This is a genomic window from Streptomyces sp. NPDC091271 (genome assembly GCF_044757505.1).
GTDB lineage: Bacteria > Actinomycetota > Actinomycetes > Streptomycetales > Streptomycetaceae > Streptomyces.
This window is the reverse complement of the sequence record NZ_JBIVVD010000001.1, coordinates 720,706-773,495: the sequence shown is the minus strand read 5'-3', so window position 1 is coordinate 773,495 and position 52,790 is coordinate 720,706. Positions and strand designations below refer to the sequence as shown.

The following is a 52,790-nucleotide window of genomic DNA, read 5'->3' as shown; positions in this document are numbered from 1 at the left end:
GTGTGTGGGGGGGGGGGGGGTGTGGGGGGTGTGGGGGGGGGGGGGTGGGGGGGGGGGGGGGGGGGGGGGGTGGGGGTGGGGGGGGGGGGGGGGGGGGGGGTGGTGGGGGGGGGGGGGGGGGGGGGGGGGGGGGGGGGGGGGGGGTGGGGGTGGGGGGGGGGGGGGGGGGGGGGGGGGGGGCCCCCCCCACCCCTCCTCGGGTACCCGTACCGGCAGTGCCCCCATTGCCCCGCGCAGCGCGGCCGCGAGCTCCTCGAACTCCTCGTGCCTCGCCGAGCCCGTCCGCACCGCCAGCGCGACCCGCCGGGAGGGCGCGGGGTCCTCGAAGTACCCGGTGGCCAGCGCCTCGTTACGCCCGGTCTCCACCGTCACGGCCGTACGCGGAAGCAGCGTCACCCCGAGCCCGCCCGCGACGAGCTGCACCAGCGTGGAGAGCCCGGCCGCGGTCGTCGTCACCGGCGCCCCCTGGGTGCGCCCCGCCTCCCGGCAGATGTCCAGCGCCTGGTCGCGCAGGCAGTGCCCCTCGTCGAGCAGCAGCAGCGGCAGATCGCGCAGCGTGCCGCGCGGCAGGCCCGTACGCCCGGCGAGCTCGTGCTGCTTCTCCATGACGAGCACGAAGTCCTCGTCGAACAGCGGCAGTTCCGTGACGCCCGGGACCCCCAGCGGCACCGCGAGCAGCAGCAGGTCCAGCCGGCCGGCCGCCAGCCCCTCCAGCAGCGAGGAGGTCTGCTCCTCATGGACCTGGAGGTCCAGGTCCGGGTAGCGCTCGTGGACCAGCCTGAGCACGGCCGGCAGCAGATACGGCGCGACCGTCGGGATCACGCCGAGCCTGAGCACCCCGGTGAAGGGCGCGCGCACCGCCTCGGCCTCCTCCATCAACTCGCCGAGCGCCTCCAGCACCGCCCGGCTCCGCACCGCGAGGCGCTCCCCCGCGGGCGAGAGCAGCACCTTGCGCGTCGTACGCTCGATGAGCTGGACACCCAGTGCCACCTCCAGCGCGGACACCGCCCCGGAGAGCGCCGGCTGGCTCATCCCGATTGCTGCCGCCGCGTCCCGGAAGTGCAGATGCTCCGCCACGGCCGCGAAGGCGCGCAGCTGCGAGAGGCTGGGCTGCTTGACCCTAATAGCCTGATTTACATACGCCACTGATAGGCACCTCCGATCATCCAGACCGAGTGTAGCTATTTCCGTGATCAATGCACTCTGTGCCAAGGTGGGGACTGCCCAACCCCCAGGAACACCCTCAAAAGGGGATTTCCTATGCAACAAGGAGTGCGCGTGCTCACTGTCGGTGACCAGTTCCCCCAGTTCGATCTGACCGCTTGCGTGTCGTTGGAGACCGGCAAGGAGTTCGAGCAGATCAACCACAAGACCTACGAGGGTCAGTGGAAAGTGATCTTCGCGTGGCCGAAGGACTTCACCTTCGTGTGCCCCACCGAGATCGCCGCCTTCGGCAAGCTGAACGACGAGTTCGCCGACCGTGACGCGCAGATCCTCGGCTTCTCCGGTGACTCCGAGTTCGTGCACCACGCCTGGCGCAAGGACCACCCGGACCTGACCGACCTGCCCTTCCCGATGCTGGCCGACTCGAAGCACGAGCTCATGCGTGACCTCGGCATCGAGGGCGAGGACGGCTTCGCGCAGCGCGCCGTCTTCATCGTCGACCAGAACAACGAGATCCAGTTCACGATGGTGACCGCCGGTTCCGTGGGCCGTAACCCCAAGGAGGTCCTGCGGGTCCTCGACGCCCTGCAGACCGACGAGCTGTGCCCCTGCAACTGGACCAAGGGCGAGAACACCCTCGACCCGGTCGCCCTCCTCTCCGGCGAGTGAGCTGATACCGACATGGCACTCGATGAACTGAAGTCCGCCATACCGGACTTCGCCAAGGACCTGAAGCTGAACCTCGGCTCGGTCATCGGCAACAGCGAGCTCCCGCAGCAGCAGCTGTGGGGCACCGTCCTGGCCTGCGCGATCGCCTCGCGCTCACCGAAGGTGCTGCGCGAGCTGGAGCCGGAGGCCAAGGCCAACCTCTCCGCCGAGGCGTACACCGCGGCGAAGTCGGCCGCCGCCATCATGGCGATGAACAACGTCTTCTACCGCACCCGGCACCTGCTGTCGGACCCCGAGTACGGAAACCTCCGTGCGGGCCTGCGGATGAACGTCATCGGCAAGCCGGGCGTGGAGAAGGTCGACTTCGAGCTGTGGTCGCTCGCCGTCTCCGCGATCAACGGCTGCGGCCAGTGCCTGGACTCCCACGAGCAGGTGCTGCGCAAGGCCGGCGTGGACCGTGAGACCATTCAGGAAGCCGTCAAGATCGCTTCGGTGATCCAGGCGGTCGGCGTGACCCTCGATTCCGAGGCCGTGCTCGCCGAGTAGTACCCATGAACGAGAAGGGCCCCGAGGACGACCGACCGTCCCTGGGGCCCTTCTTTCATGTACGCCCGGCGGCGGGAGCCGGGGCGCGCCGCGGACGTGGAAGGTCAGCCCTTCCGGACGCCGGTCAGCGCTTCTGGTCGTCCGGCGGGCCGGCCCCCGTCTCGTCGGCGCGGTCGTCCGCTGCGACAGGGCCTGGCGCGTCCGCGGGCCGGGCCGGTTCCGTCGGCGGGAGGGCCGAGAGCGCCGTGGCGCCGTGCGGCCCTGCCCCGTGGAGCACCGCGGGGCTCTGCGCGTAGGAGCGCAGATAGCCGACCACCGTGTTGGTCACGGCGACCAGGGGCACGGCGACGACCGCACCGCCGATACCCGCGACCATGCCGCCCGCCGCGACCGACAGCACGACGGCCAGCGGGTGGACGCGTACGGCGCGGCCGAGGATGAAGGGCTGCAGGATGTGGCCCTCGATCTGCTGCACGGCGAGCACCACGATCAGCACCATCAGCGCGGTGAACACGCCCTGGGTGACGAGCGCGACGACCACGGCGAGGGCGCCGGAGACCACGGCACCCACCAGCGGGATGAAGGCGAAGAGGAAGATGAAGACGGCGAGCGGAACCGCCATCGGCACGTCGAGGAAGTAGATCCCGAGCCCGATGAAGATCGCGTCGATCAGGGCCACGATCACCGTGCCCCGCACATAGGCGGTCAGCGTCCGCCAGGCGCGCGGTCCGGCGCCGGCGACGCCCGGCCGTGCCTGGGAGGGCACCAGCTTGAGCACCCACTGCCAGATGCGCTTCCCGTCGTAGAGCAGGAAGAGCGTCGAGAACATCGCCAGCAGCAGCCCGGTGAGGACCTCCACCATCACGGTGACGCCCTGGAGCCCGGCGGAGGTGATCTCCTCCGTGTTGGTGCCGATGGTGTCGCTGAGGTTCTTCGCGATGTCGTTGATCTGCGACTCGGTGACATGGAACGGGCTGTCCAGGAGCCAGCGCTTCAGCTCGTCGATGCCGTCCCGGACCCGGTCCGAGAGGTCGTCCAGATTGTCCATCACCTGCCAGACGACGAACCAGCCGACCAGCCCCATGACGACGAAGCCGAGCACCGCAGTGACCGCGGTGGCCAGACCGCGCGGCAGCCCGAGCCGTCTCAGCCGTACGACGGTGGGCTGGAGCATCGCGGTCACCAGCAGGGCGGCGACGAACGCGAGGACGACCAGCTGGACGGCGCTGATGATCCGCATGAGCACCCAGAGGGTGCCGGCCAGGACCAGCAGCCGCCAGCCGGCCTCGGCCGCCACACGCATCCCCCAGGGGATCGCGGCCACGGGGTCGGGCTTGGCGGCGACGGAGGGGGCGTAGGAGGGCGGGGCGGGCACCTGTTCGGCGACCGCCGTGGAGAGCGTCGACGACGAGCCGCTCACGGCGTCCGCGTCGGCGCGGCGCTCGTCCTCGGCGCGGCGTTCTTCCAGGCGCGCCCCGATCTCGGTGAGTTCGGCACCCACCCGGCCGAGCCACCCCGGAAGTTTCGACATGGAATTTCCCTTTCCCCCGTCCGCTCCCCGCACGCCCCCCGGAGCTGTCCGGATCGACCGTACACGCGAGGAGCCCCGCACCGTAGGACGGTGCGGGGCGTCTCGAGGTTGAGCGCGGAACCTTGCGGGGCTCCTAGTACCAGTTGTTGGCCTGCCAGAAGGACCAGGCGCCGCACGGGCTGCCGTAGCGGCCGTCCATGTAGCTGAGGCCCCACTTGATCTGGGTGGCCGGGTTGGTCTGCCAGTCGGCACCGGCGGACGACATCTTGGAGCCGGGCAGCGCCTGCACGAGGCCGTACGCGCCCGAGGAGGGGTTGCTCGCCTGATAGTTCCAGGTCGACTCGTGGTTCACGATGTTGCTGAAGCACTGGAACTGGTCCGCGGGGACCATCTGGCGGGCCATCGCCTGCACTTCGGCCACGCTGTAGGAGCTCTGCGCGGAGAAGGAGGTGGCGTCGCGCACGGAGGAACGGCTCGCGCGGTCGGCTTCCTTCTTGGCCTCGCGCTGCGCCTCCAGCTTGTCCTCGGCCGCCTGCTTCTTCGACTTGGCGTCCTTGGCGGCCTGGATGCGGGCCGTCTCCTCGGCCGACTTCTTGGCCGCCGCGTCGGCCGCGGAGGCCTGTGCGTCGGCCTGCTGCGTCAGCGAAGCGGTCTGAACCTGGGCCTGCTGGCCCGCGGGGATGTCTGCGAGCAGCGTGGTGTCGGCTGCGGCCGCCTCGAAGTTGTTGTCATCGGCAGCGGGAGTGCTGCCCGACGCAACGCCTACGACGGCGCCTACGGTGGTTACGGCGGTGGCAGATGCCACGGCGAACCCCCGGACCGAGATCCGGCTCACACGGTGTCCTTCCAGCATCGCCCGCTTAGGTGACCTCGCGGGCGCAATCGTGCCCCTGACACTGGCCTCCCTACTGCTTGGGTCACGGGAGGCACGGGCCCGGTGGGCGCTCCCTTGCGGAAGCGCCGCGTGGTGCTCGCGGGCGGCATACGGACGGCGATTGTTGAGTTGTGTGGTGCGTGGCGCCTCTGGAGGTGCCCAAGTGCCGTATGCGGGGCCTGACGGAAGCAAGACTCTGCCGGAAGGACACGGCGCGTTGCAATTCTGTGCTGCGTGTTAAAGCTCACACCCCGTTTGGCCCACCGCTTTTTCGGAAATGACGGCGCAGCACAATGCCGCCCGGCTAAGCTCCTTGGCTCGCCGGGCGGCATCTATGGGGTGTTACGGGTCAGATGTGTCCGTCCTCCAGCATTTCGGTCACGAGCGCGGCGATCGGTGAACGCTCGGAGCGGGTGAGGGTGACATGCGCGAAGAGCGGATGCCCCTTCAGTTTCTCGACCACGGCGACGACTCCGTCGTACCGCCCGACCCTGAGGTTGTCCCGCTGTGCCACGTCGTGCGTGAGCACCACCCGCGAATTGGCCCCGATACGGGACAACACGGTCAGCAGGACGTTCCGCTCGAGTGACTGCGCCTCGTCCACGATCACGAACGCGTCGTGGAGCGAACGGCCCCGGATGTGGGTGAGCGGCAGGATCTCCAGCATCCCGCGCCCCAGCACCTCTTCGATGACCTCGCGCCCGGCGACCGCCGACAGCGTGTCGAAGACGGCCTGCGCCCAGGGGCTCATCTTCTCGGACTCGCTGCCGGGGAGATAGCCGAGCTCCTGCCCGCCGACCGCGTACAACGGCCGGAAGACCATCACCTTCTGGTGCTGACGGCGCTCCAGCACGGCCTCCAGGCCCGCGCAGAGCGCCAGGGCCGACTTGCCCGTGCCCGCCCGGCCGCCCATGGACACGATGCCGACGTCCTGGTCGAGGAGCAGATCGAGCGCGATCCGCTGCTCGGCGCTGCGGCCGTGGATCCCGAAGGCCTCCCGGTCGCCGCGCACGAGACGGACGTTGCCCTCGGCCGTGACCCTGCCCAGCGCCTTGCCACGCTCGGACTGAAGGACCAGCCCCGTGTGCACGGGGTATTCGGCAGCTTCGGGGATGTACAGGCTCTCCTCGCCGAAGAGCAGGTCGACCTGCTCCGCCGCGAGGGTGAGCTCCGCCATCCCGGTCCAGCCGGAGTCGGTGACGGCGAGTTCGGCGCGGTACTCCTCGGCGAGGAGACCGACCGAGGACGCCTTGATCCGAAGCGGCAGGTCCTTGGAGACGACCGTGACGTCATACCCCTCGGCCTGCAGATTGCGCGCGACCGCGAGGATCCGTGAGTCGTTGTCCCCCAACCGGTAGCCGGCCGGAAGGACGCCGGGGTCGGAGTGGTTGAGTTCGACACGGAGCGACCCACCGAGATCCCCGAGCGGGATCGGGGCGTCCAGCCGGCCGTACCGGACGCGGAAGTCGTCCAGCAGACGCAGGGCCTGCCTGGCGAAGTATCCGAGCTCGGGGTGGTGCCTTTTGGCCTCCAGCTCCGTGACCACGACGATCGGCAGCACTACTTCGTGCTCGTCGAACCGGGTCATGGCTTTGGGGTCGGCCAGCAGGACGCTGGTGTCGAGAACGTATGTGCGCCTGTCGGGCATGCGGCGCTTGGTGCTGGTCACCACGGAAGGACGTACCCCCTCGGACGAGGTCGGGGAGTGCGACGCAGGTCGCGGAACTTCCCGAAGGGAGAGGACGGACCGGGTTCGGACCCCGTGCGCGGGCCGAACACCGGCCCTCCGCGTCGGCCGCACGGTGTGCGGTCCTTCGTGTGCAAAGGGCCTCCCGGGCGAGCGGGCGGGCCGCTCACTTGGCTGTGACGTCCGCCTGGTTGCTGACCGGACGTCGACCTGAGAGCTGTATTCCCTCGAACACGCGAAGCCATGCCCCTGCCTGCGAGAAGGTCGCCCGGAGTGCCTGTCCGCCCCTCGGCCTTCCGGCGGGGCGCGCCGCCCCTCAGGCCCCGTAGCGCCGGTGCCGCGCCGCGTAGTCACGCAGGGCGCGCAGGAAGTCGACCTTGCGGAAGGCCGGCCAGAAGACCTCGCAGAAGTAGTACTCCGAATGGGCGCTCTGCCAGAGCATGAAGCCCGACAGCCGCTGCTCCCCGCTCGTACGGATCACGAGGTCCGGGTCGGGCTGTCCGCGGGTGTAGAGGTGCTCGGAGATCAGGTCCGTGGAGACGACCTCGGCGAGCTCCTCGAAGGTCGTGCCCCGGGAGGAGTGCTCCAGGAGCAGGGAGCGGACCGCGTCAGCGATCTCCTGGCGCCCGCCGTAGCCGACGGCGACGTTCACGATTATCCCGTCGATGCCCCCCGTGGCCTCCTCCGCCTCCTTGAGGACGGTCTGGGTCCTCGCGGGCAGCAGGTCGAGCGTGCCGACGTGGTGGACGCGCCACCGTCCGTCGGAGGCCAGCTGGCGCACGGTGTTCTCGATGATGCCGAGCAGCGGGATGAGCTCCGCCTCCGGCCGGTCGAAATTGTCCGTGGACAGCAGCCAGAGGGTGACGACCTCGACGTCCGTCTCGCTGCACCATCCGAGCAGCTCCGAGATCTTGTCCGCCCCGGCCTGGTGTCCCTGCACGGCCGAGCCGCCGGACGCCTTCGCCCACCGCCGGTTGCCGTCGAGGATGACTCCGATGTGCTTGGGCACCTGGTCGTGATCCAGGCGGCCTCCCACCCGGCGTGCGTAGAGCCCGTACACCAGGTCGCGCAAGTTCACTGAGTTCACCCTCTCGGTTCCGTACGGGCTCCAGGCCCGTCCTCCCCCTCGCGGGGGGTCCGGGGCCGCCCCCCGGGGGATCGCCGTGCGGTCCGCGCACCGCGCTTTCGCGCCGCGGATCGGCATGTCCCGAAGCCGCCACATTACTGCGGCGGGGGCACAGGGGCCCAACCCGGCCTGTCACAACTCCGTGATAAGCCCGGCCACGCCGGTCGGCCTTAGAGTGAAACGTGACTGATTCCCTTACCTACCTCGCCGACGCGTCGCGCTACGACTCCATGGAGTACCGCCGCACCGGCCGAAGCGGGCTCAAGCTGCCGGCCGTCTCGCTCGGCCTCTGGCACAACTTCGGCGACGACCGGGGCCTCGGATCCCAGCGGGCGATCCTGCGCCGCGCCTTCGACCTCGGTGTGACCCACTTCGACCTGGCCAACAACTACGGCCCGCCGCCCGGCTCCGCCGAGCTGAACTTCGGGAAGCTCTTCCGCCAGGACTTCGCCCCGTACAGGGACGAGCTCGTCATCTCCACCAAGGCCGGCTACCTGATGCACCCCGGCCCCTACGGGGAGTGGGGGTCCCGTAAGTACCTGCTGTCCTCGCTCGACGCCTCGCTGAAGCGGATGGGCCTGGAGTACGTCGACATCTTCTACTCCCACCGCTTCGACCCGCACACGCCGCTGGAGGAGACGATGGGGGCGCTCGCCTCCGCCGTGGCCCAGGGCAAGGCCCTGTACGTGGGTGTGTCCTCCTACAACGCGGAACAGACCGCCGAGGCGGCGCGGATCCTCAAGGAGATGGGCGTGCCCGCCCTGATCCACCAGCCCTCGTACTCCATGGTCAACCGCTGGATCGAGTCGGACGGGCTGCTCGACACGCTGGAGACGGCCGGTATGGGCTGCATCTCCTTCGCGCCGCTCGCGCAGGGGCTTCTCACCGGGAAGTACCTGACCGGCATCCCCGAGGGTTCGCGCGCGAGCCAGGGCAAGTCCCTGGACCCGGGGCTGCTCGACGAGGAGATGGTGCGGCGGCTGAACGGGCTGAACGACCTCGCCCGCGGCCGCGGGCAGTCCCTCGCCCAGCTGGCGCTGAACTGGGTCCTGCGCGACAGCCGTATGACGTCGGCCCTGATCGGCGCGTCGAGCGTGAAGCAGCTGGAGGAGAACGTGGCCGCGCTCGCCGCCCCGGCGCTGACCGCCGCCGAGCTGAAGGAGATCGACACCTTCGCCGTGGACACCGCCAGCACCAACATCTGGGCCAACCGGGGCTGAGCCGCGGCTCCCCGCCGCCGGAATTCCCGTAGGCGACCGGGGTCCGGCCGGAAGCCGCCGCCGGTCCCGCACACGGGCCGCACATCCGGCACACAGTCGGGGCACAAAAAAACGGGCCGGTCCGTGGGGGGGGGGTTACGGACCGGCCCGAGGGGGGGTTTCCACCATAACCCTTCGTAAGTGCTGCTGCGTGCCACGCCACGAAATAATCACTCTCCGAATTCGCCGGACTGCGCTGCGGGCATGCCCCCGGAGGGCTTCTCGGGGCGCGGATCACGCCCTACAGGACAGTTTCTGTCCTGTAGCGGTCCTACATTCGGCCCATGACGACACGAGCCCGCACGACGACCGTGAGCTGGTCCCAGGCGAACGCCCGGCGCCTGGACCGGCAGTTCCTCTCCGGGAGCCCGTCGCCGGCCGGTCGTCCCGCCCGGGAGGTCACCGGCGCCGTCGCCGCGATGCTCGGGGCGCACGCGCAGGTGCTGTCGGCCGCCGAACACTCGGTCGGCCTCCGCGCACCGGGGACGACGCGCACAGATGTGCGTACGGCTCTGTGGGCCGACCGCAGCCTGGTCAAGACGTTCGGCCCGCGCGGCACCGTGCATCTCCTGCCTGCCGAGGAGCTGCCGATGTGGACGGGGGCCCTGTCAGCCGTGCCGACGGGCACCAATCCGTTCTCGAAGGACGCCCGGATGACTCCCGATCAGGTCGAGGCGGTCGTCGCCGCGGTGGCCGCCGCCCTGACGGGTGCCGAGCTCACGATCGACGAGCTCTCCGACGAGGTCGTCGCACGCACCGGCCCCTGGGCGGGCGACCTGGTGATGCCCGCGTTCCAGGGCATGTGGCCGCGCTGGCGCCAGGTCCTGCATCTGGCGGGCCACCGGGGAGCCCTGTGCTACGCGCCGAACCGGGGCCGGAAAGCGACGTACACCAACCCCGCGGCCGTCCCGATGCCCGCCCAGGAGGCGACGGCCGCCCTCGTGCGGCGCTATCTGCGGGCCTACGGTCCCGCCAAGCCGGTCCACTTCGCCCAGTGGCTCGCGGCGCCGCGCGGCTGGGCCGGGCGGCTCTTCGAGGACCTGGCCGGGGCCGGTGCGATCGAGGAGGTGGCGTTCGAGAGCTGCGGGGCGGCCTGGGTGGCGGCGGGCGACACCCGGTTCCCGTCGACGGCGCCGCGTGGTGTGCGGCTGCTGCCCTACTTCGACGCGTTCACCATCGCCTCCCGGCCCCGTGAGCGGCTCTTCCCCGGCGCGGCGTACGAACGCGCGCTGGCCGGCGGCCAGGCGGGCAACTTCCCGGTGCTGCTGGTGGACGGCACGGTCGCCGGGGTGTGGCACCAGCGCCGCTCGGGGAAGCGGATCGCGGTCACCGTGGAGCCCTTGAGCCCGCTGGCCGGGCGGACGCGGGAGCTGGCGGAGCAGGTGGAACGGCTGGGCGAGGTCCTGGAAGGGACCCCGGAGCTGACAGTGGGAAAGGTGACCGTGGGCGGCCACGCGTAGTGCCTGCCGGGCTCAGCCGGCTACGAAGCGGATCGCCACCGTGTCACCGCCGACGATCACGAAGTCGCCGTTCTCGCACCGGAGTACGGCCTCGCGCACCTCGCCGTACTCGTCGCGCCGCTCCTGCGTGCCGACGACCGTCCAGGCCCCGCCGTACGGAGGGGGAGGCAGTCTGCTCAGCTGTTCGAACTGCCACTGGCCCGCGGGCACACACCAGTCGGGGAGCCCGGGCCAGGCCCCCGACGTGATGCTCAGCGTGTGGTCGGAGGCGCAGGTCAGCAGCACCGACTGCCCGCCCTCCAAAACGAATTCGACGGCTTCGGGCTCCCCCGCGCGGCCCTCGGGCCGGTAGAACAGGCCGTGGACGGCGATGATCCGCGCGCCCGTGAGCCAGTCGGCCTTTCCGTGGCGCGGCCGGCCGGCCGCCGGCGGGCTGATCTCTCCGCCCGGCATTTCCCTTCCCACCGACATGACCTGCTCCTTCGTTGTGCGCTCAACCACCAGGGTCGCACTACTCATGGGTAGGACGGAGGGGCAGGTGATGCCGTTGCATCCGTGGCCTGTGAAGCCGCCCTCAGCGTAGGGCCGTCGGGGTGTGCTCCGGTTTCCGGGCCTCGATCAGGAAGCGGGCACTGTGCGCCACGAACGGCCCTTCCTCCTCGATCCGCCGGTGGAGGGAGCGCAGTTGCGGCAGGTAGGCGTCCACGGTGAACCCGGGAACCATCCAGATGACCTTGCGCAGGAAGTAGACGACGGCGCCGATGTCGAGGAATTCGACGCGCAGCCGCTCGGAGCGCAGATCCGTCACCTCCAGCCCGGCGGCCTCCGCGTCCTCCCGCGCGCGCAGCGGGTCCCGGGCGCCGCGCTGCTCGGGCGAGAGCGGGCCGAGGAAGTACTCGACGAGCTCGAACACGCTCTCCTGGCCGACCTGCTGGGAGAAGTACGTGCCTCCGGGTGCCAGGACCCGGGCGATCTCGTCCCACCAGGTCTTCACCGGGTGCCGGCTGACGACCAGGTCGAAGGCCCGGTCGGCGAAGGGCAGCGGCGGCTCGTCGGGGTCCGCGACGACCGCGGCGCCGCGCGGATGGAGCAGGGCCGTGGCGCGGGCGACGTTCGGCGGCCAGGACTCGGTGGCCACGGTGAGCGGTGCCAGCACGGGCGCGGAGGCGAGGACCTCCCCTCCCCCGGTCTGGATGTCGAGCGCGGCCCCGGCCCGTGCCAGCCGGTCCGCCATGGCGCGCGCGTACCCCCAGGAGGGCCGCTGCTCCGTGGCCCGCCCGTCGAGCCAGGAGAAGTCCCAGCCGTCGACGGAGACGGCCTCGGCCTCCGCGACGAGGGTGTCGAAGCGCTCGTCGGAGGCGGAGGGGACGGAGGGTGCGGATGATCCGGTCATAAGGGAAGGGTGTCAGCCCGTCCCGGCCCGGCGCGACCGGATATCCCGTGCATCCGTGCAGCGGGTGAAGCTCGTACGGCCCGGTGCTAGGCAGCGAGTCCCCCGAACAGCAGGCCGGTCAGCGCGCCGGCGATCATGAACGGGCCGAACGGGATGCCTGTCCTGCGCCCGGCGCGCCGCACCAGCATCAGCCCCGCCCCGTACAGCGCGCCGAACAGGAACCCGGCGAAGCCGCCCAAGCAGAGGACCGCCCAGCCGTACCAGCCGAGTGCCACGCCCAGCGCGAGGGCGAGCTTCACGTCACCGAAGCCCATGCCGGCCGGGTTGATCAGGAAGAGCAGGAAGTAGAAGCCGCCGAGCACCGCTCCGCCGAGCAGCGCCGAGGTCCAGGACCCGCCGTGCTCGGGCAGCAGGGCCACACCGCCCAGGAGCACGGCGGCGGTACCGGCCAGCGGCAGCGTCAGCGTGTCGGGGAGCCGGTGGACGCGGCGGTCGATGACGGCGAGGAGCACGGCGACGGGCGCCAGCAGCAGCCAGACGGCGGCCTCGGGGCGGGTCCCGGTGGCCGCGGCGAGGGCCGCGCAGGCGAGCACGGTGACCACGGGCGCCAGCACGCCGGGAGCGTAGCGGCCCCGCACGGCCGGTGCCGGGGTTCGCGGGGCCCCGCCTCCCGGGAGCGAGGGGACGGCCACGGCGCACGCCGCGCATCTCGTCGAGCCGAGCCACCCCCGGGCGGGCCCCGTGAGCGCGTGCCCGGCGGGGCAGGCGTCCCTCCAGGGCTCCTCGGGCTCGACGGAGAAGCGGTACGCGGCGCGCGGGAGCAGCAGCCCGGCGGCGGCTCCCCAGAGCGCGGCGACCGCAATCAGAGTGGCTTCCACGGATCCGACCCTAATCCGGCCCGCGCGGCGGGGTCTTGGGCCCGGGGGCCCACTGCGGGCCGTTCCGGACCCACGCGCCGGACGCGGCGGCTACGGTCGGTTCCCATGGGGAAATGGCGTGACGGCAGCGGGACACTGACGGTCGGGGCGGACCCGGGGGCGCGGGAGGTGCCGCTGCGCGTCGCCGCCTCGTACCGGGCGCGGTCGCGTGGGCTGCTCGGCGTCGACGGGGTCGACGGCGCGCTGCTGATCACCCCGTGCGGGGGCGTGCACACCTTCCGGATGCGGTTCACCATCGATGTGGCGTACCTGGACCGGAAGTTCGGTGTGCTGGCGGTCCGCACGATGAAGCCCGGCCGGCTCGGTCTGCCCAGGCTCCGCGCCCGCCATGTGGTGGAGGCGGAGGCCGGGGCGATGGAGCGGTGGGGCGTGCGGCCCGGGACGCGGGTGCGGGTCTCCGTACCCGCTACGGAAGCTTCGCCGCCTGCGCGGTGACGAGTGCGGCCGGGACCTCCGGTGCGGTCTCGCCGAGGAAGTTCGCCGCGTAGAAGGTGACGACCGTCGACCCGGTGCGTACGAGGTGGAAGACGAGCGGGACCCTGACCCCCTCCAGGCTGCCCGTCACCTGGTAGGCGAACGACTCCTGGCCGGCCTCGGTCGCGGGCAGCGTCCTGACCTCGGTGTAGGTGGACGGCCCGTCCTCGCTCGTCGTGCGGAACCCCCCGGCGCACGCCCCGACGGCCTCGCGGACCGAGCGCAGCAGCTCCTCCGCACCGCCCTTCGGGTGCGAGGTGAGGATCTCGGTGACGACGGTCTGGTCGTCCTTCCCCTCCTCGGCGGTGTCCATCGCCGTACGGAAGACGGTGGCGGCCGGGGCCGGTTCGGGCGAGCCGTTGATGATCGCGGCGATCGGCCGGCAGGCCTCGGTCCCGGCCTTCTCCGTGCCACGCTCGTCGGTGCCCTCCAGGGGCGCGACCTCGTAGCCCTTCACCTCGCCCGTGGTGAGAGCCACCTTCGCGAGCTCGGCCTCGGTGAGGGTCCTGCCGTCACTGGCGGGCGTGGCGGATGAACCGGCTTCGGGCGTGTCGGTGGAGGCGGAGGCCGCCGGTGTCTGCGAGGCGGTGGGCTTCTTCCCGGCGTCCCTGTCCTCGCCGTCCTCCGGCCCGCAGCCGGCGGCCGCCAGGCAGAGGACCAGCGTGCTCGCCACCGCAGTGGTACGTACCCTCATCGCTCACCGCTCCTGGCCGCCGGACACCGGATCAGCACGCTAACAACCGGGGTGCCCCCGGCGCGTGGGCCCGTGGGCCCAACTCACGGCGGTCCCGGCCCCAGGAGCGTCCACGCCCCGTACGCGGCGGAGCCGACGGCGAGCACCGCGACGACCGTGCCCGTGCGCGCCGTCGTACGCAGTCCGGCCAGCGCGACGGCCGGCGGCAGGAGCAGGGGGAACGCGGGCATCATCAGGCGCGGCCGGGAGCCGAAGTAGCCGGAGCCGATGAGCGAGACGACGACGGTCGCGATGCCGTACACCAGCACGGGCAGCGGCTGCCGCTGCCGTACGCACAGGAACACCAGCCACCCGAGCAGTCCCAGGGCGGCGCAGAGCCCGAGCGCGGCGGGCAGGGGCAGTCCGGCGATGAACACGGCCAGCGCCCGGCCGCCGTCGATGCTGTTGCCCCACTGCGCCTGGACGTCGAAGTAGGCGAACGGGCTGCCCTCACGCACGGCGACGAACACCACATAGGCCAGCCACCCCAGCGGCGCCAGGCAGACCCCCAGCAGCATGCGCGCGTTCCGGCGCGCCAGGCCCCGCCGCTCCCCGGCCCGCCACTCCCGTACGAGGACGACGGCGGCGCTGATCGCGAGCGCCGCGATGAGCGCGGCGGCCGAGGGCCTGGTCAGCCCGGCGAGCACGCACAGCGCGCCGGCGACGATCCAGCGGCTTCTGAGCGCGGCGTACAGGGACCAGGCGGCGAGCGCGGTGAACAGGGTCTCGGTGTACGCCATGGACTGGACGAACGCCGTCGGGTACGCGCCCCAGAGCGCGGCCAGCACCACGCCGGCCCGGCGCCCGTACAGCCGTGCTCCGACGGCGTAGATCCCCCAGGCGGCGAGGAGCCCCGCCAGCCAGGCGACGGCGATCCCGGCACCCTGCACGGTGAACGGGGTGATCGCGGCGAGGCCTCGTTCCAGGGCCGGCAGGAGCGGGAAGAAGGCCAGGTCGGGGTGGACGCCGCCGTCGGGGAGGGTGACGGTGTAGCCGTATCCGTCCTCGGCGATCCGCTGGTACCAGACGGAGTCCCAACGCCCGCCCAGCAGGTGCAGGGCGTCCTTCCCGGCGGCCGAAGCCGACACCCAGAAGACGAGGAGCCCGACGGCCCTGACCGCCGCGTAGGCGCCCAGAGCGGGTGCGGCGGCGGTGAGCAGGGCCAGGGCGCGGTGCCGGGTGCTGCGGGGTCCGGGCGCGCCCGGGCGGGCGCGCGTCTGCTGATCGGGCATGCGGCCGATTATGAGCCCGCCGCCTCGGAGGTCACCAAGCCGGGCCCGGCGGCGGCCCTCCTCCGGCCCGCAGGACCTCCGCGTGCGGGGCCTGCCGGGTGCCGAGCCCCCGGCCGACCAGCGGGGCGACCGTGCGGATCAGCTTCAGCTGCGCCGAGCGCAGGACGCGCAACGTGTTGTCGTCGGGCCAGCCCGTCGTGGTGGACCACTCGTACCCCGAGCCGACCACGTCGCTGACGAACGCCAGCTCGGTCGCCAGCAGGGCACGCGCCCAGTCCATCGGGTCCAGCGCCTCCTTCGCCGCGAGGGCGCCGCGGATCGACATGCCGCGGCGGCTCAGGTCCTGGGTGCTGTCGAAGCCCATGGCCACGGCGAACTCCTCCGTGCAGCGGGCAGGGCCGCACCATTCCATCAGCCCCTGCTGGAGGAGGCGTGACTCCTCGTCGGTCAGGGTCAGCTGCTCAGCCGTGGGCACGTGCCGTCACCTTCCGGTTGCGGCCCGGCCCGGCGCCGTGGGGGTGCGCCGGGACGGGCGTCGATCACCTGCAGCGCAGACGCTATTGGTAGGACGGGCCGCCGTCTTGGGCCCAGGGGCCCAACTCGGTCTTTCGTTCGGATCGGGCAAGGGCATCCGGACGTGAGGCCCTCGGATCCTCAGCCGTCCTGGCCGGCTTCGAGGAAGCGCTCCACGCGGGCACGGGGCAGCCGGCCGACCGGCTCCTCGACGGCGTCCACGGTGAGGGACGGCGGGCCAGGTCACCGTTCAGGGCCGTGCAGTCGCAGAGGACCGGCGCCGTCCAGTCGCGGTGCGACACCCGGAGCCGCAACCAGTCCGACCAGGCCCTGACGGCGTCGGCGTCGTGGTCTACCAGGACCACGACGGCCGAGGCGAGCGGCCCATGGGTCTCCGCCCTCAGCGCGTCGAGCGGAAACGTGAGTGACGCGGGGTGTTCCGCGTCCAGAGAAGGATCTCCCCGAACAGCGGACTCCGCTTCGGGCGCGTGCGGTCGTGGGCCTACCTGACTTCCGTCACCTCGACGCCGTATTCCCGCCGCAGGTCCTCCACCAGACGCTTCCTCCCCGCTTTGACCACACCGCGGGCCCACCAGGTCTCCGCCGGAATCCTGGGGAACGCATCCGGGGTGAGAAGCGCACGGAACCTCTCGTCGACCGCTTCCACCTCCACGCGGAGATCGGCGAGTTCGGGAAACTTCTGCAGCTCCCCGGCGACCAGGGCCCGCTCCAGCGAATTCCTTGACGTCAGGTCGTTGAAGTAATCCTCGGCGTCACCTCGGTAACCCTGCTCGCACTGGTCGACGAACGTCGACCAGCGGGCCAGAAGTGCCTCGGGCTCGGTGTCACGCCACCGTCCCGACGCGGCGACGAAGCGCGAGAACTCGTCGCGAAAACCACTGTCACCTTGTGTCATCGAGCTGCCTCGTTCGCGAAGTATGCGGCCGGATCGTCCGGTCGGAAGTAGGTCGTGATGGTGTTCCCGTTTCTCATGCCTATCCTCCCCTGGGCGTCCAGTCGAATGACGACGCCGTCACTTCGGACGGCTTCGCGTGCACCGGCCGGCAGGCTCGCCGGGTCCATCAGCCTTTCGGCATCGGCCACGTACCTGTCGAACCCGTCAGGCGTGTCGTATTCCGGCATGTCGGGGGTGCGCGTGGGATTGCCCGCGTCGTCGAGCCCCATCACATGCTTGTCGTACTTCTCGTCAGCGACGCCGGGCCTGAAGCCGCAGTTGTTGTTGTGCACCAGCACGGGCGTGTCGCCCGCCAGCACGTAGTAGGTGTGGATGCTGGAGACGGTGAGGTCGTGTGTGGTCCGCCGCTGGGTGTAGCGGGAGACGGAGGCCACCGTCAGCGTGGTGCCGTTCGGGGTGCGGAGATCGTTGCCGGGGCGGATGTCTCCGGCGTCGAGCCAGCGCCGCCGGTCCACGGACCAGAACGGGTGCGTGTCGGTGGCGGTGACGACCGCTGGGCCCGTGGGCGTCCGGAACACGAGTCGCGTGAAGTGCTTGTCCTCATGCGTCGTGATCAGCCGCTCGACCTCACGCGATCCGTGGTGCCCCGTCGCCGGATCGGTCGCGGAGACCATGGACCCGGCTGTGACCTTCTCGATCCCGACGCGGCGGCCGTCCGCGAGCAGTACCGGAGTGCCCGGAAGGAAGCTGTGCTTCACCGGGCAGGTGACCGGCTTGTCGTCCTTCTTGGGCGGGTCCTTCTTCTCGGTGTCGAGCTTCTTCTTGGCGTCCGCGAGCTTCTTCTCCGCGTCCGTGACCTTCTTACGGTTCTTGACCAGGCCCTTCAGCCCGTCATACAGGTCCCCGCCATGCTTCTTGAGCTTCTTGATCAGCTCTGCGGCCTTCTTCCACTTCCACGGCGCCCCGTACTTCGCCGCGAGCTTCCCTACCGCGCCCCCGATCAGGCTCAGCAGGACATTGATCAACGTCTCCGTGCAGGCGCCCATGTCGCCCTTGGTGATGCAGTCCAAGGCATCGGTGATCCCCAGCTCCTCCGCCAGGATCTTCGCCAGCTCCTTCGCCGCCTCCAACGCCTTGTCCGAGCTGGTCTTCTCCGCCGCCTGCGCGTCCTGGAGCTCCTTCAGCGCAGCGTCGTAGTCAATCTGCGCCTGCGACTTCGGCGAACCGTCGTCGGAGACCGGCTGACCCTCACCCGGTGGATCCTGCGCCTCGGGATCACCGCCACCGCCGCAGTCACCGCCCCCGGTGACCCGGCACACCTGCGCACCGATCTTCTCCGACAGTTCGGCGCCGATCCCCGTCGCCACGAGGGCGCCGACGATCGCCGCCACCACCATGACCAGACCGAGGTACTCGATCGTTCCCTGGCCACGCTGTCCCCGGCGCAGCCCGAGCAGACGCACCCCGGTCCGCGGCACCTTCCCCCGCGACCAACGGCGTAACCGACGACGCACAACCCCCGGACGAGACATACAAGTGACGCTAGCCACCGCACAGGCCCCCGTCTTGGGCCCACGGACCCAACTACCCAGCCCCGGCGGCCACACAGGGGCACCTTCGGCGCGGTGTCAGGCGACGGCCACTCCGTCGACGAGCTGCCGGAGGAGTTCCCGGCCGTCCTGCCAGTCGCCGAGACCACTGCCGGAGTTGATGTGCCCCTGGTTCCCGACGGAGTGCCGTGGCGCGTGCCATCCCGATGCGAGCGCTGCCGACGCCGCCGCGTCGCAGTAGGGGTCGTCGTCACTGGCCACCACCAGGCTCCGGGCCGGCAACGGGCCGGCGGACAGGCCCAGGAACGTCGATGCCGCCTCCCGAGGAAACTCCGGCCCCCGGGGATCCGGCGGCGCGACCAGGAACGCCACGACTCCCTCCGGCCGTGCCCGGCCCAGCCACTGCGCGGCTGCCCAGCAGCCGAGGCTGTGCGCCACCAGCGCCACTCGCCCGACGCCCTGCTCCTCGCGCTGCCCGTGGCGCCGGGAAGCCAGCTCGTAGGCAGCTTGGACCGAGGTGACCCAGTCCCCCAGGTCCGGGGCGGCCCAGGAGGCAGGCGCGACGCGGACGGCCGAAGCCCCCCAGCGGCGCTCCCACAGGCTCTGCCAGTGGTGCTCGTCCGAGCCGCCGATCCCGGGGATGATGATGTACGCAACCATTGCTCGTCGCCGACCTCTCCGTCGTGTCCGCCTGTTCCGCCAGGAGGCGCCGAGGCCAGTCTCGACGGGCCGGTGGCAACCACCGGGCTCGACAAGTGATTTCGAAGAAGGCGGGGGCGACAACGATGGAATCACTCGACGAGATCGACCGCGCAATCCTGGATCTGCTCCAGACCGACGGCCGGCTCACCGGAGCCGAGGTCGGACGCCGGGTCGGGCTGTCCCAGCCGGCAGCGAGCGCACGGATCCAGCGCCTGGAGAGGAGGGGGGTCATCACCGGCTACCGGGCCGTGGTCGAGCCGGCTGCGGTGGGGCTGAACATCCATGCGGTCGTCCGGCTGCGCACCTCGCACGCCCGGTTGTCCCAGGCCCTCGACCTTGCCGCCCGGACCCCCGAGGTCGTCTCGACCCTCCGCGTGACCGGGGAGGACTGCCTCGTCCTCGACGTGCACTGCCCCCACGCCCGGCGCCTCGAACAGGTCGTGGACTCCCTCGCCTGCTACGGGCCGGTCACCACATCCCTCGTCCTGCGCAGCTACCCCTCCAAATCGCTGCCCGACGGCAGTTCACGGGCTCATGACCTCGTGGAGTAGTGCCCGGAAACGCACGGGGGGATTCCGCCGCCGGGAGTCATGGCGTCGTCCTCCGCGGTCCTGGCATGCCGGATCCAGGTCGCATGCGAGCTCGGCCCCGCCTGCGGGTGTCTGCGCCATCCGATGACCGTCAACTCGTCGGGCTCCGCGTCCAGCCTCGTGGAGATGTCCTCCGGCTGCAGGGACCGGCTGACCCCTCTGAGGTACATGCGGACGAAGTTGGGCCCGTCTTTGGGGCCTGGGGCCCAGGTCAGGCACGGCTCCCCGCCGTACATTCGGCCCTCAGGGACAACAGGGCAGGTGCCGGCGAGAGGGTGGAACGTGAGCGGCTGGGGAGACAGGAGTGCGGGCCACATACCGCCGGGCGTCACCGGACGAAGGGCCGGCAGGCTCCTCTCCTTGAGCCGTAGCTGGGCGGCAGGCGCCCTCGTCTACGTATTCACCGGGTTCCTGATGACGCGGGCGCTCGTCGAGACCCTCGCCACCGACGAACGGCTCGAACTGTTCGGCTGGCGCCTTGCGTTGCTGCACCTGCCCGGCGTCCTCGTGACCGTTCTGACGGTCCTGGCAGCCGCCCGCACCCTTCCCTCGCCCCACCGGGACTCGCGCCCGCTCCGCCTCCTCGGCGCGCTCGCCGTTCCCGTCGCCGGGCTCGCGTACGGCTACGCGGTGGCGTGGGACGTCGTGGGGGCCGAGGGCCTCCTGATGCCGGCCGTGGCCATGGTCACCGGGGCCGCCGTCGGGCTGGCCCTGGACCGGCTTCTCGACGACCGGGCCGCGCCCCCGTCGACGTACGGGCGCTCGTACGACTGGCGTGACAGCGGCGCCACGGCCACCGAGTACCTCGGCGTCATCGTCCTCGTCGTCGCACTGGTCGCCGCGCTCGCCCTGGCCGGGCTCGGAGGCCGGATCGGGGCGGGCATCCGCTGCGCCATCAGCACGCTCACCGGGGACGGCCAGGGCTGCACGCCGGGCGGGGACGGCACGGCGAAGCCGAAGACCGACGCCGACTACGAGCCCAAGCTCTGCCAGATCTCCAACATCTCCGACACCGCCGGTGGCAAGGTCAAGGTCGGCTGGTTCGAGTGGGGCGAGGAGTACGGCTTCCAGCAGAAGGTCTCCCAGGCCAACACCGACGTGAACGAGGACGGGAAGGTCGACGAGAACGACAAGCTCGTCTACATGACGTTCACCGACGCCGCGTCGGCGGGCCTCAACGCCTCCACACCCGGCGTCAAGCTCGGCAGCCTGGGCAAGGCGGACATCGACATCGGCGGCGGCATCAAGATCACCAACGGTGACACCTGGGTGTTCAAGAGCGAGGCGGACGCCCAGAAGATGAGGGACGACATCGAGGAGATGAAGATGTGGGAGACCTCGATGAAGCACAGCGGCGGCTACGGCGGCGGTTGGTACTCCGGCATGAAGTGGGCCGACAAGAAGGAGGACATCGAGAAGAAGATCGGCGACAAGAAGATCTCCTACTCGACCCTCGGCATCAACCTGTACGCGGACGGCGGCCTCGCCATCAAGGCCGGCGACGACACGAAGCTCGGGGCCAAGCTGGGCGGCAAGGCCAAGTTCTCGCCGGACGTGACGATCACCAAGGACGACGTCAACGGAAACGAGTCGTACACCTACACCGCCAAGCTCGAGATCGAGGGCAAGGTGGGCGGCACCGCCGGCCCGCTGGGCACCACCTCCGGCGCCAAGGACACCCGGACCGGGGCTCTCACCGTCACCCGCGACCAGGAGTCCGGGAAGATCGTACGGATCGACATGACGCAGACCGTGGAGAAGACCTCGACGTCCGACAAGGGCGAGGTGGGCGGCGACAACGGCCAGAAGGGCAAGGACAAGCGCGGCGGCAAGGGCAGCATCACCGACTCCTCCGGGGAGACGGGCGTCGAGGTGCAGACGAACTCGATCGTCTTCGGCAAGGAGACCGACAAGATCACCGAGGCCAAGCGCTCCATCGCCGAGGAATGGCTCGACGGATCCGGCAACAACACCGCCCCGTTCGAGTACATGTTCGGCGACCATTCCCTGCAGGAGAAGCCCGCCGGGACCGACGCCTTCGAGCAGCTGATGTACCAGGACGGCCTGTCCAGCACGATGCGGTACCACGGCGAGTCGGACGCCCAGGAGTTCGGCTTCGAGGTGTCGCTGGGCATGAGCCTCGGCTTCTCGATCTCCGACGAGCACAAGAAGGAGACGCTGACGGACGCGCGGTTCCTCGGGGCTCCTCAGGGCGACAAGCGGACGTATCTCCCGTACAGCTACTGCGCGCAGTGAACACACACGAAGAGGCGATGACGTTGACGAAGTCCAGGACGCTCGGTACGGCCGTCACCGCCGTTCTCGCGCTGACGCTGCTCGGCGGCTGCGGCGGCACGGACACCGCCGCGGTCCCGGACGGCTGGGCCACGCTGGACACGAAGAGCGTGTCCGTCGGCTACCCGGAGGACGAGGGGTACGCCCCCCAGCCGGCGGCCGAGCGCAGCAGGGCCAACGCCGCGGTCGCGCTCAAGAAGGAGAAGGGGCTGCGCACCGGTATGGTCTCGGTCCAGCTGGACTTCGCCACCGGTGTCAGCGACGCCGGCGAGGCCGCCGCCGCGGCGGGCGCCGGCATCGGGCTCGGGGCGACGCGCAAGGACACCCAGGACGTACGGCTCGCGGGCGAGGAGAGCGCCCGGGACGCGCGCAGGATCGACTACGAGTTCACGTCGACGGGCGAGGAGTCGACCCCGGCGAAGGGGACGCGGATGACGGGGGTCGTGGTGGCGGGCGTCGACTCGAAGGACGTGCCGTTCGCCATCCGGCTCAACGCGGTGAAGGGCGAACTGACCCCGAAGGACCTGAACGCATTCGTGAAGTCGATCACGGTGAAGTAACCCGCGACGGGCCCTGCCCCGGTCGATGGGAAGTTACGGATACCCATACCGGACATGCAGGGCACCCATCCGTCCTCAACCTCCCACCGACGCCCACTTTCACGCACTCAGTCGAGGCAGAACTCGTTGCCCTCGATGTCCTCCATCCAGAGGCACGACTCGTCGTACTCATCGGCGACCAGCAGGCGCACGCGCGTGGCGCCGAGCGGGATCAGGCGCGCGCACTCGGTCTCGAGTGCGGCCACGCGCTCTTCGCCCACGAGCCCGGTGCCCACCCGGACGTCGAGGTGCACCCGGTTCTTGACGACCTTGCCTTCGGGAACGCGCTGGAAGTACATGCGCGGGCCCACACCCGTGGGATCCATGCAGACGAACCCTGCCCCCTGACGCTCGGGCGGCAGCGTGCGGTCGTATGCGTCCCATGTCGCGAACCCCTCCGGGGGCGGCGGTACGACGTACCCCAACACCTCGCACCAGAAACGGGCGACGCGCTCGGGTTCCGCGCAGTCGAAGGTGATCTGGACCTGCTTGATCGACGGCATCGGACCACCATAGGGGCGAGGCCTTGCACAGTCACGGCCTTTTCCTGGCCACGGCCCGCCCCTGTCCGGGTTGCAGCGCGGCGGTCAGGCGGCCGCGTGTGGGCGCAGGACCATGAGGGGGCCTTCCGAGGTCGCCACCATGGCGAACGGGAACCGGTCGACCTCCAGGCAGAGCGCGACGTCGTCGGGGTGGACTCCTTGACGCACCCCGTTGGCCAGTTCGGCGGCGGCGCGCGACCCGGCGGCGCGGCGGACGTACTCGGCGGCATCCGCCCCGGCTTCGGTGGCTCTCCGGGCGATGTACTGGGCACATGCCAGATCTTCATCGGCCTGCCCGTCCTCGCCGGTGACCACGAACGTGACGCTGTCGCTCTTCCGCATCCGCAGGAGCTGAGCCGTCGCCTCCGCCACGACGAAGCCGGCGCACAGCACCAGCGGCGCCTCCTTCACCGCGAGGGCGCCGACCGTCCCTGCCGTGGTCTTCTGCACGACGGTCCGTCCGCCGAGGTCGATGGACCGCAGCAGGCCGGGCGAGTTGACGGCGTCGAAACCGGGCGCGGGCGGACCGTCCTTGATCGCCACCCAGTCCGGGTGGCGCGCCTTGAGCGCCAGGGCCTCGTCGAGCGACCCGGCGAGAACGATCTTCTCCGCTCCCTGGGCAAAGGCCCAGGCGGCCACGGTGTAGGCGCGCATGACGTCCACCACGACTGCGACGGCGGGGACTTCGGTCAGATCAGCGATGCCAAGGAATCGAGCGTCCATGCCGGTCATGATCGCGCATGCCCCGCCCCGGCCGCATGCTGCCCTGTTATCCACAGGCCCGCGCGGCATCCCGGTGTGCAAGGCATCCTCTCTCCTTGACGGTCCTCCCCTCCGGCGAGGGGGAGGACCGTGAACTGGACGGCGGAGTATCACGGAGCGGCCGGATGACGGGGAACCTGCAGTGCTTCACCCAGCGAGGCATCCTGCTCACCCGCGAGGTGATCGCGGCCGGCGTGGCCTCGCGGCAGTTGAGCCGGTCACTCGACGCGGAGGGCTGGCAGCGCGTCGTACGCGGGGCCTGGGCTGCGCCGGGTATCGTGCTGACGCCGTGGCGCAAGGCCCGCGCCGTGCAGATACTCCACCCCGAGCTCGTCCTCAGCCACCGCGCCGCCGCCTCGCTCCACCGGATCGAACTGCTGCGGGAGGCGATCGAGTTCACCGCCTCCGACAGTCCTGCCGGCCGGCGCCACGGGTTCATGGTGCACCGCATGCCCCTCGCCCCGGCCGAGATCTGCGTACGCCATGGGCTGCGGGCCACCACCCCGCTGCGTACGGTGCACGACCTGCTCCTGTGCGGCCCCAGGGATGAGGCACTGGTCGCCGTGGACTCCGCGCTGGGCCCTCGTGTGGTGAGCGGTGGGCGCAGGAGCGGCTTGGTCGGCACCGCCCAACTGACCGCCGCCTGCTCGACGCATCCCACGCGTCGCCACCGCACCCCACGGGCGGCAGGATGGCTCGCCCTGGCCGATCCGCGGAGCGGCTCACCCGCCGAGACGGTGGCGCGCTTACGGATGCACGACGCCGGTCTGCACCCGCTCAGCCAAGCGGAACTGCGGGCCTACACCGGCCGCCGGATCGTGGCCGACTTCCTCTTCGTCCGGGAGGGCGTGGTGGTGGAGATCGAGGGCTACGCGTACCACGGCAGCCGTGAGGCACACCGCCGCGACCTGGACCGCTTCAACGCGCTGAGCGCCTGTCCCGGAGTGCGGCTGATCCTCCGCTTCCCCGCCGCGACGGTGTTCCGGACACCCGACCGCATGCTCAGCGAAATCCGCGCGGCACTGGCGAATTCGGCGCCCCATCGTCCGGTCGGTGGGAAGTAGTGGACACCCGATCCGGACATTCAGGGCACCTATTCGTCCTCAACCTCCCATCGACAGCCCACGCCGGAAGCTGCGTGCCGGACAATGAGAGCCGTGCTGTCCTACGTCTATCGCGTCACGAAATACGACCCTGCCGACCGTGACGAGCACGGCCACTACATCGGGGCCGAGGACACCGTCAGCGACCACGGTCCGGTGGAGGATGCCTACCTTCGTGCAGTCGAGGCGTTCGCCGCAGTCGCCGGTGTCGAGTACCTGGCCGTGCGGGAGCCGCAGGTGCCGTGCCTCGCACGCTTCGGCGCCGAGCCGCCGAGGGACGGCTTCGGGCTGGACGATGTCCTCCCGGGCGGCCTGGCCGGCTTCCGCGACGACACGGAGGTGCCGCTCGGCGTCGCGCTGAAGCTGGTGCGGGTCATGCTGCGCGACGGTGGAGCCTGGTGCCGGCTCGAGGTGGATGGTGCGTTCACCGTGCACGTGGGGTGGGACCAGTACGTCTACATCAGCAGCGACCGGCCCTGCGAGCAGGCACTGGCCCGGACCCGGGTCCTCGGGCTGTTCGCGGAGCGCCTGGACGCCTCGCCGTACGACGTGGACGCCGGCGGGCATGACGTCCAGCGGCCGGGCGACGACGGCTTCTGGGACGGCGTGCACCGGGCGGTCGGCGCGGGTGGTGCCGGCCTCCTGGAGGAGACGTACGTCGAAGGCGCTTGCCGATGGCACCGCCTCAGCCTCGACACCGTCGAAACGGTGCGTGCGGGGCTCGCTCCCCGCGCGCGGCTCGCCGTATGGCCCGGCCTGTCCTCCGACGTCGGCGCGGTCCTCGACGCCCTGCCCTCCGAGGGCCTCGTCGAGTGCGTCTGGCAGGACAAGGACGGCCGGATCCACAGCGCGGTCGCCGACGAGGAGGGCTTCCCGGCGCTGGTCCACCGGGTCTCCGGGGCCGACGCGGCAGCGCTCCTGTCCGTGGATGCCGATGACCGGGTGCCGCTGTTCACGGCCGTCATGCCCGACGGCGACGGAGTGGTACGTGCCCGATGGCGGACCGAGCCGACTCCGAGTGACCGCCGGTGGGCCTTCCTCACGTCGCTCCACCGAGGTGACATCGCGACCGGCCGGGTGATCACCATCGCCAACTTCGGTATCTACGTGGACATCGGCGGCTTCGCGGCGCTGATCAACATCCCCGAGCTCTCCTGGCACCCCATCGGCCACCCCTCCGAGGTGGTTTCCCTCGGCCAGGAGATCAGCGCCCGGATTCTCGGCATCGACCTGACCCGCGACCGAGTGACGATGTCCCTCAGAGCCCTGCACGGCGACGTCGGAACCGCCCCCTGACGTGTGATGGACTCCATCACCCCATCCGGTACAACGTCGCCATGGGCTGGGTAGCGAACGTGAGCGGCCACGGATTTTGGTCGCTGGGAAGTTGCGGACAGCCAGAGCGGACATACAGGGCAGCCATCCGTCCGTAACCCCCCAACGACCGCACCCCTCATCGTGGGAGGAGAGCCCACGACTTGGTGCCCTGGTGCGGTGGTTGCCCCTCGGCGACGCCCCACTCACCGCCCCAGTCGTCGACGACCGCCGCCAGCAGCCAGAGGGCGCTGCGGCGTCGGGCCTCGCAGAGGGCGAGGGTGTCCGGGTCGGCGTGACCGGGGTGCTGGTCCCACAGGACGAGGCGGAGGGCGTCGTCGCGGTGGCGGAGGGAGAGGTAGAGGTCGCGGGCGGGGGTCAGCGCCGCGTTCACGGCGATGAGTTCGGCGACGGCAAGCGTGACCGGCCAGACGTACGAGTGGAGCTTGTACGTCGACAGCGAGGCGGCGACCGCGTGCCGCCCGACCGCCGCACTGCGCGGGTCACCGGGCAGGGTGAGGCTGAGGAGGAGCCCGGGGGCGGGGAGGGGTGCCCTGGCGGGACACGGGGCGGCGGGTTGGGGCGGTGGGGCGTACGGGTGCATGGCTGACTTCCTGGTCGAGATGCCGAGTTGACGGTCACCGCCGCTGCGGGTGAGCTGTGGCCTGTCTCCCTGGCGCGGACCTGCCCCTCCCAGGGCAGGAGGTGCGGGCAGGGCCGCGCGATGCACTTCGGCTCTACGCAGCGTGTGCGGTGCGTCACCTAAAGTAGACCCTACGTGGCACCTGTGTCTCTACTCCAGAGGCAATTGCCTCCTCGCGGGTGGACTCGGTCTCTACGTCAGCGGCAGACTGTGCCTACCGTTGGCGGAAGAAGAGGCCCATGCCGAGCAGTTCCACACCTACCGAACGGCAACGGCGTCTCGGCGCCGAGCTCCGAAAGATGCGCACAGCCGCCGAAGCGACGACTGCGTACGCAGCAGGTCTGCTGGGCGTCGACAGGACGAAGATCTCCAACATGGAGGTTGGCGTCCGGCCCGTAGCACCGGAGCGCGTTCGTACACTCGCCTGCAACTTCGCGTGCTCCGACGCCCGTTACGTTGACGCACTGGTCGATATGGCCGAGCAGCGCGAGCGGGGCTGGTGGGAGCAGTACCGGGGCACTCTGCCCTCGGGGCTGCTGGACATCGCCGAGCTGGAATGGAACGCCGTGCGAATCCGGACCGCGCAGACAGTCCATCTGCCAGGTCTTCTCCACACCGATGGATACGCGCGCGCGGTGTTCGGAGCCGTACTGCCCGCACTTTCACGGCTGGAGGTCGAGCTGCGCGTGACCCACCGCATGGACAGACAGCAGGTGCTGGACCGCGAAGCCCCGGTCGACTACATCGGCTTCGTGCACGAGGCCGCGCTCCGCATGCAGTTCGGCGGCCGTGCGGTCATGCGGGAACAGCTCGTACATCTCTGCGAGGCATCAGAGCGCAGGAACATCGAGCTCCGAGTCATCCCCGTGGACCGGGGAGCGTTTCCTGGCGCGGGACACGCGCTTCTCTACGCGCACGGCGTCGTGCCGCAACTGGACACGGTGCAGCTGGATTCCGCGCATGGTCCGGAGTTCATGCACGCCGAGGCGCAGCTCACCAAGTACCGGGCCCACCTGGACTGGATGGAGGAAGCGGCCCTGGGCGCAGCCGAGACACGCGACTTCATCCATGCCGTCGCACGTCAACTCTGAGGAGCCTCACCATGGTCGAGATCAATTGGGAAGAGCCTTACTGCGGTGAGGGAAACAACTGTTTCCGGCTCGGGACGGACACCGAAGGCAACGCCTTCATTGCCGTTCTCGGTCAGGAGGATCGTTACCTCACCGACAGCCGTGAGGCCCTCCAGCAGATGATCCGGGACATCAAGGCCGGCAAGGCCGATCACCTGCTGTAGACGACGCCCGGGTCCCCGTCGGCCGGGCGCCTGCGACGGCTCAGGAGCTGCCAGGCGCCCAGGCCCAGGACCAGCACGGTCCCGGCGCCGATCCCGGCGAACCCGATCGCTCGCATCGTGAGGTCCTCACCACTGCCGGGACCCGTGTCGCCGATACCGAAGCCCGCCGCTTCCGGATCACCGTCGTACGGCGGGCCCGGCTGTGCCTCTCCCTCGATGCCGACGTTCAGCGTCATGGGGACACCGCGCGGGACCTTCGGGTCGAGCGTCACCTGGACGTAGTACCAGCCCTGGAACCGCATCGCCGATTCCGCGGTCGACTCTCCCTCGAACCGGTTCGCGTAGGCGGCCGGGGCCGTACCGAGATCGACCCCTACGGGGGCGCCCCGGTAAGCGATGCTCTTGTCGGAGACCGGGCCACGTGCCGTGTTGTACAGCGCGAGGCGCAGCCCGTTGACGGAGAACGAGCCGTCCGTGGTGCCGTTGGCCAGCTGGGCCCGCAGGAAGAGCTGCTGGCCCCAGGCGACCGGCACCTTGTAGAAGCGGCTGTCTCCCGGCTGGAGGTCGTCCCGCCAGATGCCGTCGTCGACGGCTGCCGCGTCGTTGAACCCCGTGCCGCCGCTCACCTTCTGCGGCGTGCCGTCGGCCGGGGACGGCGCTTCCGAGCTCCAGGAGGTCGGCGCCTGGGGCTCGGCCGCACCGAGCTTGAGTCCCGGCTCCGCCATGTAGGTCAGCTCGATCGGCCACTCGGCTCCGCCGCCGGACTTCGCACCCATCCGTGTCACGGTGTAGAGGTAGTCCCCGGCCTCTTGGCAGGCACCGGCGTCGTCCTTGATGCGACGCGACGCGTAGCTCGCGACCGGACGTGTGGTGTCGCCCCCGAAGTACGCGGCCGGGCTCGAACCGCACGGTGTACCGCCTGTCGAGATCAGGTCGACCTGGATCCCGTCGAGGATGCCGCTCGTGGTGCCGGGAGGCGGGGCGAGCACCGTGGAGACGAACGCGTTGGACGTGTCGTCCAGCCGGACCCGGTAGTACTTCTTCTGGCCCGGCCCGATGGTGTCCGAGTAGACCTTCGCCCGCTCCAGTTGGGGCCCGTCCGCGCTCGACTCCGTACCGGTTACGGGTACGGAGCCTTGCGCAGGCCGGTAGGAGGCGGCGCCTCCCGGGGCATCGTCCGCGCGCGGGTCCGCCGCCGCGGTGCCCGTCAGCAGCAGCATGCAGAGTGCTGCCGCCGCCCCGGCGGCGGCACCGCCTACGGGCCTCGGCATCATTTCGCTCCTGTTCGTGCCTATGACGCGCCGGCGCGCTGGAAGGTGACCTCCACGCGGCGGTTCTTCTTACGGCCCTCTTCGGTCTCGTTGTCGGCGATCGGGTAGTCCTCCCCGTAGCCACGGATCTCGAAGGTGACGTTCGGCAGCCCCGGGGAGAGGACTCCCTGCACGGCGTCGGCCCGCTCCTTGGAGAGGACGTCACCGTGGGCGGCGGAGCCGAGGTTGTCGGTGAAGCCGAAGACACGGACCTTGGTCGCCTTCTGGTTCTTGATCTCCTGGGCGATCGCGGAGATACGGGCGTTGGCCTCACCGCTCAGCTTCGCGCTGTCCTTGCCGAAGAGGACCTCGGCCTGGAGGGCGAAGGTGATGTCCACGTTGGTGTCCTCGCGGCGCTCCTCACCGCCCAGGTCCTCGACGACGGACTTGATGTCGAGCACGCGGACATCACCGAGGGTCGCGCCGTCCCCGAGCATCAGACCGGGCGAGTTCGCGTCGACCTCTACGGGTGGCGAGGCGGAGGGGACGGCCGTGGGGTTGTCGTCAGCCGTCGCGGAGGCGGCTCCCCACAGGGTCGAGGTGCCGAGGACGACGGTTGCTGCGGCGCAGAGCGCGACGCGGCGGCGCAGTGCGCCTCGTGAGGCGCGTGGTGTGGGGGCGGGTGGCTGCATGGTGGTCATCACCCGGAAATCTTGATCGTCGCGGTGGGCATGGTCGGGACCTGGAAATCGACCTCGGTTGTGCCTGCCGGTGGTGCGGGGAACTGGGCGAAGAACGGGGTCTCTGCCCCTGGCAGGAAGCCTTCGAACTTGGTGCACAGGCAACGACCGTCGGTGTCCCGCAGGACGAGATAGCGCTTCTTGCCCGCCTGGTCGACCAGCGAAGCGCCGGCCATCGACGCTCCATTACCCGCCATTTCCTCCTCCAGCCCCTGCCATCCTGGGGCCGTCCAGATCTGATCGGATCCGTTCTTCACTCGGCCTTTGACCGTGACAAACCCCCCGGACTCCCGCTTGATCGAGTTGACGGTTACCTCAATACCGTCCTTACCCGTGATGGTGGCGAGCACCTGGGTCGAGTCCTCCTTGGGAGGTGTCTGTTCGTCGCTCTTCTTGCTCGCTGTGGCAGACGGTTCCTTCGTTTTGTTCTCCGGCTTGTCCGATGCCTCGTCACCGCCACATGCCGTCAGCACGACAGCCATGGCTACAGAGGCAACCGCTACAGCGGCCCCCTTGAAGCGAATCCGGGTCATGGCTGCACGCATCGGCGTGGTCCTCTCGATGTCGTTCATCTACTTGTCGGCCAGGTGGACGGAGAACAGGTCTGCCAGGTCCGGCAGGAGGTCGAGGTTCTTGGGGTCGATGTCGAAGTCCAAGTCTTCGTCATCGCACACGGCTTTGTACGCCTTCCGCTCTTCGGATTCGTCCGTGTCGCCGCCGTCGTCATCCGGCGGAGGGCTCGGCGCGGGACGTGTGTCCTCTTCGATACGGCAGCGCGGCTCGATCACCGCTCGTGCGGTGGCCGTGGCCTTCGTCGTCGTCGTACTGGCGATCACCGAGTCGCCGACGGGCTTGTTCGTCCCGACCGTGACGGTGTACGAGACCTCTGGCCAGTCGTCCGCATGGCACCCGGTCCCGCTCAGGTGGGCATCGTTCTCAGCAGCCAGCCAGCCTGCGGCGTCACAGGACCCCGAGAGAGCTCCGCGCCCGCTGAGCAGGTCGTCCCACTCGTCCAGATCGAAGACACCGGGCCAGCTCAGTTGGTCGCGCGCGTCCATCGCCGCCGCCAGCGCTGCTGCGTCCGCTGCTGTCTGGGCCTCGTTCTTCTTCATCGACGCCTGGCCGACCGCGAAGTACGCGAACGCAAGAAAGAGCAGGCCCGCCACCACCATGATGTAGATGGGGAAAGCCTGCCCTGCCTCGCGGGTCTGCTTGGCTACTACTTGGCCCCGGTGATCTTGTTGATCTGCCCGGTGATGGCAGTCCCGATCGCGCTGCCGATGTTCGTCAGCATCAGCGCCGCGATGATCGCCACGACCACCACGATGATGCCCAGGTACTCCACCGAGCCCTGCCCCCGGTCCCGGTCCGCCCGGGCCTTCATGCGCTCCACCGAGGTGTTCGCCCAGACCTTGGCGTTGACGGAAGCCTTCAGCATCAGCTTGCTCATGGTGTTCCCCTCCGGGTCCGGCCGACCGGAGGCCGGCCGACGCGTGTGTCTCTGCGGTGCCGCGTCCGGAACCGGCTTCCTCCTGGCCGGTGCCGTTGGCGACATGAGAAAGGTACGACGGTTCCGCCTGCCCCACGGAGGGCCCCAGGGCCCAAACCCGGGCCCAAAACGGCCGTTGGGCCCGTCCTCCCGCGCGCATCCCCCTGCCGGGGTCTCTCCCCCGTTCAGCCATGGCTGCCTGTCCCCCTCGCTCCAGGTCCCGAGCCCGGCGCCGTACCGAGCCATCGGGCTATGGCTTCACTGCGGCTGCCGCTGTGCAGCTTGGTGAAGATCCTGTTGATGTGGTTCTTGACGGTCTTTTCGCTGATGAAGCACGTGGCGGCGATCTGCTGGTTGCTCATGCCTGAAGAGATGAGCTCCATGACCTCCGCCTCCCTCGAACTCAGGTCGTACTGCTGCCGGTTGGGCGCATAGGGCCGACTGTGTTCACTGTCTGTCGAAGACTGTGCCACAACGGGTTGCAGTTGCGAAAGGGCTTCCGGATTTCCCGCCGGTCGCCCCGCCGGCGGCGAAGGCGCCCGCCCCGTGCGAGTGCTGCCGGAACCCGGGCCCGGGCCGTTGTCCGGCGCGCCGCTCGTCAGTGCCGTACCGAGCCCCTCCGGCAGCTGCCTCGGCTGATGGTCCGCCCCTTGGCGCATATGGGCGAGAAGCGCCTTGGCCGCGGTTGCGGTGAAGGGGGCGCGCCCGCTCTTCGTGTCGCGTACGGACTGCACGAGTTCGTCGGCCGTGAACTCGCCGTGCACCAGGTAGCCGCCCGCGCCAAGGCGCAGTGCCTCGTGCACGATGTCGCTCTCGCGGCTGTACGTCAGCATCATCACGGGTGCAACCTGCACCAGGTGCGGCAGGGCGGAGAGGCCGTCCACCCCGGGCATCCGTACGTCGAGCAGGATGACGTCCGGCCGGTGGTGTACAGCGGCTTCGTAGGCTGCGCGCCCGTCGGCGGCCTCGGCCACGACCTCGATGTCCGCCCGGCCGCTGAGCAGGACCCCGAGACCCGCCCGTACGACGGGGTTGTCGTCCGCCACGACGACCCGGAGGGGCCCGGGTGCCGGCCCGTCGGGGGCGGCGGGGAACGCGGGCATCTGCTCGGGCTCGCGGGGCTCGTCGGCGGGTCCCGGGGGCCGCTGGGGAGTCGGCGGGAGCTGGGTGGCCGGGAATGCGGGGGAGCTGAGTTCCGTGCTGAGCGGGGAGCCGTGCGAGGACGTGTGCTGGGAGGCGTGGTTCTGTGCCGCCCAGTCCTGGCCCGACGCACGCGAGACGTCGTCCGGCATTCTGCGACCTCCTCTCAGGTGTTGTGGGGACGAAGGTGCGGGAAGCGGTGGAGCGCGAGCGGTTACGGGTTCGGAGCGGGCGCCCGGGCCGCCGGGTCCGTCGCACCGGTCGGGGTGAGGGCGGCCGTCGGGAGTTCCACGCGGACCTCCGTGCCCTTGGCCGCCCGTCCCTTGCCGATGCGGATGCGCGCGCCGATGGAGGCCGCGCGTTCGACCATGCCGACGAGCCCGAAGTGGCCGGCCCGCCTCAGGTCGTCGAGTGTGGTGCCCGTGGGCAGGCCCTGGCCGTCGTCGTACACGCTGACGCGCAGGACGTCGCCCTTGATGCCGGCGAGGACGACGAGGTAGGTGGGGTGGGCGTGCCGGTTGGCGTTCTCCATCGCTTCGGAGGCGACGGTGAGCAGCTGCCGGGCGACGACCTGCGGGACGAGGGGTACGGGCGTGTCGCCGAGGGTCCGGAACACGGTGTTCATCCCGTGGCGCCGGGTGAAGTCCTCGGCCCTGGAGCGGAGTTCCGCGACGAGGTCGACGCCGTCGTCGAGGCCGGATTCGCGGCGCAGGTCGGACAGGAGTTCGCGGGATTCGGCGGCGGCTCGGCGGGCGGATCTGGCCACCAGTTCCGCCTGGTGCCGGACGGTGAGCGGGTCCATCCGGTCGGAGGAGCGGGCGAGGCCGTCGGCTGCGAGGGCGAGGCCGTGCAGGGTCTTGGCGACGGAGTCGTGCATCTCCCTTGCCAGCCGGGCGCGTTCGTCCTCGACGGCCACGCTGACGGCGAGACGGGCCCGGGTCTCGGTCAGCGCCTGGCTGGCCGCGCCGACGCGGAGCATCAGATTGCGCAGGGCGACGCCGACGGCTCCCGCGAGGACGCAGAAGCCGGGGAGGAGGAGCACGTCGGCCACGCTCGACTGGGGGCGGTTGTCGACGCTGAAGGCGGCGGCCAGGATCAGGCTCTGCACGACGGCGAAGACGCCGGCGACGCGCCAGCCGTAGAGCAGTCCGGCGAGCAGCGGGGTGCAGACGACCGCGTAACCGAGGGTGGACTCGGGGGTGGCGGTGAACAGGAGCAGCGCACCGAAGACCGTGTCCACCCCGAGGAGCAGCGGGTAGCGCACGAGGAGCGGCCCGAAGCGTTCCCAGTCGCGGTAGAGGGCGTACGAGCCGACGAACGTCACCAGGACGGCCGATCCCACGAGCCATCCTGCGAGTCCGGGGGCGCTGTTGTCGACGGCTTGGGGGGTGCCGATGGCGATCATGGCGAGCCGGAAGAGGAACACCTGGCGGGCCAGCGCCTGGAGGGCGTTGACCTGGATGGAGACCGTGGGCGCGGGGCCCACCGGGGTGGACAGCGTGTGGCGGGGGTCCGCGGGCTCCGGTCCCGGCTGCAGGGAGATCGTCATCGGCCCGTCGCTCACTCCCCCGTCAGGGAACCGAAGTTGGTGCCGGATCCGAGCAGCATGGCGGCGCCCATGAGGATCACGGTCGCGGGGATCATGAACGTGGTCACCATCAGGGTGGCCCTGGGGACCGCCTTGGCCGCCTTCCGCCGGGCGTTCTGCGCGTCGGTGCGGCGCATGTCGTTGGCGATGGCGATGAGGGTGTCGACGATGGGCGCGCCCAGTTCCTCACCCTGCTGGAGCGCGGTGACGAACATGGCGACCTGGTCGGAGTCGTTGCGTCTGCGCAGCTCGTCGAAGGCCTGGCGGCGGCTGACGCCCATGTCCATCTGGCGCAGGGTGATGCGCAGCTCGTCGGCCCAGGGGCCCTTGTACTTGTCCGACACCCGGTCCAGTGCCTGCCGGAAGCCGAGCCCGGCGGAGACGACGACGGCGAGGACGTCCAGGAAGTCGGGGAGCGTGCGGTCGATGTCGTCCCGGCGCTTGCGGACGGCGGCCCAGATGCCGACCTCGCCCCAGAAGAGGCCGAAGGCGACCATGAGGAGTGCCACGAAGAACTGGCCGCTGGTGAGCATGACGAAGGCGGCGGTGCCGCCGAGGAGGCTGTAGACGGCGCGGCGGGCGGCGTAGCGGTCGATGGTGAGGCCGCCGGGGTTGCCCGCCATGTCGATCTTGCGGCGCTTGTCGTTGACCTTCTTGGGCCCCATCAGGCGGAGCACGAGGGGCGCCCAGCGCATTCCGAGACGGTCGATGCCGGAGCCCACCGCGGTGGTGCGGGTCGAGCCCACCTCCAGGGCGAGCGCGAGGTCGCCGGGGAGGGTGGCCTCGGCGCGGTACATCCGTACGCCCTTGAAGACGCCGAACACACTGAGGCCGACGACGAGTGCGAGCAGCAGTTCCATATCGGTCCCCTCCTCAGATATCGATCTTGGAAATGCGGCGGATGGCGACGAAGCCGACGGTGTAGAGGCCGAGCGAGACGATCACGGCGACCTGGCCGGCGAACGACCCCGTCATACGGTCGAGTGCTCCCGGGAGCATCGTGTTGACGAGGAGCATCGCGCCGACGCCGATGGCGGGGACGGCGTACGCGGTGGCGTTGATCTGCGAGAGCTGGGTGCGGACCTCGCGCCGGGTCTCCTTGCGCTCCTCCAGGGTGACGGTGAGGTTGCGCAGCGAGGAGACGACCTGGCCGCCGGCCCGGTTGGAGAGGATGAGGGTGGCGACGAGGACGACCAGTTCGCGGGAGGGCAGGCGGCTGGCGAGCTCGTCCAGAGCGTCGTCGAGCGTGCGGCCCACACCCAGCTGGTCGGCGACGATGCGGAGTTCGTCGCCCGCGGGCGCTTCGAGTTCATCGGCGGCCATGGCGATGGAGGTGCGCAGGGAGAGTCCGGCCTGGGTGGCGTTGGCCAGCACCCTGGAGATCTCCGGCAGCTGGCTGATGAATGCCTCGGTGCGCTTGGTGCGGTGCCAGTTCAGGAAGGTGTTGGCGGCCCAGATCCCGGCGAGTCCGGCGAGCGGGCCGAAGAACGAGGCCAGGACGGAGGCCGCGATCAGCCAGATGGCCACCACCCCGGCCACGACGTAGAGGAAGTACTCGCCCGGAGTGACGTCGAGGCCGGTGGCCGCAAGCTTCAGCTCGATCCTCTTGCCCAGTTTCGTACGGCGCAGCCGGCGGTCGACGCCCCGGAAGCGGCGCTGCGGGCCCATGTCGATCTGGCCGGTCGAGGAGAGCCGGTCGACGAGGGCTTCGCGCTGGGCCTTGCCCGAGGTGTAGGCGTGCAGGCCCAGGACGCCGAGTACGCAGCACAGCAGCGTGACGCCGAGGGTGAGCGGTGCGAGGTTGTCCATGTCGGGGTACCTATCTGGCCTCTCGGGTGGCGAGGTATTCGTCTGAGGGGGCGACCCCGAAGGCCTGGGGGATCGGCTGTCCGGCCATGTAGAGCCGGTCGGCGATACGACGCGGGAGCGGGAGGGCCTGGAACTCACCGTGGATCAGGCCGTCGGTGTCCATCGGCCGGGCGTCGAACCGGGCGACGGTGACGATCTTGTACGGGTCGCGGCCGTGCGAGTCGAGCACCGCGATCTCGGTGACCCTCCTGCTGCCGTCGGCGTGCCGGGTCAGCTGGACGATCACGTCCACGGCACTGTTGATCTGGTCGTGCAGGGCCTCGAAAGGGATCTTGATCTCGGACATCGACGCGAGGGTCTGGAGTCGCATCAGCGCGTCCTCGGCGCTGTTGGCGTGGACGGTGGCCAGCGAACCGTCGTGGCCGGTCGACATCGCCTGGAGCATGTCGAGCGATTCGCCGCCTCGGACCTCACCGACGACGATCCGGTCGGGACGCATACGCAGGGAGTTGCGGACCAGGTCGCGGATGGTGATCTGGCCCTTCCCCTCGACGTTCGGGGGACGCGACTCCAGCCGGATCACGTGCTTCTGCTGGAGCTGGAGTTCGGCGGAGTCCTCGATGGTGACGATCCGCTCGCCCTCGGGGATGAGCCCGGAGAGCGCGTTGAGCAGCGTGGTCTTCCCGGTACCCGTGGCCCCGGAGACGATCACGTTGAACTTGGCCTGGACGAGCCCGGCGAGCAGCAGCAGCATCTGCTGGTCCAGCGAGCCGAAGCTGATCATCTCCTGGAGCGAGAAGGACCTGGGGAAGCGCCGGATGGTGAGCGTCGCACCGGTGAGCGAGAGCGGCGGGATGATGACGTTGACGCGCTCGCCGCTGGGGAGACGGGCGTCGACCATCGGATTGGCCTCGTCCACGCGCCGGTTGACGGTGGAGACGATGCGCTCGATGGTCTGCATCAGCTGCTCGTGGCTGGCGAAGCGCAGGGGGAGCTGCTCGACCCTGCCCGCCCGTTCGACGTAGATCTGGTCGGGGCCGTTGACCATGATCTCCGTGATGGAGGCGTCCTCCAGGAGCGGTTCGAGGACGCCGAGCCCGAGCGCCTCGTCGACGACGCGCCGGATGAGCTGGGAGCGTTCGACGGTGGAGAGGACCGGGCCCTCACGGCTGATGATGTGGCCCAGCACGCGTTCGAGCCGGGCACGGCGGTCCGCTGTGGCCAGCGAGGACATCTCCGCGAGGTCGATCTCCTCGAGGAGCTTCGCGCGGTACGTCGCGACCAGGTGGCCGTCCTCCCGTCCCCCTCCGCGCTCCTCGGGGGCGGTGATGCGTGCCCGCAGGCTCATGGGTGGTACTCCTCGGATGGGATGGGGGGTGCCTAGTCGCGGGGCATGGTGGCGGACTTCTCGACGGTCCGGTCACCGAGCAGGCCGAGCAGGATGTCCGGGATCTTGACGGTGACCGTCACCGTGACCGCGTCGCCCCCGGCGGGCGGCGAGATCTGGGACCGCTCGGCGACCCAGCCGGTCATGGAGGCTCTTCCGACCTGCGCGTAGGCCCCGGACACGTCCTCCTGCGCGGCGGTACGCGCGGCGGCCCTGGCCGCGGTCCCCGCCTGCTGGGCGGTGTAGGCGATCAGGCCGAGCTGGATGCCTGCGAGGCCGATGAGGATGAGGACGGGGAGGAAGCCGAGGTACTCGATGGCTGTGGACCCGCGGTCCCTGCCCCTGGCCTTGGCCCTGCCCGGTCTCCGTCCGGCCGCGCAGGGGATGCGTACAGGTGCCATGACGCGTCACTTCCCTTCCGCGGCCGCGCCGGCCGTTGCCGTGACGGGGATGGGGAGGCCGGCGAAGCCCGGGAAGAGCACGGGGGCCTCCAGCCTCACGGTGGCCTTGACCACGTCGCTCCCGGGCTCGCACCTGATGTCCGCGGAGCCCTCCCAGGCGCCGGGGAGCCGCTCGTGCACGGCCTCCTGACACCTGCTCCGCATGTCCCAGGCCCCCGCCGCGACCGCTTTGCGCACCCCTTCGTCCGCCGCTCCGCTCGCCAGCGTGAACGTGTAGCCCACCAGGACCGCCTGCCAGAGCAGCACCAGGGTCACCAGGATGATGGGCACCATCCCGGTGAACTCGACACTTATCTGCCCGCGGTCGCGTCTCAGCCGTGTCCGTATCCGGCCCGGTTCTCCCGTGTCCCTCGTCACTGTCGGCCTCCCCCGCTGGTCGTGCCGCCCTTGCGCTTGCGGCCCCCGATCGAGCCCCTGTCGCCGCGCAGCATGCCGCCGCGCGACTCCGCTCCCTGCGAAGGCTTCACGAGTCCGAGCTCTCCCGCCAGGGCCCAGAGGGCCTGTTTCACGGTGGAGCGTGGGTCCAGCTCGTGCATCCGGCCCGAATCCACGGCGCCCTGGAGCTCCTTGAAGTTCGCCGGGACCGCCGTGCCCGCCATCCGGGTCCCGGTGATCCGCTGGATCAGGGCGGGCTGGATCTCCGTGTTGCGGTTGAAGCGGTTGACGAGGATCACCGTCTCCTCGGCCTTGCGGACCTGGAGCCGGTCCCACATCCGCACGATGCGCTTGGCGCCCCGCACGGCGACGACGTCGGGTGTCGTCACCAGCACGGCGGTGTCGGCCATCTCGATCGCCGCGGCGTTGGCCCCGCTCATCTGGCTGCCGCAGTCGATGACGACGATCTCGTAGCGCGAGCGCAGCGCGCTGACGATCTGTCGGGCGGACCGGTCGCTGACCTCCTCGCCGCGTTCGCCCTCCCCCGGCGCCAGCAGCAGCGCAAGGCCGGTGGTGTGGGAGAAGACGGCGTCGGAGAGGACGCGTGGTGATATGTCGGCGATGGCCGCGAGGTCGACGACGGAACGCCGGAACTGCACGTCGAGGTAGGCGGCGATGTCCCCGGTCTGGAGGTCCAGGTCGACGAGGGCGGCCGTGCGCCCCGAGGCCTGCGCGGCCAGGGCCAGCTGTACGGCGGTGAGGGTCGTCCCGACCCCGCCCTTGGCGCCGGTGACCGTGACGACCGTGCCGCCGGGGCCGGTGAACACGTCGCCGCCCGCCCCGAGGTGGCGTCGTACGCCCGTGGACCACTGTGCGGCGGCCTGCACCCGGTTGGCGAGCTCCTCGTAGCTCAGGGGGAGGGTGACCAGGCCCCTTGCTCCCGCGTCCATGGCCGCGGCGAAGAGACCGGGGCTCGCGTCGGCGGTGATCAGCACGACCCCCACGGCGGGGAAGCGCAGGGACACCTCCCGGATGAGTTCCAGGGCGGGCACCGGGCCGATCCCCTCGTGGACCAGTACGACCTCGGGCAGTTCCTCGATGGACTCGCCGGCGAGGCGGGCGAGGGTGTCGATGAGCTGAGTCGAGTCGCCGACCGGAGCGGCCGGCTCCGCGTCGGGGAGCTGGCTGAGCAGGGTGGTCACGGACCTGGCCGCGTCGTGGTCACCGACCGCCGGGAGGATTCTGGTGGTCATCCGATCCTCACTTGTCCTTGTCGAGCGTGTAGGTCCGGTCGCCCGGGCGGATGGTGCCGTCGCTGCCGGGTGCGATCAGTGCGAGACGGACGTGCTGGGCGAAGGACTCCGCGTACGCGACGCGCTGGGTGTCGAGGGTGTTGAGCGCGAAGGTGATCGGCACGGCCTCGGTCGCCTGGTTCCTGTCGTCCTTCTTCGGCTCCAGGGCGGTCAGTTCGCCGACGTCGAGGACCTTGGCGTTGGAGACGATGACCTTGGACTGGGAGACCTCGCCGTCCTGCTCGCCCGCGAACGTGGCGTAGATGTTCACCTTGTCGTTCGGCCGGATCTTGCCCGCCACACCCGTCGCCGCGTCGATCATGATGGCGATCTCCTGCTCGCCCGGCCTCAGTTCCGGGCTCCTCACCATCATGTCGGACTGCATCAGGGAACCCTCCTGCAGCTCGGTGACGGCGATCTTGCCGTCGACCTCGTCGATATCCGTGACGGCGTTGTCCGACAGCCAGCGTTTGGGCATGGAGACCTTCTCGAACTGCCCGGCGGAGAGGTCCGAGTACGGGGCCACGTTCTTCTTGAGCCGGTAGGCGTCGACCTCGGGCCCGACCTTGGAGTTGACGTCGCTGATCACCGAGAGCACCCCGGCGAAGGCACCGAAGGCGCACAGGACCGACAGGAGCAGGAGTATCACGCCGCGGCGCTGGCGGGAGTTCATGGGCCGGACAACCTCGTTCGATTCGGATGCGTGGAGCAGCGGACAGAAAGGGATGCGCGGTGTCTGCGGAGAGCCCCGGGCACGCTAGGTGCTCGGTGGCGCGGACGCGCCAAGGCTCAGGACACCCGGGGAGTGCATTCGGTTCTCCGGTGGTGCCAGCGGGGAGGAACAGAACCCGCAGCGGTCGCCGATGAGCTCCATTCCGCACCAGTGGCAGCTTTCCCGGCGTACGGAGGAAACGAGCTGGTAGATCACGGAGATGTCCGGAAGGAAGGAGACGAATTCCACCAGCTTCCCGGTGCCCCACCAGCGCGGCGATCCGGAAGGCAGCGCACACTCCTGAATGGCCTGTACCCCCCATGCCGGGGCGAGGGTCTGCTGGACCCATTCGGATGTCAACTGACCTTTGGCGACCAGCAGTTGTGAGGCGAACGGCGGCCCGGCCGGCGGTTCGACCGCCGGGCCGATCCTGACCAGCTGCGGGCTGGGGCCGGCGAGCACGACGAACTGCGAACCCGGCAGCCAGGACTTGGCGTGGGTCTTGAGGCTGACGGGGACCATGTCGAGCCTGGCCACCGAGTTCAACAGGGCTCCGGCATGGATGTAGTGGGCGAGCAGCCGGGCCGCCGAGGCCACCACTCCCGGGCTGAAATCGCAGATGGAGAGCTGGCGCAGCTGCCGCACGAGGACGGCCACACCGAGCGGTGGCAGGTCCGTCTTCAGCAGGGCGATGCGGTCGCTCTCCAGGACCGACCGGATGGCGTGGAGTCTGCGCTCATGTGCGGGACTGATGCCCACGGGATAGACGGCGATCACATAACCGTGCTGCTCCAGGAGCAGGTGCATGTCACCGATCGCGAGGTCGAGGGGCTGGGCGTCGGGTGCCTGGAGCAGCGCCGCTGTGGGTGTCTGCTGATCGGTCGGCGGTAGCACGAGATCAGCACTGGTCACTGCTATTGCGGTCGGCACGCTCTTCCCCGTTCCGGCTCCGGCCGTCGTCGGGGGACTCCGGCCGCAATCGCTCCTGCTCCGCGCTTCTTCCCCAGCACTTTAGCCACGTCGGACCAGGCAGAGAACAGATATCGGCACCCAGTACGAAGACGGTACGGCACAGGCGTTCGCTACGCCTCCGTACGAAATCGGACGAAAAGCAATGTGGTTAACTCCTGCACCACTGCGCAGAGTTACCCCGATCGAGCGGGTTTGAAATCCACGGGAATTCATCCGCCCACGTCAGAACGGATTGCGGCCGCTTTCCCAGGCCCTCCGCGATATCCACTCCGTCACACTCGAGGCGTTCCGGCCGAACCACCCGTGCGAGTGGACCCGCGCGACCGGGAGCGCTCACTCGAAGGTGAGCGCGAACCCTGCCCGGCCCCCGGGCGCACCCACCGTACGCATCGGGGCCGCCAGAGGTCTTGACAACTTGATTGGTCTGGACCAGTTTATCGGCCAACGGTGGCCACCGTTCCCGCCAGCACCCCCAACTCCCCCACCGGAGGCAGCAAGTGGAACGCTCCGCAGGCAGCAGCAGGCACAGAAGACGCCGGGTCCGGCCGCTCCTCGGCGGGGCCGTCGTCGTGGTCGCGGCGGGGGCGCTGGGCGTCACCGGGCTCGTCAGCACCGCGCAGGCGGCCGATGTCAACGTGGCCAGGAACGCCGGTTTCGAGTCCGGGCTCGCCAACTGGACCTGTTCCGGGGGCAGCGGCGCCACCGTCACCTCCCCCGTGCACGGCGGCTCCTCCGCGCTCAAGGCCACTCCGGCCGGCCAGGACAACGCCAAGTGCACCCAGAGCGTGTCCGTGAAGCCCGGCTCCACCTACACGCTGAGCTCCTGGGTGCAGGGCGGTTACGCCTATCTCGGGGCGAGCGGCACGGGCACGACGGATGTCTCCACCTGGTCGCCCGGCTCCAGCGGCTGGACCCAGCTGCGGACCACCTTCACCACCGGTCCCTCCACCACCTCGGTGACCGTCTACACCCACGGCTGGTACGGCCAGGCCGCCTACGTCGCGGACGACGTCGAGGTGAGCGGGCCCGACGGCGGCGGTGGCACGGACCCGGAGCCCGCCGTCCCCGGAGCCCCAGCCGGACTGGCCGTCGCCACGGCGACCACCTCCTCCGTCACCCTGAACTGGAACGCCGTCTCCGGCGCCACCGGTTACACCGTCTACCGGGGCGGCGCGAAGGCGACCACCTCCACCGGCACGTCCGCGACGGTGACCGGTCTGGCCGCGGACACCGCGTACCAGTTCTCCGTCAGCGCGACGAACGCCGCCGGTGAGTCCGTCAGGTCCGCGACCGTCAGCGGACGCACGGCGAAGGCCACCGACCCGGGCCCCGGCCCGACGACCTCGGTTCCCAAGCACGCGGTGACCGGCTACTGGCAGAACTTCAACAACGGCGCCACCGTCCAGAAGCTCAGTGACGTCCCCGCCGACTACGACATCATCGCGGTCTCCTTCGCGGACGCCACTGCCACGCCCGGCGCCGTCACCTTCAACCTGGACTCGGCGGGGCTGAACGGCTACACCGTCGACCAGTTCAAGGCCGACATCAAGGCCAAGCAGGCCGCCGGCAAGAACGTCATCATCTCCGTCGGCGGCGAGAAGGGGGCCGTCGCCGTCAACAGCGACGCCTCCGCCACCGCCTTCGCGGACTCGGTGTACGCGCTCATCCAGGAGTACGGCTTCAACGGCGTCGACATCGACCTGGAGAACGGCCTCAACTCCACCTACATGACGAAGGCCTTGCGCTCCCTGTCGTCGAAGGCGGGCTCCGGTCTCGTCATCACGATGGCCCCGCAGACCATCGACATGCAGTCGACGTCCGGTGAGTACTTCAAGACGGCGCTCAACATCAAGGACATCCTGACCGTCGTCAACATGCAGTACTACAACAGCGGTTCGATGCTGGGCTGCGACGGCAAGGTCTACTCGCAGGGTTCGGTGGACTTCCTCACCGCGCTCGCCTGCATCCAGCTGGAGGGCGGCCTCGCCCCGTCCCAGGTCGGCCTCGGCGTCCCCGCGTCCACCCGCGGCGCGGGCAGCGGCTACGTCGCCCCGTCCGTCGTGAACGCGGCCCTGGACTGCCTGGCCAAGGGCACGGGCTGCGGCTCCTTCAAGCCGTCCAGGACCTACCCGGACCTGCGCGGTGCGATGACCTGGTCCACGAACTGGGACGCCACGGCGGGCAACGCCTGGTCCAAGGCGGTCGGCCCGCACGTCCACGGCCTTCCGTAACGCAAAGGCCCCAGGTCCAGCAGCGCCGCCGCTCCCCCGGCGGCGCTGCTGCGTACGCCGCCGTCACCAGGGCAGGTCGATCACCTGCTTGACGCACAGCACGATGAACAGCAGTCCCGCAGCGCCCAGCATCCCGTTGCTCAGCCAGCCGTTGCGCCATTCCCTGGGCGTACGCGAGGAGTTGAGCAGCCACAGCAGGGTCAGCGCCAGGAACGGCATGAAGAACGCGCCCAGGACCCCGTAGCCGATGACCAGCCCGAACGGCTCGTCCAGCCACAGCAGCGTCATCGGCGGGAACGTCAGCCAGAGCAGATACGCGCGGAAGGGCACGGACCGCTCCTGGCGGCTGACCGTCTCACCGGTCGCCTTCTCCTCGCCCGGGCCACCGCCGCGAGCGGCCCGGATCCGCTCCACGAAGTCGGCGAACATCAGGCTCACGCCGTGCCACACGCCGATGAGCGACGAGAACGAGGCGGCGAAGAACCCGACCAGGAAGAGCTTCGCGGTGCCCGCCCCGAAGCGGTCCTCCAGGATGTCGCCGAGGTCGATCAGCCCCTGGTCGCCCTTGGTCAGGGCGATCTGCGAGGAGTGCAGCAGTTCGGCGCCGATGATGAGCATCGCGACGACGAAGATGCCGGTCGTGATGTAGGCGACCCGGTTGTCGATCCGCATCACCTTCATCCAGGAGGTGTTCGACCACCCCTTGGCGTTCACCCAGTACCCGTACGCCGCCATGGTGATGGTGCCGCCGACCCCGCCGATCAGCCCGAGCGTGTAGACCAGCGAGCCGTCCGGGAGGACCGGGAGCAGCCCGGCGAACGAGGCGCCGATGTCCGGCGACACCCGGATCGCGACGTAGACCACGACGATGAACATCACGCCGATCAGGACGGTCATGACCTTCTCGAAGACGGCGTACTGGTTGAACCAGACGAAGACCAGGCCGATCAGCCCGGTGATGATCGCCCAGGTCTTCAGGCCCGGTCCGTCGGGGAAGAGCGCCACGATGGGCAGGGCGCTGGAGGACATGGCCGTCGCGCCGTACACGAAGCCCCAGATGACGACGTACACGGCGAAGTAGCCCGTGGTCCACCCGCCGAGGGTGCGCCACCCGTCGAAGAGGGTGCGGCCCGTCGCGAGGTGCCAGCGGCCCACGGCCTCCGCGAGGGAGATCTTGACCAGGCAGCCGATCACGGCCGCCCACATGAGGGTGTAGCCGAATTTGCTGCCCGCGATGAGCGTCGCGACCAGGTCCCCCGCTCCGACACCGGTGGCCGCGACGACGATGCCGGGCCCGATGTAGCGCCAACTGGATTTGCGCGGCTGGGAGCCCAGCTCCCCCGCCCCTGTGATCTCGCTTGTCTCCGCCATGTCGATCAACGAAGCGCATCACACCGGATCGCACAAGGGGGCGCGTCGTACCGATCGGGCTGTCGTCCGATCGGTACGACGTCTTCTGCGGAACAGCCCTCAGATCACCAGACTGAGCGCGGCGGCGACCACGAAGCCGGCGACCGAGAGGACGGTCTCCAGGACCGTCCAGGTCTTCAGGGTGTCGCGCTCGGAGATGCCGAAGTACTTCGAGACCATCCAGAATCCGCCGTCGTTGACGTGCGAGGCGAAGATGGAGCCCGCCGAGATCGCCATGATGATCAGGGCGAGGTGGGCCTGCGACATGCCCTGGCCCTCGACGAGCGGGACGACGATGCCGGCGGTGGTGACGATCGCGACCGTCGCCGAGCCCTGCGCGACCCGCAGGACGACGGAGATCAGCCAGGCGAGCAGGATGACCGGCAGGCCTACGTCGTTGAAGGTGTCGGCGAGCGCGTCGGCGATGCCGCTGCCCTTCAGCACGGCTCCGAAGATGCCGCCCGCGCCGACGACCAGCAGGATGTTGCCGACGGGCTTCAGCGAGGACGTGGAGACCGACTCGAGGGACTTGCGGGACCAGCCCCGGCGGATGCCCAGCAGGTAGTAGGCGAGCAGCAGGGCGATCGTCAGCGCGACGAAGGGGTTGCCGAAGAACTCGATGACGGAGCGCGGGGTGGACGGGTCGAGCGCGATGGAGGAGAACGTCGCGGCCAGGATGAGGATCAGCGGCGTACCGATGATCGCGAGCACCGTGCCGAGCGGGACGGGCTTCTCGTGGGGGGTGACGCCGGCGGCGCGCTGCTCGGCGACGACCGCGGCCTTGGCCTCGGCGGCCGCCTCGACCATGTCCTGCGGCACCTCGACGAAGATGCGCTTGCCGATCCAGGCGGCGTAGACCCAGGCGGCGAGGACGGACGGGATGCCGACGACGGCGCCCATCAGGATGACCCAGCCGAGGGAGACGTTGAACAGGCCCGCCGCGGCGACCGGCCCGGGGTGCGGGGGCAGGAACGCGTGGGTCATCGAGAGGCCGGCCAGCAATGGCATCGCGTACAGGATGACCGACTTGCCGGAGCGCTTGGCCGCGGCGTAGACGATCGGCGCGAGGACGAAGATGCCGACGTCGAAGAAGACCGGGATGCCGAAGATGAGGCCGGTGAGGCCCATGGCGAGCGGGGCGCGCTTCTCGCCGAAGAGGTTCAGCAGGCGGGCACTGAGGACCTCCGCGCCGCCGGACACCTCCAGGATGGCGCCGAGCATCGTGCCGAGGCCGATGATGATCGCGACGTGCCCGAGGATGCCGCCCATGCCGGATTCGATGACCGAGACGGCGGCCGACTTCTGGACCGTGCCGAAGAGTTCGGTGACGGAGAGTCCGGCACCCAGGCCGACGGCTATGGACACGGCGAGCAGCGCGACGAACGGCTGCAGCCTGACCTTGATGATCAGGACGAGCAGGAGTGCGATCCCGAGGGCGGCGACGGTCAGCAGACCGGGCGTACCGCCGATCAGGAGGAGCAGTCCACCGGTGTGGGGTGGCGCCTCGGGGGCGGGGGCGGCGGCGAGCAGCATGAGCGGTCAACTCCGTTGGTGACGAGGTCCTTCGGGGCAGGGGGGAGCGCGGCACGGCGCCCCTCGGGGGAAGGGGTGGGGCGCCGTGCCGTGAGGTGGCGGTTCAGGGGTGCCGGCTCTCCGGGGGCGGATCGCCGGGCCGGCGGATCAGGTGATCAGCCGAGGACCGCGAGCGCGTCGATCTCGATGAGCAGGCCCTTGGGCAGGCCGACGTACACCGTCGTACGTGCGGCGGCGGGGGCCTTGAGGCCCTGCTCCTCGAAGTACTCGTTGTAGATGGCGTTCATCTCGGCGAAGTGGTCGACGTCCGTGAGGTACACGCGCATCATCATCACGTCGTCCCAGCTCGCGCCGCCCTCCTCCAGGATCGCCTTGACGTTGGCGAAGGTCTGCAGGGTCTGCTCGCGCAGCGTCGGGCCGGCCGGGGTGGGGGCCTGGCCCTCGACGGCGGGCAGGAAGCCGACCTGACCGGCGACCTGGAGGATGTTCCCCTTCTTCACGCCGTGCGAGAACTTGGCGGGCGGGGCGGTGTGGGTGCTGGGGGTGAGGGCGGTCTTCTCGGTCATGGCGGTTCAGGCTTTCTTGGTGGGGGCGGTGCCGGAGTACTCCCGGCTGATGGTCTCCGCGGTGCGGCGCACCACGGGGAGCAGGGTGAGGAGTTCCTCGGCCGTGACGACCACGTTCGGCGCGGACACCGACATGGCCGCGACGACGCGCCCGTCCGCGCCCCGGATGGGGGCGCCGACGCAGTTGATGGACTCCTCGTGGCCGCCGAGGTCGGTGGCCCAGCCCTGTTCGCGTACGACGGCGAGTTCCTTGAGGAAGGCGCCGGCGTTCGGGAGCGAACGGGACGTGTACATGGGGTAGTCGAGCCGTTCGGCGATGGCGCGCCGTTCGGGCTCGGCGAGGTCGGCGAGGAGCAGCTTGGCGACCGCGGCGACGGTGATCGCGACGGGTTTGCCGATCCGTGAGTACATCCGCACGGGGTAGCGGCTCTCGACCTTGTCGATGTAGAGGACCTCGTTCTCCTCGTACACCGCGAGGTGGACGGTGTGCCCGCACTGCTCGTTGAGCGCGACGAGGTGGCTGTGGGCGATCTCGCGCACGTCGAGGTTCTCGACGGCTTCCTGCGCGAGCGCGAAGAGCCGGGCGCCGAGGCGGTAGCGCTGGTCCTCCTGGCGGTAGACGAGTCCGTGCTCGTGGAGCGTGCGGAGCAGGCGCAGCGCCGTGGACTTGTGGACGCCCAGCTGGGTAGAGACCTGGCCGAGGTCGGCGGGGCCCTGGGCGAGCAGCGGCAGGATGCTCAGCGCGCGGTCGACGGTCTGGCTCATGTGACTCGTACCTCCTCGTTCGCCCCGGCGGCGGCTGTCCAGCCGGGGCCGAGACGAAGTGTGCCCCAGGCCTCGTCGTCCAGGGCGGCGAGCCGGTCGGCGTACGCCCGGGGCGGGGGGCCGGTGAGGTCGCCGGGGACGGTGAGGACGGCGGCTGCCATGAGGTGGCCGTGCCGGGCACGGTCGCGTACGGGCAGGTCGCGCAGGGTGGCGGAGAGGAAACCCGCGGCGAAGGCGTCACCCGCGCCGACGGCGGCGACGACGTCGACGCGCAGGGAGGGGACGGTGGTGACGGTGTCCGTGCCGCTGCCCGTCCTGGAGAAGACCGTGACGCCGTCCGATCCCCGCTTGACGACGAGGACGTCCGGCTCCGGGAGGGCGGCGCGGACGGCTTCGGTGCCGTGGACACCCCAGGCCTCCTCCGCCTCGTCGTCGCCGACGAAGACGAGGTCGCAGCGGCGGGCGAGGTCGAGCAGGACCTCCGGGCCGGCCTCGCCGTCGCGCCACAGGCCGGGGCGGTGGTTGACGTCGAAGGAGATCAGGGGGCGGCCCTCGCGAGGGGCGGTGAGGTCGTGGAGGAGGGCCAGGCAGTCGGCGGAGAGCGCGGCGGTGATACCGGACAGGTGCAGGACGCGGGTGTCGAGGAGGTCCTCGTACGGGACGTTGTGCGGGGACATCGCGGAGGCGGCGGAGCCGGCCCGGTAGTAGGCGACCTCGTGGGTGTCGGTGGCCCGGTCCGTCGCCGTGCGGAAGTAGATGCCGGTGGGGCGGCCCGGGTCGCGGCGGACGGCGGAGGTGTCCACGCCGTAGCCGGTGATCGTGTCGACCAGGTGGTCGCCGAAGCCGTCGGCGCCGACCCGGCCGACCCACTTCGCCCGGTGGCCCGCAGCGGCGAGCGCGCAGGCGACGTTGGACTCCGCACCGCCGATGCCCCGGCCGAAGGAGGGGACGTCGGCGAGGCGGCCCGGCTGCGAGGGCAGGAACGTCACCATGGACTCGCCGAGGCAGACGACGTCCGCGGTGGCTGTCCTGGCTGCGGATCCGGGCACTCTGGGCTCCTCGTGGTCGGTCGTCGGGCGCCGGTGGTCACCATTGACCCGGCATCGGCTCGGATGTTAGACAGCCTTGAGCGATATACGCAACGCCTGTTGCACATGATGCAACGCCTACTTCCCCCGAGGAGATCCCCTTGGCCGCCGAGCAGTCCCCCGAACAGTCCGTGACGGCACTCGCCGGCGAACGGGTCGACCACCGCTTCAAGGCGCTGCCGCCGGACGCGGAGGGCCTCACGGTGGGCGCGCTGGCGGCCGAGCGCCGCAATCTGTTCACGGGTGGCTTCACCACCCCGGTGCTGGCCCTGTCCGCCGAGTCGCTCGAGGCGAACCTCGTCCTGCTGGAGACGTACGCCGAGCGGCACGGTCTGGCCTTCGCGCCGCACGGCAAGACGTCGATGTCCCCGCAGCTCTTCGCCCGCCAGCTGGAACACGGCGCCTGGGGCATCACCGCCGCCGTGCCCCACCAGGCGCGGGTGTACCGGGCCTACGGGATCGCGCGGATCTTCCTGGCCAACGAGCTCGTCGACGCGGTGGCGCTGCGCTGGCTGGCCGGTGAGCTGGACGCCGATCCGGACTTCACGTTCGCCTGTTACGTGGACTCCGTGCGCGGCGTCGAGCTGATGGACGAGGCCCTGCGCGCGGCGGGTGCCGGGCGCCCCGTCGACGTCGTGGTGGAGCTGGGCGCCGGCGAGGGCGCCCGCACCGGCGCCCGCACGGAGGCCGACTGCGCGGCGGTCGCCGACGCGGTGGCGGCCACGTCCACCCTGCGGCTGGTCGGCGTCGCGGGTTACGAGGGCGAGGTGCCGGACGCGTCCCCCGAGCGCGTACGGGAGTGGCTGCGCCGGCTCGTCGCGCTGGCAGCGGACTTCGACGCGGCCGGCCGCTTCACCGCGCTCGCCGACGGCGAGGAGATCCTGGTCAGCGCGGGCGGCAGCGCGTGGTTCGACGCGGTCGCCGATGTGTTCGCCGGGATCCCCGCGCTGAGCCGGCCCGTCCTCAAGCTGCTGCGCTCCGGCGCGTACGTCAGCCACGACGACGGCCACTACCGCCACCTCACCCCCTTCAACCGGATCCCCGAGGAGGGCACGCTCCAGCCGGCCTTCCGCCTCTGGGCCCAGGTCGTCTCCCGCCCCACCGCCGAGCAGGCCTTCGTCAACGCCGGCAAGCGTGATGCCGCCTACGACATCGACCTCCCGGAGGCGCAGGTCGTCCGCTCCGCGCGCGACGGCTCGGTGCGGCCGGCCACCGGAATCACCGTCAGCGGGCTGTCCGACCAGCACGGCTGGGTGCGTACGGAGGAGGGCGCCGAGCTGGAGGTCGGCGACTGGATCGGCATGGGGCTCTCGCATCCCTGCACGTCGTTCGACAAGTGGCAGCTGATCCCGCTGGTCGAGGCGGACGGCACGGTCACGGAGTACATCCGCACGTTCTTCTGATTCCCGCCCCCTCCCCCACCCCTCGAAAGGCGACTCCCATGGACCTGGTCATCCGCGACGCCCGCGTCGTCGACGGCACCGGCGCCCCCTCCTACCGCGCCGACGTAGGCATCACGGACGGCCGGATCACCGAGATCCGCGGGGAGGGCGACGGCCCCCGCCCCACCGCTGCCCGCACCCTGGACGCCGACGGCCTCGCGCTCTCGCCGGGCTTCATCGACATGCACGCGCACAGCGACCTCGCGCTGCTGCGCGACCCCGACCACAGCGCGAAGGCCGCCCAGGGCGTCACCCTGGAGGTGCTCGGCCAGGACGGTCTGTCGTACGCCCCCGCCGACGACCGCACCCTCGCCGAGGTCCGCCGCTCCATCGCCGGCTGGAACGGCGACGGCAGCGACATCGACTTCGACTGGCGCACCGTCGGCGGCTATCTGGACCGCCTCGACCGCAACTTCGGCGGCCAGGGCATCGCCGTCAACGCCGCCTACCTCATCCCGCAGGGCACCGTCCGGATGCTCGCCGTCGGCTGGGACGACCGCCCCGCCACCGACGCCGAGCTGGACCGGATGAAGGAGCTCGTCGCCCAGGGCATGGCCGAGGGCGCGGTCGGCATGTCCTCGGGCCTGACGTACACCCCCGGGATGTACGCGAAGGACGCCGAACTCACCGAGCTGTGCCGGGTGGTGGCGGCGCACGACGGTTACTACTGCCCGCATCACCGCTCGTACGGGGCGGGAGCGCTCCAGGCGTACGAGGAGATGGTGCAGCTCACCCGCGACGCCGGCTGCCCCCTCCATCTCGCCCACGCCACCATGAACTTCGGCGTGAACAAGGGCAAGGCCCCCGAGCTCCTCTCCCTCCTGGACAAGGCGCTCGCGGCGGGCGCGGACATCTCGCTCGACACCTATCCGTACACGCCCGGCTGCACGACCCTCGTGGCGATGCTGCCGAGCTGGGCGAACGAGGGCGGGCCGGAGTCGGTCCTGACCCGGCTCGCCGACGGGGAGACGGCCGAGCGGATCCGTCACGTCGTCGAGGTCGTGGGGTCCGACGGCTGCCACGGCGTCCCGATCGAGTGGGACAGGATCGAGATCTCCGGCGTCGGCTCACCGGACCTGTCCGGATACGTCGGCCGTACGGTGGCCGAGTCCGCCCGGCTGCGTGGCGAGGAGCCCTGGGTGACGGCCCGTCGGCTGCTCGTCGAGGACCGGCTGGGCACGACGATCCTCCAGCACGTGGGCCATGAGGAGAACGTCCGGCAGATCATGCGCCACCGGGTGCACACCGGGGGCAGCGACGGCATCCTCCAGGGCGACAAGCCGCACCCCCGCGCGTACGGCACGTTCCCCCAGTACCTCGGCCGGTACGTGCGGGAGCTGGGCATCCTGACGCTGGAGGAGTGCGTCGCGCACCTCACGTCCCGCCCGGCCGCCCGTCTGCGCCTGCCGGACCGTGGATACGTCCGCGAGGGCTACCGCGCGGACCTGGTCCTCTTCGACCCGGCCACGGTGGCGGCGGGCTCGACCTTCGACGAGCCGCGCACCCTGCCGGTGGGCCTCCCGCACGTCCTGATCGACGGCCGCTTCGTCATCGAGGACGGCAGGCGGACGTCCGTCCTGGCGGGCCGGTCGGTACGGAGCACGGGCGGCACCACCACGGGGTGACGACGGCCGGATCGTCTCCGTGCGGTCACGCGAATCGCGACCGCACGGAGACCCTCACGTGCGGGAGCGGGCGTGGTTCTGCTCGCGCCAGGCCCGAGGCGAGACTCCGTACGTCCGCTTGAACACCTTGCTGAAGTGGGTCGCGTCCACGAAGCCCCAACTCCGGCCTATCGCCGCGATGGTCCGCAGCCGCCCCTTCGGGCCGGCCAGCTCCCGCCTGCATTCGGCCAGACGGCGTGTACGGATCCAGTCTCCGAGGCTGATCCCCGACCGCGCCAGGACCACGTAGAGATGACGTACGGAGATGCCGTGCGCGGCGGCGATCTGTGCCGCCGACAGACCGGGATCAGCCAGGTGGGACCGGATGTACTGGGTGATCCGCAGGCTGAGTGTGGCTTCCAACGGGCCCCTCGCCAGGCCGGAGTCGCCGTACTGGGACGTCAGGACGGCACGGAGGAGTCCGACGCTGGGTTCCACGACCGAGTCGGCGTGAACACCCCGGTGCAGTTCGTCACTGACGGCCAGTTGGGAGAAGTAGGTGAAGGCGAGGCGTGCGACGGGGTTGCCGGATCCCAGGGGGACCGCGGTGACGTCTCGTAGTAATCGGTCCGGGAGCGCGAGTACCGCGCGGGGAAACCGGATGAAGCGGTGGTCGACTCCCTCGTCGAAGAGAAGGGTGTAGGGAGAGATCGATTCGTAGACGACGCAGTCCCCCGGCCTCAGCAGGCACTCGCGACCGTTCTGCACCACCATGCTGCTGCCCGTCATCTGGACACCGAGAGAGACGGCCGGCTCCTCGTCCTCGCGGGCGAGCCGCTCCGTCCGACGCATCCTGACCGCGGTCGCCCGCGCCGAGCAGATCTTGATGGGCCCCACGGTGCCGAGACCCAAGCGGACGTCGATGTCCTCGGCCGGAGGGCCGTGGTCGATATCGATTGCCACCATGGACTTCCATACCGCGTTCCGGACCACTTCTTCCCGGTCCCGCGACGGTATGAGCGCGGTG

Annotated in this window: 51 protein-coding genes and 2 pseudogenes (1 of these 53 running past the window's edge); 15 read left to right on the top strand and 38 right to left on the bottom strand. The window is 70.4% G+C overall.

Annotation, left to right across the window (positions count from 1 at the left end):
- Window positions 1–189 precede the first annotated feature (189 nt).
- Window positions 190–1,146 (bottom strand): annotated as a pseudogene (locus tag ACIQM3_RS03855) (LysR substrate-binding domain-containing protein); the annotation flags it as partial.
- Window positions 1,147–1,278: 132 nt separating this feature from the next.
- Between ACIQM3_RS03855 and ACIQM3_RS03850 the strand changes: the two are divergent.
- Both ACIQM3_RS03850 and ACIQM3_RS03845 read left to right on the top strand, forming a co-directional pair.
- The gene (locus tag ACIQM3_RS03850; protein ID WP_401618321.1) at window positions 1,279–1,833 is read left to right on the top strand and encodes a peroxiredoxin; all 555 of its coding nucleotides are present in this window, start codon (window positions 1,279–1,281) and stop codon (window positions 1,831–1,833) included.
- A gap of 12 nt (window positions 1,834–1,845) precedes the next feature.
- Window positions 1,846–2,379 (top strand): alkyl hydroperoxide reductase, encoded by a 534-nt coding sequence (locus ACIQM3_RS03845; RefSeq protein ID WP_393767293.1) that lies wholly within the window; start codon window positions 1,846–1,848, stop codon window positions 2,377–2,379.
- Window positions 2,380–2,503: 124 nt separating this feature from the next.
- Here ACIQM3_RS03845 and ACIQM3_RS03840 read toward each other — a convergent pair whose 3' ends face one another.
- The 4 genes from ACIQM3_RS03840 to ACIQM3_RS03825 form a co-directional block, all read right to left on the bottom strand.
- On the bottom strand, window positions 2,504–3,910 hold the full coding sequence (locus ACIQM3_RS03840; RefSeq protein WP_401618318.1) for an AI-2E family transporter: 1,407 nt from the start codon (window positions 3,908–3,910) through the stop codon (window positions 2,504–2,506).
- Window positions 3,911–4,043: 133 nt separating this feature from the next.
- Window positions 4,044–4,745 carry a lytic transglycosylase domain-containing protein gene (locus ACIQM3_RS03835; protein WP_401618315.1) on the bottom strand — a complete coding sequence of 234 codons (702 nt, stop codon included), beginning with the start codon at window positions 4,743–4,745 and terminating at the stop codon, window positions 4,044–4,046.
- 388 nt (window positions 4,746–5,133) lie between these two features.
- A complete protein-coding gene (locus ACIQM3_RS03830; RefSeq protein ID WP_401618313.1) occupies window positions 5,134–6,456 on the bottom strand; it encodes a PhoH family protein in 1,323 nt (440 codons plus the stop codon).
- A 331-nt stretch (window positions 6,457–6,787) separates the two neighbouring features.
- The gene (locus ACIQM3_RS03825) at window positions 6,788–7,549 is read right to left on the bottom strand and encodes an isoprenyl transferase (RefSeq protein WP_401619978.1); all 762 of its coding nucleotides are present in this window, start codon (window positions 7,547–7,549) and stop codon (window positions 6,788–6,790) included.
- 230 nt (window positions 7,550–7,779) lie between these two features.
- Here ACIQM3_RS03825 and mgrA point away from each other — a divergent pair, with 230 nt between their 5' ends.
- Window positions 7,780–8,817: an L-glyceraldehyde 3-phosphate reductase gene (gene mgrA / locus ACIQM3_RS03820; protein ID WP_401618310.1), complete on the top strand. Its 1,038-nt coding sequence runs from the start codon at window positions 7,780–7,782 to the stop codon at window positions 8,815–8,817.
- Between the two features lie 323 nt (window positions 8,818–9,140).
- A complete protein-coding gene (locus ACIQM3_RS03815) occupies window positions 9,141–10,316 on the top strand; it encodes a winged helix DNA-binding domain-containing protein (protein ID WP_401618307.1) in 1,176 nt (391 codons plus the stop codon).
- A 12-nt stretch (window positions 10,317–10,328) separates the two neighbouring features.
- Here the strand turns inward: ACIQM3_RS03815 and ACIQM3_RS03810 are convergent, their stop codons facing one another.
- The 3 genes from ACIQM3_RS03810 to ACIQM3_RS03800 form a co-directional block, all read right to left on the bottom strand.
- The gene (locus ACIQM3_RS03810) at window positions 10,329–10,787 is read right to left on the bottom strand and encodes a hypothetical protein (RefSeq protein ID WP_401618304.1); all 459 of its coding nucleotides are present in this window, start codon (window positions 10,785–10,787) and stop codon (window positions 10,329–10,331) included.
- A gap of 103 nt (window positions 10,788–10,890) precedes the next feature.
- A complete protein-coding gene (locus ACIQM3_RS03805; RefSeq protein WP_401618301.1) occupies window positions 10,891–11,709 on the bottom strand; it encodes a class I SAM-dependent methyltransferase in 819 nt (272 codons plus the stop codon).
- Between the two features lie 86 nt (window positions 11,710–11,795).
- Complete coding sequence (locus tag ACIQM3_RS03800) at window positions 11,796–12,587, bottom strand: prepilin peptidase (RefSeq protein ID WP_401618298.1); 792 nt, start codon at window positions 12,585–12,587, stop codon at window positions 11,796–11,798.
- Between the two features lie 105 nt (window positions 12,588–12,692).
- On the opposite strand from ACIQM3_RS03800, the gene ACIQM3_RS03795 reads away from it, so the two are divergent.
- Window positions 12,693–13,082, top strand: a complete 390-nt coding sequence (locus tag ACIQM3_RS03795; RefSeq protein ID WP_401618296.1) for a DUF192 domain-containing protein — start codon at window positions 12,693–12,695, stop codon at window positions 13,080–13,082.
- On the opposite strand, the gene ACIQM3_RS03790 is transcribed toward ACIQM3_RS03795, so the two are convergent.
- From ACIQM3_RS03790 to ACIQM3_RS03765, 6 genes are all read right to left on the bottom strand, one after another.
- The gene (locus tag ACIQM3_RS03790; protein WP_401618294.1) at window positions 13,054–13,815 is read right to left on the bottom strand and encodes a hypothetical protein; all 762 of its coding nucleotides are present in this window, start codon (window positions 13,813–13,815) and stop codon (window positions 13,054–13,056) included. The two genes, ACIQM3_RS03795 and ACIQM3_RS03790, sit on opposite strands and share 29 nt — an antisense overlap.
- Before the next feature lie 83 nt (window positions 13,816–13,898).
- Window positions 13,899–15,086 carry a glycosyltransferase family 39 protein gene (locus ACIQM3_RS03785; RefSeq protein WP_401618291.1) on the bottom strand — a complete coding sequence of 396 codons (1,188 nt, stop codon included), beginning with the start codon at window positions 15,084–15,086 and terminating at the stop codon, window positions 13,899–13,901.
- A gap of 31 nt (window positions 15,087–15,117) precedes the next feature.
- Complete coding sequence (locus ACIQM3_RS03780; RefSeq protein WP_401618289.1) at window positions 15,118–15,561, bottom strand: hypothetical protein; 444 nt, start codon at window positions 15,559–15,561, stop codon at window positions 15,118–15,120.
- A gap of 540 nt (window positions 15,562–16,101) precedes the next feature.
- Window positions 16,102–16,515: a hypothetical protein gene (locus ACIQM3_RS03775; protein WP_401618286.1), complete on the bottom strand. Its 414-nt coding sequence runs from the start codon at window positions 16,513–16,515 to the stop codon at window positions 16,102–16,104.
- A complete protein-coding gene (locus ACIQM3_RS03770) occupies window positions 16,512–17,978 on the bottom strand; it encodes a polymorphic toxin-type HINT domain-containing protein (protein ID WP_401618283.1) in 1,467 nt (488 codons plus the stop codon). The genes ACIQM3_RS03775 and ACIQM3_RS03770 overlap by 4 nt, the downstream gene beginning before the upstream one ends.
- A gap of 165 nt (window positions 17,979–18,143) precedes the next feature.
- Complete coding sequence (locus ACIQM3_RS03765; RefSeq protein ID WP_401618281.1) at window positions 18,144–18,725, bottom strand: RBBP9/YdeN family alpha/beta hydrolase; 582 nt, start codon at window positions 18,723–18,725, stop codon at window positions 18,144–18,146.
- Between the two features lie 125 nt (window positions 18,726–18,850).
- On the opposite strand from ACIQM3_RS03765, the gene ACIQM3_RS03760 reads away from it, so the two are divergent.
- The 3 genes from ACIQM3_RS03760 (at window position 18,851) to ACIQM3_RS03750 (ending at window position 22,212) form a co-directional block, all read left to right on the top strand.
- Window positions 18,851–19,318 carry an Lrp/AsnC family transcriptional regulator gene (locus ACIQM3_RS03760; protein ID WP_401618278.1) on the top strand — a complete coding sequence of 156 codons (468 nt, stop codon included), beginning with the start codon at window positions 18,851–18,853 and terminating at the stop codon, window positions 19,316–19,318.
- A gap of 399 nt (window positions 19,319–19,717) precedes the next feature.
- Window positions 19,718–21,613 carry a hypothetical protein gene (locus tag ACIQM3_RS03755; protein ID WP_401618275.1) on the top strand — a complete coding sequence of 632 codons (1,896 nt, stop codon included), beginning with the start codon at window positions 19,718–19,720 and terminating at the stop codon, window positions 21,611–21,613.
- 17 nt (window positions 21,614–21,630) lie between these two features.
- On the top strand, window positions 21,631–22,212 hold the full coding sequence (locus ACIQM3_RS03750) for a hypothetical protein (protein ID WP_401618272.1): 582 nt from the start codon (window positions 21,631–21,633) through the stop codon (window positions 22,210–22,212).
- A gap of 107 nt (window positions 22,213–22,319) precedes the next feature.
- Here the strand turns inward: ACIQM3_RS03750 and ACIQM3_RS03745 are convergent, their stop codons facing one another.
- Together ACIQM3_RS03745 and ACIQM3_RS03740 are read right to left on the bottom strand one after the other, a co-directional pair.
- The gene (locus ACIQM3_RS03745; protein ID WP_401618269.1) at window positions 22,320–22,754 is read right to left on the bottom strand and encodes a VOC family protein; all 435 of its coding nucleotides are present in this window, start codon (window positions 22,752–22,754) and stop codon (window positions 22,320–22,322) included.
- A gap of 84 nt (window positions 22,755–22,838) precedes the next feature.
- Window positions 22,839–23,516 (bottom strand): 2-phosphosulfolactate phosphatase, encoded by a 678-nt coding sequence (locus ACIQM3_RS03740; protein WP_401618266.1) that lies wholly within the window; start codon window positions 23,514–23,516, stop codon window positions 22,839–22,841.
- 95 nt (window positions 23,517–23,611) lie between these two features.
- Between ACIQM3_RS03740 and ACIQM3_RS03735 the strand changes: the two genes are divergently transcribed.
- Both ACIQM3_RS03735 and ACIQM3_RS03730 read left to right on the top strand, forming a co-directional pair.
- Entirely contained in the window at window positions 23,612–24,619 is a 1,008-nt protein-coding gene (locus ACIQM3_RS03735; RefSeq protein WP_401618263.1) for an endonuclease domain-containing protein, read from the top strand.
- Window positions 24,620–24,712: 93 nt separating this feature from the next.
- The gene (locus ACIQM3_RS03730; protein ID WP_401618260.1) at window positions 24,713–25,954 is read left to right on the top strand and encodes a S1 RNA-binding domain-containing protein; all 1,242 of its coding nucleotides are present in this window, start codon (window positions 24,713–24,715) and stop codon (window positions 25,952–25,954) included.
- A 157-nt stretch (window positions 25,955–26,111) separates the two neighbouring features.
- Here the strand turns inward: ACIQM3_RS03730 and ACIQM3_RS03725 are convergent, their stop codons facing one another.
- On the bottom strand, window positions 26,112–26,576 hold the full coding sequence (locus ACIQM3_RS03725; RefSeq protein ID WP_401618257.1) for an ATP-binding protein: 465 nt from the start codon (window positions 26,574–26,576) through the stop codon (window positions 26,112–26,114).
- A 278-nt stretch (window positions 26,577–26,854) separates the two neighbouring features.
- Between ACIQM3_RS03725 and ACIQM3_RS03720 the strand changes: the two genes are divergently transcribed.
- The gene (locus ACIQM3_RS03720) at window positions 26,855–27,706 is read left to right on the top strand and encodes a DUF5753 domain-containing protein (RefSeq protein ID WP_401618253.1); all 852 of its coding nucleotides are present in this window, start codon (window positions 26,855–26,857) and stop codon (window positions 27,704–27,706) included.
- A gap of 11 nt (window positions 27,707–27,717) precedes the next feature.
- The gene (locus tag ACIQM3_RS03715) at window positions 27,718–27,909 is read left to right on the top strand and encodes a hypothetical protein (protein ID WP_401513565.1); all 192 of its coding nucleotides are present in this window, start codon (window positions 27,718–27,720) and stop codon (window positions 27,907–27,909) included.
- Here ACIQM3_RS03715 and ACIQM3_RS03710 read toward each other — a convergent pair.
- The 15 genes and pseudogenes from ACIQM3_RS03710 to ACIQM3_RS03640 form a co-directional block, all read right to left on the bottom strand.
- The gene (locus tag ACIQM3_RS03710) at window positions 27,897–29,180 is read right to left on the bottom strand and encodes a hypothetical protein (RefSeq protein WP_401618250.1); all 1,284 of its coding nucleotides are present in this window, start codon (window positions 29,178–29,180) and stop codon (window positions 27,897–27,899) included. The two genes, ACIQM3_RS03715 and ACIQM3_RS03710, sit on opposite strands and share 13 nt — an antisense overlap.
- A 20-nt stretch (window positions 29,181–29,200) precedes the next feature.
- The gene (locus ACIQM3_RS03705; protein ID WP_401619975.1) at window positions 29,201–29,851 is read right to left on the bottom strand and encodes an OmpA family protein; all 651 of its coding nucleotides are present in this window, start codon (window positions 29,849–29,851) and stop codon (window positions 29,201–29,203) included.
- 8 nt (window positions 29,852–29,859) lie between these two features.
- Window positions 29,860–30,471: a hypothetical protein gene (locus tag ACIQM3_RS03700; protein ID WP_401618247.1), complete on the bottom strand. Its 612-nt coding sequence runs from the start codon at window positions 30,469–30,471 to the stop codon at window positions 29,860–29,862.
- Window positions 30,472–31,083, bottom strand: a pseudogene (locus tag ACIQM3_RS03695) (pilus assembly protein TadG-related protein); the annotation flags it as partial.
- 35 nt (window positions 31,084–31,118) lie between these two features.
- Complete coding sequence (locus ACIQM3_RS03690; RefSeq protein WP_401618245.1) at window positions 31,119–31,349, bottom strand: hypothetical protein; 231 nt, start codon at window positions 31,347–31,349, stop codon at window positions 31,119–31,121.
- A 224-nt stretch (window positions 31,350–31,573) separates the two neighbouring features.
- The gene (locus ACIQM3_RS03685; RefSeq protein WP_401618243.1) at window positions 31,574–32,680 is read right to left on the bottom strand and encodes a response regulator; all 1,107 of its coding nucleotides are present in this window, start codon (window positions 32,678–32,680) and stop codon (window positions 31,574–31,576) included.
- Between the two features lie 62 nt (window positions 32,681–32,742).
- Entirely contained in the window at window positions 32,743–34,077 is a 1,335-nt protein-coding gene (locus tag ACIQM3_RS03680; protein WP_401618240.1) for a sensor histidine kinase, read from the bottom strand.
- A gap of 11 nt (window positions 34,078–34,088) precedes the next feature.
- Window positions 34,089–34,976: a DUF5936 domain-containing protein gene (locus ACIQM3_RS03675; protein ID WP_401618238.1), complete on the bottom strand. Its 888-nt coding sequence runs from the start codon at window positions 34,974–34,976 to the stop codon at window positions 34,089–34,091.
- Between the two features lie 13 nt (window positions 34,977–34,989).
- On the bottom strand, window positions 34,990–35,925 hold the full coding sequence (locus tag ACIQM3_RS03670; RefSeq protein WP_401618235.1) for a type II secretion system F family protein: 936 nt from the start codon (window positions 35,923–35,925) through the stop codon (window positions 34,990–34,992).
- 10 nt (window positions 35,926–35,935) lie between these two features.
- Complete coding sequence (locus ACIQM3_RS03665) at window positions 35,936–37,273, bottom strand: CpaF family protein (RefSeq protein WP_401618232.1); 1,338 nt, start codon at window positions 37,271–37,273, stop codon at window positions 35,936–35,938.
- A gap of 32 nt (window positions 37,274–37,305) precedes the next feature.
- On the bottom strand, window positions 37,306–37,713 hold the full coding sequence (locus ACIQM3_RS03660) for a TadE/TadG family type IV pilus assembly protein (RefSeq protein WP_401618230.1): 408 nt from the start codon (window positions 37,711–37,713) through the stop codon (window positions 37,306–37,308).
- Between the two features lie 6 nt (window positions 37,714–37,719).
- A complete protein-coding gene (locus tag ACIQM3_RS03655; RefSeq protein WP_401618227.1) occupies window positions 37,720–38,046 on the bottom strand; it encodes a pilus assembly protein in 327 nt (108 codons plus the stop codon).
- Between the two features lie 80 nt (window positions 38,047–38,126).
- Window positions 38,127–39,401, bottom strand: a complete 1,275-nt coding sequence (locus ACIQM3_RS03650) for a CpaE family protein (RefSeq protein ID WP_401618224.1) — start codon at window positions 39,399–39,401, stop codon at window positions 38,127–38,129.
- 7 nt (window positions 39,402–39,408) lie between these two features.
- Window positions 39,409–40,113 carry a Flp pilus assembly protein CpaB gene (gene cpaB, locus ACIQM3_RS03645; RefSeq protein WP_401618222.1) on the bottom strand — a complete coding sequence of 235 codons (705 nt, stop codon included), beginning with the start codon at window positions 40,111–40,113 and terminating at the stop codon, window positions 39,409–39,411.
- 84 nt (window positions 40,114–40,197) lie between these two features.
- Window positions 40,198–41,064: a hypothetical protein gene (locus tag ACIQM3_RS03640; protein ID WP_401618219.1), complete on the bottom strand. Its 867-nt coding sequence runs from the start codon at window positions 41,062–41,064 to the stop codon at window positions 40,198–40,200.
- Between the two features lie 557 nt (window positions 41,065–41,621).
- Between ACIQM3_RS03640 and ACIQM3_RS03635 the strand changes: the two genes are divergently transcribed.
- Entirely contained in the window at window positions 41,622–43,355 is a 1,734-nt protein-coding gene (locus ACIQM3_RS03635; RefSeq protein ID WP_401618217.1) for a chitinase, read from the top strand.
- Window positions 43,356–43,418: 63 nt separating this feature from the next.
- On the opposite strand, the gene ACIQM3_RS03630 is transcribed toward ACIQM3_RS03635, so the two are convergent.
- The 5 genes from ACIQM3_RS03630 to ACIQM3_RS03610 form a co-directional block, all read right to left on the bottom strand.
- Complete coding sequence (locus tag ACIQM3_RS03630; RefSeq protein WP_401618214.1) at window positions 43,419–44,726, bottom strand: Nramp family divalent metal transporter; 1,308 nt, start codon at window positions 44,724–44,726, stop codon at window positions 43,419–43,421.
- Between the two features lie 99 nt (window positions 44,727–44,825).
- Window positions 44,826–46,298, bottom strand: a complete 1,473-nt coding sequence (locus tag ACIQM3_RS03625) for a GntP family permease (RefSeq protein WP_401618211.1) — start codon at window positions 46,296–46,298, stop codon at window positions 44,826–44,828.
- Window positions 46,299–46,453: 155 nt separating this feature from the next.
- The gene (locus ACIQM3_RS03620) at window positions 46,454–46,864 is read right to left on the bottom strand and encodes a RidA family protein (RefSeq protein WP_104788630.1); all 411 of its coding nucleotides are present in this window, start codon (window positions 46,862–46,864) and stop codon (window positions 46,454–46,456) included.
- Between the two features lie 6 nt (window positions 46,865–46,870).
- Window positions 46,871–47,629 carry an IclR family transcriptional regulator gene (locus ACIQM3_RS03615; RefSeq protein WP_401618207.1) on the bottom strand — a complete coding sequence of 253 codons (759 nt, stop codon included), beginning with the start codon at window positions 47,627–47,629 and terminating at the stop codon, window positions 46,871–46,873.
- Complete coding sequence (locus ACIQM3_RS03610) at window positions 47,626–48,678, bottom strand: sugar kinase (protein WP_401618204.1); 1,053 nt, start codon at window positions 48,676–48,678, stop codon at window positions 47,626–47,628. Before ACIQM3_RS03610 ends, ACIQM3_RS03615 begins: the two co-directional genes overlap by 4 nt.
- A 140-nt stretch (window positions 48,679–48,818) precedes the next feature.
- Between ACIQM3_RS03610 and ACIQM3_RS03605 the strand changes: the two genes are divergently transcribed.
- The gene (locus tag ACIQM3_RS03605) at window positions 48,819–50,120 is read left to right on the top strand and encodes an alanine racemase (RefSeq protein WP_401618202.1); all 1,302 of its coding nucleotides are present in this window, start codon (window positions 48,819–48,821) and stop codon (window positions 50,118–50,120) included.
- A 38-nt stretch (window positions 50,121–50,158) separates the two neighbouring features.
- Entirely contained in the window at window positions 50,159–51,784 is a 1,626-nt protein-coding gene (locus ACIQM3_RS03600; RefSeq protein WP_401618200.1) for an amidohydrolase family protein, read from the top strand.
- Between the two features lie 54 nt (window positions 51,785–51,838).
- Here the strand turns inward: ACIQM3_RS03600 and ACIQM3_RS03595 are convergent, their stop codons facing one another.
- Window positions 51,839–52,790 carry the 3' portion of a helix-turn-helix domain-containing protein gene (locus tag ACIQM3_RS03595; protein ID WP_401618198.1) on the bottom strand. 17 nt of this gene lie beyond the right edge of the window, so 952 of the gene's 969 nt are visible here — the last part of the coding sequence; its start codon lies off the right edge, out of view; its stop codon occupies window positions 51,839–51,841.

Coding starts and splice junctions, on each gene's coding strand:
- ACIQM3_RS03845 (WP_393767293.1), top strand. CDS start 1,846: ATGGCACTCGATGAACTGAAGTCCGCCATACCGGACTTCGCCAAGGAC.
- ACIQM3_RS03840 (WP_401618318.1), bottom strand. CDS start 3,910: ATGTCGAAACTTCCGGGGTGGCTCGGCCGGGTGGGTGCCGAACTCACC.
- ACIQM3_RS03815 (WP_401618307.1), top strand. CDS start 9,141: ATGACGACACGAGCCCGCACGACGACCGTGAGCTGGTCCCAGGCGAAC.
- ACIQM3_RS03810 (WP_401618304.1), bottom strand. CDS start 10,787: ATGTCGGTGGGAAGGGAAATGCCGGGCGGAGAGATCAGCCCGCCGGCG.
- ACIQM3_RS03805 (WP_401618301.1), bottom strand. CDS start 11,709: ATGACCGGATCATCCGCACCCTCCGTCCCCTCCGCCTCCGACGAGCGC.
- ACIQM3_RS03795 (WP_401618296.1), top strand. CDS start 12,693: ATGGGGAAATGGCGTGACGGCAGCGGGACACTGACGGTCGGGGCGGAC.
- ACIQM3_RS03790 (WP_401618294.1), bottom strand. CDS start 13,815: ATGAGGGTACGTACCACTGCGGTGGCGAGCACGCTGGTCCTCTGCCTG.
- ACIQM3_RS03785 (WP_401618291.1), bottom strand. CDS start 15,086: ATGCCCGATCAGCAGACGCGCGCCCGCCCGGGCGCGCCCGGACCCCGC.
- ACIQM3_RS03775 (WP_401618286.1), bottom strand. CDS start 16,515: ATGACACAAGGTGACAGTGGTTTTCGCGACGAGTTCTCGCGCTTCGTC.
- ACIQM3_RS03765 (WP_401618281.1), bottom strand. CDS start 18,725: ATGGTTGCGTACATCATCATCCCCGGGATCGGCGGCTCGGACGAGCAC.
- ACIQM3_RS03760 (WP_401618278.1), top strand. CDS start 18,851: ATGGAATCACTCGACGAGATCGACCGCGCAATCCTGGATCTGCTCCAG.
- ACIQM3_RS03750 (WP_401618272.1), top strand. CDS start 21,631: ATGACGTTGACGAAGTCCAGGACGCTCGGTACGGCCGTCACCGCCGTT.
- ACIQM3_RS03745 (WP_401618269.1), bottom strand. CDS start 22,754: ATGCCGTCGATCAAGCAGGTCCAGATCACCTTCGACTGCGCGGAACCC.
- ACIQM3_RS03740 (WP_401618266.1), bottom strand. CDS start 23,516: ATGGACGCTCGATTCCTTGGCATCGCTGATCTGACCGAAGTCCCCGCC.
- ACIQM3_RS03725 (WP_401618257.1), bottom strand. CDS start 26,576: ATGCACCCGTACGCCCCACCGCCCCAACCCGCCGCCCCGTGTCCCGCC.
- ACIQM3_RS03720 (WP_401618253.1), top strand. CDS start 26,855: ATGCCGAGCAGTTCCACACCTACCGAACGGCAACGGCGTCTCGGCGCC.
- ACIQM3_RS03715 (WP_401513565.1), top strand. CDS start 27,718: ATGGTCGAGATCAATTGGGAAGAGCCTTACTGCGGTGAGGGAAACAAC.
- ACIQM3_RS03710 (WP_401618250.1), bottom strand. CDS start 29,180: ATGCCGAGGCCCGTAGGCGGTGCCGCCGCCGGGGCGGCGGCAGCACTC.
- ACIQM3_RS03705 (WP_401619975.1), bottom strand. CDS start 29,851: ATGCAGCCACCCGCCCCCACACCACGCGCCTCACGAGGCGCACTGCGC.
- ACIQM3_RS03700 (WP_401618247.1), bottom strand. CDS start 30,471: ATGAACGACATCGAGAGGACCACGCCGATGCGTGCAGCCATGACCCGG.
- ACIQM3_RS03690 (WP_401618245.1), bottom strand. CDS start 31,349: ATGAGCAAGCTGATGCTGAAGGCTTCCGTCAACGCCAAGGTCTGGGCG.
- ACIQM3_RS03685 (WP_401618243.1), bottom strand. CDS start 32,680: ATGCCGGACGACGTCTCGCGTGCGTCGGGCCAGGACTGGGCGGCACAG.
- ACIQM3_RS03680 (WP_401618240.1), bottom strand. CDS start 34,077: ATGACGATCTCCCTGCAGCCGGGACCGGAGCCCGCGGACCCCCGCCAC.
- ACIQM3_RS03675 (WP_401618238.1), bottom strand. CDS start 34,976: ATGGAACTGCTGCTCGCACTCGTCGTCGGCCTCAGTGTGTTCGGCGTC.
- ACIQM3_RS03670 (WP_401618235.1), bottom strand. CDS start 35,925: ATGGACAACCTCGCACCGCTCACCCTCGGCGTCACGCTGCTGTGCTGC.
- ACIQM3_RS03665 (WP_401618232.1), bottom strand. CDS start 37,273: ATGAGCCTGCGGGCACGCATCACCGCCCCCGAGGAGCGCGGAGGGGGA.
- ACIQM3_RS03660 (WP_401618230.1), bottom strand. CDS start 37,713: ATGGCACCTGTACGCATCCCCTGCGCGGCCGGACGGAGACCGGGCAGG.
- ACIQM3_RS03655 (WP_401618227.1), bottom strand. CDS start 38,046: ATGGTGCCCATCATCCTGGTGACCCTGGTGCTGCTCTGGCAGGCGGTC.
- ACIQM3_RS03650 (WP_401618224.1), bottom strand. CDS start 39,401: ATGACCACCAGAATCCTCCCGGCGGTCGGTGACCACGACGCGGCCAGG.
- cpaB (WP_401618222.1), bottom strand. CDS start 40,113: ATGAACTCCCGCCAGCGCCGCGGCGTGATACTCCTGCTCCTGTCGGTC.
- ACIQM3_RS03630 (WP_401618214.1), bottom strand. CDS start 44,726: ATGGCGGAGACAAGCGAGATCACAGGGGCGGGGGAGCTGGGCTCCCAG.
- ACIQM3_RS03625 (WP_401618211.1), bottom strand. CDS start 46,298: ATGCTGCTCGCCGCCGCCCCCGCCCCCGAGGCGCCACCCCACACCGGT.
- ACIQM3_RS03620 (WP_104788630.1), bottom strand. CDS start 46,864: ATGACCGAGAAGACCGCCCTCACCCCCAGCACCCACACCGCCCCGCCC.
- ACIQM3_RS03615 (WP_401618207.1), bottom strand. CDS start 47,629: ATGAGCCAGACCGTCGACCGCGCGCTGAGCATCCTGCCGCTGCTCGCC.
- ACIQM3_RS03600 (WP_401618200.1), top strand. CDS start 50,159: ATGGACCTGGTCATCCGCGACGCCCGCGTCGTCGACGGCACCGGCGCC.